The 57,671-nt window shown below is 70.4% G+C and carries 44 protein-coding genes (1 of these 44 running past the window's edge); 26 read left to right on the top strand and 18 right to left on the bottom strand.

Going from position 1 to position 57,671, the window contains the following annotated elements:
* The 3 genes from QIS96_RS09730 to QIS96_RS09720 all read right to left on the bottom strand — a co-directional run.
* On the bottom strand, nucleotides 1-73 hold the beginning of the coding sequence (locus QIS96_RS09730; RefSeq protein ID WP_282542055.1) for a WD40 repeat domain-containing protein. Its footprint begins 719 nt before the window's first position; only the first 73 of its 792 coding nucleotides appear in the window; its start codon is at nucleotides 71-73; the stop codon falls past the left edge of the window.
* On the bottom strand, nucleotides 48-1,877 hold the full coding sequence (locus QIS96_RS09725) for a WD40 repeat domain-containing protein (protein ID WP_282542054.1): 1,830 nt from the start codon (nucleotides 1,875-1,877) through the stop codon (nucleotides 48-50). The genes QIS96_RS09730 and QIS96_RS09725 overlap by 26 nt, the downstream gene beginning before the upstream one ends.
* A gap of 292 nt (nucleotides 1,878-2,169) precedes the next feature.
* The gene (locus QIS96_RS09720; RefSeq protein ID WP_282542053.1) at nucleotides 2,170-2,817 is read right to left on the bottom strand and encodes a hypothetical protein; all 648 of its coding nucleotides are present in this window, start codon (nucleotides 2,815-2,817) and stop codon (nucleotides 2,170-2,172) included.
* Nucleotides 2,818-3,617: 800 nt separating this feature from the next.
* Between QIS96_RS09720 and QIS96_RS09715 the strand changes: the two genes are divergently transcribed.
* Entirely contained in the window at nucleotides 3,618-3,968 is a 351-nt protein-coding gene (locus tag QIS96_RS09715) for a hypothetical protein (protein WP_282542052.1), read from the top strand.
* A complete protein-coding gene (locus tag QIS96_RS09710; protein WP_282542051.1) occupies nucleotides 3,965-6,817 on the top strand; it encodes a toll/interleukin-1 receptor domain-containing protein in 2,853 nt (950 codons plus the stop codon). The genes QIS96_RS09715 and QIS96_RS09710 overlap by 4 nt, the downstream gene beginning before the upstream one ends.
* A 752-nt stretch (nucleotides 6,818-7,569) precedes the next feature.
* On the opposite strand, the gene QIS96_RS09705 is transcribed toward QIS96_RS09710, so the two are convergent.
* Nucleotides 7,570-7,776, bottom strand: coding sequence for an EF-hand domain-containing protein (locus QIS96_RS09705; protein WP_282542184.1), 207 nt, complete (start codon nucleotides 7,774-7,776; stop codon nucleotides 7,570-7,572).
* Nucleotides 7,777-8,290: 514 nt separating this feature from the next.
* Here QIS96_RS09705 and QIS96_RS09700 point away from each other — a divergent pair.
* The 6 genes from QIS96_RS09700 (at nucleotide 8,291) to QIS96_RS09675 (ending at nucleotide 16,301) form a co-directional block, all read left to right on the top strand.
* Nucleotides 8,291-11,056, top strand: coding sequence for a sensor histidine kinase (locus QIS96_RS09700; RefSeq protein WP_282542050.1), 2,766 nt, complete (start codon nucleotides 8,291-8,293; stop codon nucleotides 11,054-11,056).
* Nucleotides 11,053-11,469, top strand: a complete 417-nt coding sequence (locus tag QIS96_RS09695; protein ID WP_282542049.1) for a roadblock/LC7 domain-containing protein — start codon at nucleotides 11,053-11,055, stop codon at nucleotides 11,467-11,469. The genes QIS96_RS09700 and QIS96_RS09695 overlap by 4 nt, the downstream gene beginning before the upstream one ends.
* Before the next feature lie 92 nt (nucleotides 11,470-11,561).
* A complete protein-coding gene (locus QIS96_RS09690; protein WP_282542048.1) occupies nucleotides 11,562-12,782 on the top strand; it encodes an ABC transporter substrate-binding protein in 1,221 nt (406 codons plus the stop codon).
* The gene (locus QIS96_RS09685; protein ID WP_282542047.1) at nucleotides 12,782-14,806 is read left to right on the top strand and encodes a branched-chain amino acid ABC transporter permease; all 2,025 of its coding nucleotides are present in this window, start codon (nucleotides 12,782-12,784) and stop codon (nucleotides 14,804-14,806) included. The genes QIS96_RS09690 and QIS96_RS09685 overlap by 1 nt, the downstream gene beginning before the upstream one ends.
* On the top strand, nucleotides 14,803-15,600 hold the full coding sequence (locus QIS96_RS09680; protein ID WP_282542046.1) for an ABC transporter ATP-binding protein: 798 nt from the start codon (nucleotides 14,803-14,805) through the stop codon (nucleotides 15,598-15,600). Before QIS96_RS09685 ends, QIS96_RS09680 begins: the two co-directional genes overlap by 4 nt.
* A complete protein-coding gene (locus QIS96_RS09675) occupies nucleotides 15,579-16,301 on the top strand; it encodes an ABC transporter ATP-binding protein (RefSeq protein ID WP_282542045.1) in 723 nt (240 codons plus the stop codon). The genes QIS96_RS09680 and QIS96_RS09675 overlap by 22 nt, the downstream gene beginning before the upstream one ends.
* 58 nt (nucleotides 16,302-16,359) lie before the next feature.
* Here QIS96_RS09675 and QIS96_RS09670 read toward each other — a convergent pair whose 3' ends face one another.
* From QIS96_RS09670 to QIS96_RS09655, 4 genes are all read right to left on the bottom strand, one after another.
* Complete coding sequence (locus tag QIS96_RS09670) at nucleotides 16,360-17,595, bottom strand: Rossmann-fold NAD(P)-binding domain-containing protein (RefSeq protein WP_282542044.1); 1,236 nt, start codon at nucleotides 17,593-17,595, stop codon at nucleotides 16,360-16,362.
* Nucleotides 17,596-17,885: 290 nt separating this feature from the next.
* The gene (locus QIS96_RS09665; protein ID WP_282542043.1) at nucleotides 17,886-18,641 is read right to left on the bottom strand and encodes an alpha/beta hydrolase family protein; all 756 of its coding nucleotides are present in this window, start codon (nucleotides 18,639-18,641) and stop codon (nucleotides 17,886-17,888) included.
* 296 nt (nucleotides 18,642-18,937) lie between these two features.
* Nucleotides 18,938-20,395 (bottom strand): amidase family protein, encoded by a 1,458-nt coding sequence (locus QIS96_RS09660; protein ID WP_282542042.1) that lies wholly within the window; start codon nucleotides 20,393-20,395, stop codon nucleotides 18,938-18,940.
* A 41-nt stretch (nucleotides 20,396-20,436) separates the two neighbouring features.
* Nucleotides 20,437-21,777, bottom strand: a complete 1,341-nt coding sequence (locus QIS96_RS09655; RefSeq protein ID WP_282542041.1) for an MFS transporter — start codon at nucleotides 21,775-21,777, stop codon at nucleotides 20,437-20,439.
* Between the two features lie 166 nt (nucleotides 21,778-21,943).
* Between QIS96_RS09655 and QIS96_RS09650 the strand changes: the two genes are divergently transcribed.
* From QIS96_RS09650 to QIS96_RS09625, 6 genes are all read left to right on the top strand, one after another.
* Complete coding sequence (locus QIS96_RS09650) at nucleotides 21,944-23,101, top strand: Lrp/AsnC family transcriptional regulator (protein WP_282542040.1); 1,158 nt, start codon at nucleotides 21,944-21,946, stop codon at nucleotides 23,099-23,101.
* Nucleotides 23,102-23,175: 74 nt separating this feature from the next.
* Complete coding sequence (locus QIS96_RS09645) at nucleotides 23,176-24,084, top strand: MurR/RpiR family transcriptional regulator (protein WP_282542039.1); 909 nt, start codon at nucleotides 23,176-23,178, stop codon at nucleotides 24,082-24,084.
* A gap of 169 nt (nucleotides 24,085-24,253) precedes the next feature.
* Complete coding sequence (locus QIS96_RS09640; protein WP_282542038.1) at nucleotides 24,254-25,744, top strand: APC family permease; 1,491 nt, start codon at nucleotides 24,254-24,256, stop codon at nucleotides 25,742-25,744.
* Nucleotides 25,745-25,809: 65 nt separating this feature from the next.
* The gene (locus QIS96_RS09635) at nucleotides 25,810-27,120 is read left to right on the top strand and encodes a type I glutamate--ammonia ligase (protein ID WP_282542037.1); all 1,311 of its coding nucleotides are present in this window, start codon (nucleotides 25,810-25,812) and stop codon (nucleotides 27,118-27,120) included.
* Complete coding sequence (locus tag QIS96_RS09630; protein WP_282542036.1) at nucleotides 27,110-28,267, top strand: amidohydrolase family protein; 1,158 nt, start codon at nucleotides 27,110-27,112, stop codon at nucleotides 28,265-28,267. The genes QIS96_RS09635 and QIS96_RS09630 overlap by 11 nt, the downstream gene beginning before the upstream one ends.
* Nucleotides 28,264-29,436: a M20 metallopeptidase family protein gene (locus tag QIS96_RS09625; RefSeq protein ID WP_282542035.1), complete on the top strand. Its 1,173-nt coding sequence runs from the start codon at nucleotides 28,264-28,266 to the stop codon at nucleotides 29,434-29,436. The genes QIS96_RS09630 and QIS96_RS09625 overlap by 4 nt, the downstream gene beginning before the upstream one ends.
* A gap of 90 nt (nucleotides 29,437-29,526) precedes the next feature.
* Here QIS96_RS09625 and QIS96_RS09620 read toward each other — a convergent pair whose 3' ends face one another.
* The 3 genes from QIS96_RS09620 to QIS96_RS09610 form a co-directional block, all read right to left on the bottom strand.
* The gene (locus QIS96_RS09620; protein ID WP_282542034.1) at nucleotides 29,527-29,763 is read right to left on the bottom strand and encodes a chaplin; all 237 of its coding nucleotides are present in this window, start codon (nucleotides 29,761-29,763) and stop codon (nucleotides 29,527-29,529) included.
* 121 nt (nucleotides 29,764-29,884) lie between these two features.
* On the bottom strand, nucleotides 29,885-30,943 hold the full coding sequence (locus QIS96_RS09615; RefSeq protein WP_282542033.1) for a serine hydrolase domain-containing protein: 1,059 nt from the start codon (nucleotides 30,941-30,943) through the stop codon (nucleotides 29,885-29,887).
* A 235-nt stretch (nucleotides 30,944-31,178) separates the two neighbouring features.
* On the bottom strand, nucleotides 31,179-31,811 hold the full coding sequence (locus tag QIS96_RS09610) for a TetR/AcrR family transcriptional regulator (protein ID WP_282542032.1): 633 nt from the start codon (nucleotides 31,809-31,811) through the stop codon (nucleotides 31,179-31,181).
* Nucleotides 31,812-31,954: 143 nt separating this feature from the next.
* On the opposite strand from QIS96_RS09610, the gene QIS96_RS09605 reads away from it, so the two are divergent.
* The 4 genes from QIS96_RS09605 to QIS96_RS09590 all read left to right on the top strand — a co-directional run bounded on the left by QIS96_RS09605 (nucleotide 31,955) and on the right by QIS96_RS09590 (nucleotide 37,995).
* Nucleotides 31,955-33,511, top strand: coding sequence for an acyl-CoA synthetase (locus tag QIS96_RS09605; protein WP_282542031.1), 1,557 nt, complete (start codon nucleotides 31,955-31,957; stop codon nucleotides 33,509-33,511).
* 38 nt (nucleotides 33,512-33,549) lie between these two features.
* On the top strand, nucleotides 33,550-34,725 hold the full coding sequence (locus QIS96_RS09600) for an acyl-CoA dehydrogenase family protein (RefSeq protein ID WP_282542030.1): 1,176 nt from the start codon (nucleotides 33,550-33,552) through the stop codon (nucleotides 34,723-34,725).
* Between the two features lie 45 nt (nucleotides 34,726-34,770).
* Nucleotides 34,771-36,123 carry an MFS transporter gene (locus QIS96_RS09595; RefSeq protein ID WP_282542029.1) on the top strand — a complete coding sequence of 451 codons (1,353 nt, stop codon included), beginning with the start codon at nucleotides 34,771-34,773 and terminating at the stop codon, nucleotides 36,121-36,123.
* Between the two features lie 294 nt (nucleotides 36,124-36,417).
* Nucleotides 36,418-37,995, top strand: coding sequence for a TolB-like translocation protein (locus tag QIS96_RS09590; protein WP_282542028.1), 1,578 nt, complete (start codon nucleotides 36,418-36,420; stop codon nucleotides 37,993-37,995).
* Between the two features lie 166 nt (nucleotides 37,996-38,161).
* Here QIS96_RS09590 and QIS96_RS09585 read toward each other — a convergent pair whose 3' ends face one another.
* On the bottom strand, nucleotides 38,162-39,511 hold the full coding sequence (locus QIS96_RS09585; protein ID WP_282542027.1) for an alkyl sulfatase dimerization domain-containing protein: 1,350 nt from the start codon (nucleotides 39,509-39,511) through the stop codon (nucleotides 38,162-38,164).
* Between the two features lie 85 nt (nucleotides 39,512-39,596).
* On the opposite strand from QIS96_RS09585, the gene QIS96_RS09580 reads away from it, so the two are divergent.
* The 7 genes from QIS96_RS09580 to QIS96_RS09550 all read left to right on the top strand — a co-directional run bounded on the left by QIS96_RS09580 (nucleotide 39,597) and on the right by QIS96_RS09550 (nucleotide 48,371).
* A complete protein-coding gene (locus QIS96_RS09580) occupies nucleotides 39,597-40,247 on the top strand; it encodes a TetR/AcrR family transcriptional regulator (RefSeq protein ID WP_282542026.1) in 651 nt (216 codons plus the stop codon).
* Between the two features lie 55 nt (nucleotides 40,248-40,302).
* A complete protein-coding gene (locus QIS96_RS09575) occupies nucleotides 40,303-40,689 on the top strand; it encodes a hypothetical protein (RefSeq protein ID WP_282542025.1) in 387 nt (128 codons plus the stop codon).
* Complete coding sequence (locus QIS96_RS09570) at nucleotides 40,682-41,950, top strand: alkyl sulfatase dimerization domain-containing protein (RefSeq protein ID WP_282542024.1); 1,269 nt, start codon at nucleotides 40,682-40,684, stop codon at nucleotides 41,948-41,950. The genes QIS96_RS09575 and QIS96_RS09570 overlap by 8 nt, the downstream gene beginning before the upstream one ends.
* 155 nt (nucleotides 41,951-42,105) lie before the next feature.
* The gene (locus QIS96_RS09565) at nucleotides 42,106-44,352 is read left to right on the top strand and encodes an MMPL family transporter (protein ID WP_282542023.1); all 2,247 of its coding nucleotides are present in this window, start codon (nucleotides 42,106-42,108) and stop codon (nucleotides 44,350-44,352) included.
* Entirely contained in the window at nucleotides 44,349-45,980 is a 1,632-nt protein-coding gene (locus QIS96_RS09560) for a streptophobe family protein (protein WP_282542022.1), read from the top strand. The genes QIS96_RS09565 and QIS96_RS09560 overlap by 4 nt, the downstream gene beginning before the upstream one ends.
* 91 nt (nucleotides 45,981-46,071) lie before the next feature.
* On the top strand, nucleotides 46,072-46,812 hold the full coding sequence (locus QIS96_RS09555) for a response regulator transcription factor (protein WP_282542021.1): 741 nt from the start codon (nucleotides 46,072-46,074) through the stop codon (nucleotides 46,810-46,812).
* A 65-nt stretch (nucleotides 46,813-46,877) separates the two neighbouring features.
* On the top strand, nucleotides 46,878-48,371 hold the full coding sequence (locus QIS96_RS09550; protein WP_282542020.1) for a sensor histidine kinase: 1,494 nt from the start codon (nucleotides 46,878-46,880) through the stop codon (nucleotides 48,369-48,371).
* A 203-nt stretch (nucleotides 48,372-48,574) separates the two neighbouring features.
* Here QIS96_RS09550 and QIS96_RS09545 read toward each other — a convergent pair whose 3' ends face one another.
* Together QIS96_RS09545 and QIS96_RS09540 are read right to left on the bottom strand one after the other, a co-directional pair.
* The gene (locus QIS96_RS09545) at nucleotides 48,575-49,735 is read right to left on the bottom strand and encodes an LCP family protein (RefSeq protein WP_282542019.1); all 1,161 of its coding nucleotides are present in this window, start codon (nucleotides 49,733-49,735) and stop codon (nucleotides 48,575-48,577) included.
* A gap of 235 nt (nucleotides 49,736-49,970) precedes the next feature.
* Nucleotides 49,971-50,225: a hypothetical protein gene (locus tag QIS96_RS09540; RefSeq protein ID WP_408907150.1), complete on the bottom strand. Its 255-nt coding sequence runs from the start codon at nucleotides 50,223-50,225 to the stop codon at nucleotides 49,971-49,973.
* A 789-nt stretch (nucleotides 50,226-51,014) separates the two neighbouring features.
* Here QIS96_RS09540 and QIS96_RS09535 point away from each other — a divergent pair.
* The gene (locus QIS96_RS09535; protein WP_282542018.1) at nucleotides 51,015-51,410 is read left to right on the top strand and encodes a hypothetical protein; all 396 of its coding nucleotides are present in this window, start codon (nucleotides 51,015-51,017) and stop codon (nucleotides 51,408-51,410) included.
* A 91-nt stretch (nucleotides 51,411-51,501) separates the two neighbouring features.
* Here QIS96_RS09535 and QIS96_RS09530 read toward each other — a convergent pair whose 3' ends face one another.
* The 4 genes from QIS96_RS09530 to QIS96_RS09515 form a co-directional block, all read right to left on the bottom strand.
* On the bottom strand, nucleotides 51,502-52,422 hold the full coding sequence (locus QIS96_RS09530) for an RNA polymerase sigma-70 factor (protein WP_282542017.1): 921 nt from the start codon (nucleotides 52,420-52,422) through the stop codon (nucleotides 51,502-51,504).
* Nucleotides 52,419-53,624 (bottom strand): NAD(P)/FAD-dependent oxidoreductase, encoded by a 1,206-nt coding sequence (locus QIS96_RS09525; RefSeq protein WP_282542016.1) that lies wholly within the window; start codon nucleotides 53,622-53,624, stop codon nucleotides 52,419-52,421. Before QIS96_RS09525 ends, QIS96_RS09530 begins: the two co-directional genes overlap by 4 nt.
* 125 nt (nucleotides 53,625-53,749) lie before the next feature.
* Nucleotides 53,750-54,718, bottom strand: coding sequence for an ATP-binding protein (locus tag QIS96_RS09520; protein ID WP_282542015.1), 969 nt, complete (start codon nucleotides 54,716-54,718; stop codon nucleotides 53,750-53,752).
* A gap of 316 nt (nucleotides 54,719-55,034) precedes the next feature.
* Nucleotides 55,035-57,419 (bottom strand): ATP-binding SpoIIE family protein phosphatase, encoded by a 2,385-nt coding sequence (locus tag QIS96_RS09515; protein WP_282542014.1) that lies wholly within the window; start codon nucleotides 57,417-57,419, stop codon nucleotides 55,035-55,037.
* Nucleotides 57,420-57,671 lie beyond the last annotated feature (252 nt).

The following is a 57,671-nucleotide window of genomic DNA, read 5'->3' as shown; positions in this document are numbered from 1 at the left end:
CGGCGAGCCTGCTCGCACCGGCCTTGCGGGCCTCCGCGAGCGTGAGGTCACGCGGGTTCGCCGGGTCGGTCATGTCCCAGGCTGTCAGGGGCATTCCCGAGAACAGCGTGCGTCCGTCCGTGCCTGAAGGCCGTGGCCTGGCCCCCGTGGTCGACCGTCTCCACCGTTGCCAGTCGACGCGGCGCTCCGGCGTCGCCGATCTGCCACACGGTGGTGGGTTCACCGCCCGCGGCCAGCAGGCGGCTGTCCGGATCGAAGGCCGGCGGATAGATGCCCTCGGTCGGCAGCGTCGTGGACGTGGAGGTCCGCTCGCTCCCCGACACGGCCCACAGCCGCAGGGTCGTGTCACTGGTGACGCCGAAGCCGTCGTCGACGCCCACCGAGGCCAGGGTCTGCCCGTCCGGGCTGAAGGAGAGACCGCCGACCGTCGTCGGGCGGTTGCTCAGCCGGGCGCCGGATCGGGGGCGTACGGGGTCGGACACATCCCAGAGGGCGACGGTGCCGTCGCTGTCCCCGGCCGCCAGGGTGCTCTCGTCGGGGGAGAAGGCTACGGACTGGAAACCGAAGCGGCTTTGCCCGGACAGCTTCGGTCTTGCGACCGGACGGGCGGGGTCTGCCACATCCCACAGCCGCACCTGGCTGTCGTCGCCGGCGACAGCGAGCAGGTGGCCGTTCGGGCTCAACCGCGCACGTTGTCGAGCTTCGGAGAGGTCGACCTGCGGTGCTGAGGCGACCGTGGTGACCAGGCGCGGACGAGCCGAGTTCGGCATGGTCCACAGCTGCAGGCGTCCCCGGTACTCGCCTTTCTTGCTTCTTTCCTCGGAGACCAGCAGATCGCCCTTCGGGCTCACTGCCACCGGATAGTCCGGCAGGCGATCGAGGGGCCTCGGTCGAGCGGGATCCGAGACGTCGAGGACTGCGCCGGCCTTCCCTGTCATGACGAACAGCCGCCCCCCGGAGGTAAGAGCGAGGACAAGAACCTCCTTGCGACCGGCCACCGCCGGCGTCGCCCCCAAGGTTCTGGGGGTGTTGCCGTCCGTCACGTCCAGCAGCCGTACTCTGCCTGTGGTCTCGCCGAGCGCAAGGAGTCGGCCGTCGGGACTGAACGCGACTGCGGTCACTGGGCGTTCGATGGACTTCGTGAAGAGTGGCTGTGTCCCGCGCGCGGGGGCGAGGAGCCGGATGCCGGTGCCGTCGGCCATTGCCAGCAGCCCTCGGCTGCTGTACGCGGCCGCGCGGACGGGACCGCGACCGCGGATCACCCGGGGAATGGCCTGGCTCTCGACAAGCGCGCCTACTGCCTCGGCAGTAGGCGCAAGCCGGTAGGCCTGAACCATCAACTGGCGTGCCAGGTCGGGTTGGCTGTCTCTGATCGACGCTGCCTCGGCCACTAGTTGACGGGACTGCGCGACCAGGGTCTGGGCGCGTGCGCTGTTGCGCTGGATGTACGCGGTGACGCCGCCGGCTATGGCGAGGAGCAGCAACACGGTGAGTAACGAGACTGTCGCCTGCACCAGACGGCGCGTCTGGCGGCGCAGCCGTACGTGGTCGCCGATCAACTCGTCCTTGGACTTGCCCGTCAAAGGCGCCACGAATTCCGCGACGCATTCGACCAGGCGCGGGTCAGCCGCACTGGCTTGCTCCGGACCGCGCAGCCAACGCAGGTCGACCCAGCGGGGTTCCGCGTCGAATGCCTGGTCCATCTCCTCCTGCGGCAGGGCGTCCGTCCGCGACCAGTCGAACGTCGCCCTGTCCGAGTCCCAGACCAGCGTGCCGTCGGTCCAGCCGATGAGCAGCGTCTCGGCCGACCGGTGGGCGAGCCACCAGCGGATCTCCCGCCGTACCCACGGGGATGCGGCGGCCGACGGGCTCGCCATCACCACCAGCCACCGGGAGTGGGACAGGCCCTTCCTCGATCTCCTGCCAGAGGTGGGGACTTGCCGCGAGATTGGTCTCGTCCCGGAACAGCTTGAGGCTCCTCGGTCGGTACCAGGGGCGATCGAAGCTCTGCAGCGCGTCCTGGAAGGCCTTCGCGACTTCTCTGTCCCAGACATGGCTGTACGAGATGAACGCGTCGTAGCCGCTTTCCTCGCCCTCGTGGTCGACGTCCCCACTGCGCTTGCTACTCACCGTCCCACCTCCCCGTCCCCGTCCCTGTCCCCGGGACAGTCACCGCGCAGCCGGACCGTTTCCGGCCGCAGGGGTCGGGCTCCCCTCGGGTCTGTCGTCGGAGGCCCGGGGGAGGGGAACATGTACCACGAGGGGCTCGGGTTCACGGACCCCGGCGAGGCGGGCGAATCCGATCGCGTAGTCGTGGATGGCGTGCTGCACCCGCTGGAGTTCGGCCCGGCAGGCGGCGTTGTCCGGCCAGTCGGATTCCGGGCTTTCGGGGTGTGCCCTTTCGAACTCCCGCAGCCGTGGGTGCCATTGGGACAGGAACGGCCTCAACTCCCGGTTCAGCATGGTGATCGCGAGGTATTCGACCGTCTGCTCGCCCGGGACCGGGGCGGAGGGGCGGGCGGCCTTCAGCGTCTCCCGCGCGGTGGAGAAAAGTCCGTAGATCGACGTGAGCGCCTCCCGGAGAACGCCCTCGTCGCTGGCGAGTGGCTGCGTCGAGACCCGGGTCACCGTCTCGACGAACATGCGCCAGGCGACCTGACGGGAGTCGTTGTTGACGGTGAATGTGAGCTCGCTCAACTGCGGGATCGTGACCTTCACTTCGGTGAGTTGAGCGAGCCGCCGGTACCACCGCACCGCGAGGACGGTCACGGCGCCCACGACACCGCCCGTGACTACGAACAGGGTGCGGCTGGTCACCTGCGTGAGACTGAAGACTCCCAGACCCGCGAGCGAGCCGACGGCCGTCGCCGCGACGAGCCGGGCGATCAGGCCGCCACTGATCCTCCAACGACGTTGCCCTCCAGCACTGCGACGGCCTAACTGTCCGCTCATCTGCCCGTTCGCCCCCGTTGTTCGCACGCGTGCCTAGTCCAGTTGAGAAGAAAGTAGCGCCACAGCAGGGAATGGAGTAGACGGCCCAGCCGCCCGAATGATCAACGACCTGCTGTACGGCCTGGCCAGTCAGCCCCTGTCCACCGGGGAGCCGGGCCGATTCCTGGAAGGTACGGACGTGGGGTGCCTTGCCGCCGAGGGGTACGCGGTGATGAGTTCGCGGGTGGCCGAATCTCATGGAAGTTTCCCCGTACTGCACATCCAACTGGGTAGAATCCCTCGTTGCTGTCCAGTCGATTGACCATTCGGACACAGGGGGGAACTTCATGCCTGCTAGCCCTTTCCAGGGGTTACGTAGGCAGCTTCCAGACCGCATATTCGGCCCACTCAAGTCTCGCACTGCGGTGCTGGCCTCAGCTCTCGTGATGCTATTCGCCGCCGGCTGTACCGACGGTTCGAGTGGGGCGCCCCGCTCTGCGCAAGCAACTCCATCACCCGTTTCGTTCCCGTCCAGTCCGCCTGATTCCGCGAAATGCCCAGGTGAGGTGCTCGATCATAGAGACATCAAGCATCCCAAGCTCGGAGCGGTCCGCGTATTTCTCGTCAGGCGGGACGACTCCCGCACTCCCGTCGGATGTATCGCGGCCGTCGCGGGAAGCGGTCAGGTGCTGGAATCCATCGGCGTGGACATCTACGAAAAAGAGTTGCGTTTCGCTGCCCCCGCGTCCGACGCCACCAAAAACACCTTCGTGATCTACAACCCGGGCCGCTACAACGGGGTGCTGGTTCTCGTGCCCGACGTGGGCGGGTTCGAGGACATCGGCTGGTCGAGTCCGGACAGCTTCTACAGCGGAGGGAAGCTTGCCTATTACGACGCTCGCCTTGTTGGCCCCGGAAAAGACGGGCGTTACGCGATAGTCAAGTCCGAAAATTCCTGCAACCCCAGCTGCGCCGAGGGTGCTATTAGAAGCGTCACCCTGCACTGGAACGGCCACGAATACCTGCCAGCCGCATGAAGCCGAAGTGGTTGTTTCTTCGGCTTCGGATTCCCGGCCCGGCGCTCAATTGGTTGCGGTCGCGCGTAGCCCGGTGCAGGCGGATAAGGACCGAACTCGGGTACGGCGCCTTCCTCTCTTATAGTGGGGATCGTGACCGGCAATGGCTGCCGCACCTGCAACGGGCCATCGAGAAGCAGTCCCGCCCCTGGTACAGGCCACCCCGCATCAGAGTTTTCCTCGACGACAGCGGAGTATCGATCGGTCCACGGCTCTGGGGAAAGATCGAGGCCGGCCTTGCCCGCTCTGAATGGCTCGTGGTCATGGCGTCGCCAGATTCGAAAGAATCGACATGGGTCGACCGGGAAATCGAGTGGTGGCTGAAACATAAGTCGGTCGACACCATCTTGCTTGTTGTGTCTGACGGACAGTTGGTGTGGGACGAACAGCGGGGTGACTGGAATGCGGAACTCTCGACAGCGCTCCCCGCCCGCTTGGCAGGTAAGTTCGAGCAGCAACCGGTCTGGAAAACCGTAGACCTGCACAGCCCCGACAACGGCACGGATCCGCTGCCGGATATCGACAGTGTCGCGCTCGGTATCGCGTCCGTCGTACGGGGCCTTCCCGAGGACGACCTCAAGTCGGAAGGCATGCGCGACACGAGGCGCAACCTGCGAACGGCCAGATTCGTCGCGGCCATATTGGGTCTGCTCCTCCTGATCACCAGCACGGTGTCAGTGATTGCGCTGGTCCAACGCGCCGAGGCCACCCGCCAGCGTGACCATGCCGTCGCGCAGCAATTGATCAGTCAGAGCTCCTTCCTTGCGACCCGTGACCCCTTCGCCGCTCGGTTGAAAGCGTTGGCGGCCTGGCGGATCGATCCAACTCCCGAATCGCGTCTCGCAGTTCTCAATGCTGCCGTCAACCCGCAGACCGGGTTGCTCGGGCATTCCTGGCCCGTCGGATCGGTGGCCTTCAGCCCGGACGGCAAGACGATCGCCTCCGGCAGCGGCGACGGCATCGTGCGCCTCTGGGACGCGGCCACTCAGCGGAAGATCGGGGACTCGTTCGTCGGACACAACAGGGGCGTCACGTCGGTGGTTTTCGCGTCGGACGGCAAGACCCTGGCCAGCTCGAGTTTCGACGGAACCGTCCGGATCTGGAACATCGCCGACCGCGATCAGATCGGTGACGCGTTCCGTCCCCGTTCCGGGATGGTCTATTCGGTTGCCTTCAGTCCTGATGGAAGGACTCTCGTCACCGGTGGCGAGAACGGTTCCGGGGCTGCCGTACGGATATACGACCTGGAGACACATCGCCAGATCGGCAAACTACTCGGAGGGCGAACCAACTCTGTCACCACAGTGGCCTTCAGCCCCGACGGCAAGTCCTTCGCCACCGGAAGCGATAACGGGCTGCAGCTCTGGGACGCCAACTCTCATGCGCCGCTCGGCAAAGCACTGGGACCAGCGAACATCAGCGTCTCATCGGTCTCTTTCAGTCGAGACGGCAAAACCATCGCCTCCGCCGGTTCCGACGGCAGCGTGCGGATCTGGACCACGTCCGTGGGAAGACTCGTCGGAAAGCCGTCTACTGTCGAGGCAGGGCGGGTCGATTCGGTGGAATTGAGCCCCGATGGTGCGATGTTCGCCGCCTCCTACGCGGATGGCAGCGTGCACCTCTGGGACGTCTCTCGGCGCGTCAGGGTGGGAGGGCCTTTCACCGGCCATACGAGTACGGTCAGCGCCGTGGACTTCAGCCCGGAGGGTTCCACTCTCGCAAGTGCGAGCGAAGACACCACAGTTCGGCTGTGGGATGTCCGCGCGCAACGGCAGATCGGACCGTCGATCAATACCGGGAGTGCCGATTCCATTGTGCTCAGTCCCGACGGCCGTACCTTGGCTGCGGCCGGCTCTGAAACCGGACTTCGATTCTGGGACATGGCTGAACGTCGCCCGGTCGGCGACCCCTTGGAGAAGGGTGAGCTGGGCCTGGGACCTGCGATCGCCTTCAGCCCCGACAGCACCATGCTGGCCATGGTCTCGGGCAGCACAAGGCCCCGGGTGAAACTCTGGGACGTCAGAACGCGCCGCCAGATCGGCAAGTCGATGCGAGGCCACAGCGGCGACATCCTCGACCTGGCCTTCAGTCCCAATGGCAAGACCCTCGTCAGTTCCGGCACGGACTCCCTGCATACATGGAATCCGGTGACCTCCCTGCGTACCTGGGATCCGGCGACACAGCGTCAGGTCGGCAGACCACTCAAGGACATGGGAGTGCCCGAGTTCAGCCTTGACGGCCGTCTGTTCGCCACTATGAGGGAGGGCAACACAGTGGTGTTCTGGGATGCCGCCACGCGGCGCCGAATCGGCGGGTCGCGCTCCGGCCACACCGCCGAAATCAGAAGTATCGCCTTCAGCCCGGACAGCTCCCTGTTGGCAACCGCAAGCCGCGACAACACCGTCCGGCTATGGAGCGTGGCCACGCGGAAGGAGAACGGCGAGCCGCTGACCGGCCATCGGAGCGGTGTGCTCTCGGTCGCGTTCAGTCGCGATGGGAAAACAATGGTCACCGGCAGTATGGATGGGACGGTCAGGCTCTGGGACGTCGCTTCCCGGCGACAGATCGGCGAGCCGCTCGAAGGGCACGGCGCTGCTGTCACCGGCGCGGTCTTCCGCCCTGACGGCAAGACGATTGCCAGCTGGAGCGAAGACAACACGGTACGGCTCTGGGATGTCGACGCGACGGTGGATCCGGTGCACTCGCTGTGCAAGTGGGCAAACGGAGCCTTCACCGCCGACCAGTGGCGCGCTCACGTCCCTGAGGGGCCCGCCTACCGGAGGCTGTGTCCGAAGGCCGAACCAGGATGACCGGATGGGCTGGGCGCTGTGGGTGTGTATGCGTGGGGGGCTACGGCTCGACCTGCTGTGACCCGAGCAACAGCACCCGGCTCAGCGGTGTGCCCGTGGCCTCGGCTCTGGCTGTGCGAGTACCTCGCTTAACCTGGGTCGCCCTAACGGAGTTTGGCGGACACCAACAGGGACAACGCCGACCGGCAGGTGCGGTTGAGCTTCCTCGGATAGGGCGTCGGATCGGTTCGGGCTGTGGGTGGCAAGTCAGGCCGTGCCCACTGACCTTGCCAGTGACTCTGGCTCGTGTTGTCGATTGCCTCCCCGCCGGCCTGTGCCGGGAGGCAACCGGATTGCGGGCCAAGTGCCGTTGCCGTCTGGGCGGTCCCGCACGACGGACACTATGTGCCATCTGCGACAGGAGCACGAGCTCGAATCCCGACGACAGCTGGACAGTCAGCTTCCACAACAGCTCTGCCACTGAGGAGTATTCCGTTCGGCCCGTTGCCTACTGTTCGCCGTGACGGCGCGGCGCGGTGATACCGACGGGACGGCCTGGGCCGGGCTGGTTTCCGCCGTGCCGCGAGGGCCCCTGGCAGGGTTGGGCCGCGTGCGAAGACTCACCGCCCCGCGGGGCCCGGCGGCGATCGTCCGGTGACGGGTCGGGTCCCGCTATCGGAGGTAACACCACCATGCCTGGGGCCCGTTGAGGCATACGCGCCTGTGCCCCCGGAACGGCGGGTTCGGGGGGGGCACAGGCGGTGGTGCGGTGGTCAGAGCCCCATGGAGGCCCGGAACTCCTCGAACGAGACCTTCCGGTCACCGTCGCTGTCGATGGTGTCGATGAGGTCTTGCGCGGCCTCGGCGGTGACACCCGGGTCGCCGAGCTCCGCGACGACCTGCCGGTACTCTTCGGCAGTCAACTGCCCGTCCCCGTCGACGTCGTACCGGTCGAAGACCTTCCGCGCCGCGGCTGTCATGTCGACCACTTGGTCCCCATTTCCTTGCTGTTTCAAGACCGCCCCACTCTAGGGCCTACGAGTACCCGGTCCCGCAGCGCCCACTGCTCCCGTCCGTACGGCGGTGGTGCCTCTGAACTCGTAGATGCAGGCGACCCGTTGGTCGCACCGATCTTCCCGCTCCGCTCCACTTCCTGGCCGACGCCACCTCGCACCGCCCCTGCCCCGGTGGCGATGCGGTTTCGGAAAGTGTTGATGCTGCTGGGCTCCCGTGTGCTCGAAACGGGGCCTCGCGCCGGGACGTTTGGTGATCATTGTCCAGCAAAATGTTGATCAATTACGATCACGATGTGATGCAGATCACGCCCCTGATCAGGCCTTTTCTTGTGCGGGGCGGTCCTCCCCTCCCGCGGGCGACCTAGCATCGACACGCGCTGCACGGGGGATACGGTCAACTCGCATACAACATAGGCGAGTTGGCTCTCTGCGCTGCCGCACCCTTGGAACTTCCAACTGCAGTTCAGGTGTCGCATTGATGTCATTACCCCTGCTCCGACCAAGCAAGGGGCTCGGCGGAGGTGCCCGTACCGCCAGGATCTCGCATCGTCTGATCCTGCTGGTGGCGGTGCCGCTCGCCGTAGCTGTCGCCTTCGCCGGACGGGCCCTGGCCCCGTCGACCGGACAGGCCGTCCAGGCCGTACGACTGGAGGCGGCGATCGAAGTAGCGCAAGCGGCCAGTGATCTGACGTACCGATTACAGCGCGAACGCGCGGAAGGTTCGATGCAGGTCACCTCTGCGCGGAGGTCCGGAGAGCGGTTCGGGAAGCTCGCCCGGGACACCGACGAGAGCGTCGCACGCTACCGGGAGAAGCGCGCGGGGCTCTCTTCCATGCCGTCCGCCACGAACGCGACACTGCAGAGGATCGACAAGTCTCTGGACAGGATCGCGTCGCTGCGCGCCCAAGTGCGCTCCGGTGTCGACTCCTTGTCCTCCGTGGCGTTCGGTTACCGCATCGCCATCGCCGACCTCGTTTCCTTCCGCGACAGCATCGCGCAGGCCGACGGGGTGAAGGCGGAGGTGGCCGACCACATCCGAGCCGCCGCCGCGCTGTCGGAGGCGGCCGAGCACGTCGCCCTGCAGGAGGTCGCCGTCGTACGGGCGCTCTCCGACGGCGGTTTCACGCCCGCCTCGCTCCAGACGTTCGAGGCGACCCGGCTCGGCTACACGGATGCATACGAGACCGTCACCGCGGTCGGGCCTGCGCAGTGGCGTACCTGGATGGAACGCACGCTGTCCGGGCCGAGAGCGACGGCGGCCGAGAAGCTCGCCGCCGAAGCGGCCCGCAGCGCCGCGGGGGAGCGGCTGGACATCAGCCGCACCGCCTGGACCGACGCCATGGCCGACCGGCAGGAGCTGTTGCGGTCGGTGGTGGGGCGGGCGGACGCCGACCTGCTCGACACCGTCACCGAGGAGCGCACCCGCCTCGTCTGGTGGGCGGTGTCCGAACTGGCCCTGGTCGTCCTCATGTTGGTGGCCGTCCTGCTCATCGCCGTACGACTCGGCCGCGACCTGATCCGCAGGCTCCGGGACCTGCGTGACGCCGCGCACGAAGTGGCGCACAAGCGCCTGCCCGACGAGGTGCGCAAGCTCGCCCAGCTCGGCTCCGCGGGCCGGGAGACGCCGGACGAGATCGCCCGGCGGGCGGGCACGCCCTTGGTGAACCTCGCCGACGACGAGATGGGCGAGGTGGGACAGGCGTTCAACTCCGTGCACTACGCGGCAGTCCGGCTCGCCGGCGAGCAGGCCCGGTCCCGCGACCGGTTCGCGGAGACCCTGGTGACCGTGGCCCGGCGCGGCGCACGCCTCAACTCGGCTCTGACCGCGCAGCTGAACAGGGTGCAGCGCGACGAGTTGGACCCCAAGCGGATGGAGGCCCTGTTCGCGCTCGACCACCTGGCCATCCGGATGGAGCACAACGCCAACAACCTTCTCGTGCTCGGCGGGGTCGGGGGCGGCAGAGTCCGTCCCGCCGATGCGCCCTGTGTCTCCGTGATCTACGCCGCGGCCCAGCAGATCGAGCATTACGACAGGGTGAGCCTCGGCCACGTCGAGCCCTCGATCACCATGGCCGCACGGGTCGTCGACGACATCGCGCACATGCTCGCCGAACTCCTCGACAACGCCACCCGGTTCTCGCCGCCCGACACCCAAGTCGGCGTGGCTGCCTGGAGCTTGTGGGACCGGGCCGTGATCCAGATAGTCGACGAGGGCATCGGAATGCCGGACGCGCGCCGCACGGCACTCAACGCCGAACTCGCCTCGCCGCAGACCGACATTGGCGCCGTACACACCATGGGCCTGCAGGTCGTGGGGCGTCTCGCGGCCCGGCACGGCATCGTGGTCGAACTGCGCGAGTCCTCCGGGCCCGGAACCATCGTCGAGGTGGTGCTCCCGAGGGAACTGCTCGCCGAACCCGGCATGGACACCCTGGTGCCTGTGCCGCCGCCGCACGCTGCCGTGGGCCCGGCACTCGCGCGGGACCACACCGGCCCGAACGAGAACCACACCGGCCCGAACGAGAACCACACCGGGCCGGACGAGGGTGAAGCGGGTCAGGAACCCGAGACCGCCCGCTCGCACGACGAGGAGAGCGGTGCCCCGGCAACCGCCGGAAGGCCGTTGCCCGCGCTCCCGGTGCGGCCGCAGGACAGCGGTGGCCGCCTGACCACGGCCCTCCGCCCCCGCCCTGCGGAGCACGCGGAGCACGCAGCGGGCACAGAGGACGCGACGTACGCCGAGAACGCAGCACCTGCGGATCGCGCGGAGCCCGCGCAACAGCGCGCAACGGCCCCGTCTCGCTCCGGTGTCCGTACGACCGGGCGGGCACCGGGCAGTGCCGTCCCCGTGGAGAGCAGGATCGCCGGGGTGAGCGCCTCCGGTCTGCCGATCCGCAAGCGGGCCGCGCCCGGCGGTCCGACGCAGCCCACACCCACGCGCCCGGCGGCGGGAGAGCACGACTCGGCGACACGTGCCCGCAAGGTGCCGCGCCGCCGGGACTCCCGGCAGGTCTCCGACGTCTTCTCGGCCTACGCCCAAGGCATCAGCCGCAGCACCCGTCGTAGTTCCCCCGGTTCCCCCGACCGCAGAGCCGACGCCGGGGGCACGACCGGCACGCAGACCACCGGTACGCAAAGCACTGGCACGCAGACGACCGCCACGCAAACCACCCGCACGCAGACGACCGGTACGCAGACCACCACCGGCTCGCCCGACGACAGCACACAACGGAGCACGCGATGACCCAACCCGAACCAGTCGGTTCCCTTGACTGGCTGCTCAGCGACTTCGCCCGCCGAGTCCCCGAAGTCACGCACGCTCTCGCGGTCTCCGTCGACGGGCTCGCCCTGGCCTTCACGGGCCTCGACCAGGACGACGCCGACCGTCTCGCCGCCATCTCCGCGGGACTGGTCAACCTGATGTCCGGCGCGGCGCAGTTGCTGCGGACCGACCCGGTGGAGCACAGCCTCACCGCGATGGACGGCGGCTACCTCTTCGCGATGGCGGTCTCGAGCGGCGCCTCCCTCGTCGTCGTCACCACCCGCGAGGCCGACATCGGCGAAGTCAGCTATTCCATGGCGGAGTTGATCGACCAGGTCGGTGGCGCCCTGTCCCCGCAGATCCGCGACGCAGGCAGTCCGGAGCACGCCCACTGACCCGCCGAAAACCCCGCCCGCCCACGCCCCCGCCCACGCCCCTGTCCACGACGCCCTCCATACCGCTCGTACCACCCCTTGGAGTCCCTGTCATGAACAACGTCCTCACAGCCCGTCGCTCCGACCGGCGCAGAAAGCGCGCGGGCGGTGCCGCACTGGTGGCCCTCGCGATGACCGCGGTCGCGGGCTGCAGCGGCAGCGCTGCCTCCGGAGGCGGCGACGACACCCTCAAGGTCGGTGTTCTTGTGCCGTTGTCGGGAACGTACGAGGCGATCGGCAAGGACATGCGCGACGGCTTCCAGCTCTACCTGGACACACACGGCAACAAGCTCGGCGGGCGCAAGGTGGAACTGACGCAGGCCGACGAGGGCGACGGGGCGCCGACCGCGGTGCCCGCCGCCACCAAGCTCATCAAGAAGGACGACGTCGACGTGATAGCCGGCGTCGGCGGCGGTGGCTCCTTCGCCGCCGTCCAGCCCCTCGTCACCAAGAACAAGGTGCCCCTGCTCGCCACCGGCGGCCGCCCCACCAAGACCGACGTGAAGTGGATCTGGAGCACGAGCTTCCTCTCCGAGGAGCCGGGTGAGGCCATCGCCCAGCACATCAAGGACGAGGTGGACGGCCTCGTCTACGCGATAGGCCCCGACTACCAGGGTGGTTACGACGAGATGCGCGGCTTCACCGAGGCCTTCGCCAAGGCCGACGGCAAGCTCGCCAACCCGGACGGCAAGACCAAGTGGACGCCGTTCCCCAAGACCACCAACTTCACCCCGTACTTCAACGACATCGCCAAGACCGACGCCAAGGCGGTCTACTGCTTCTACGCCGGCAAGGCCGCGATCGACTTCGTGAAGCAGTACAAGCAGTCCGACGTGGCCGACCTGCCGCTGTACTCGCCCGGCTTCCTCACCGAGGGCGGCACGCTGCCGGCCGAGGGCGAGGCGGCCAAGGACATCTACTCCGTGCTCAACTACGCGGCCGACCTCGACAACGAGGCCAACCGCCAGTTCGTCGCCGACTGGACCGCCAAGCACGACCTGCCGCCCACCACCTACGCGATGTCCGCGTACGACGCCGCCGCAGTGCTCGACAAGGCCGTCGGGGATCTTGCCGAGGACGGCAAGGAGATCACGTCCGAGAGCATCAACGAGGCCGTCGGCGACCTCGGGCGGATCGACAGCCCGCGCGGCTCCTGGGAGTTCAGCAAGACCACCCACTCGCCCGTGCAGAAGTGGTACCTGCGCCAAGTGAAGCGCGACGGCGAACAGTTGGCGAACGTCGTCGTCCAGGACCTGGCGACGCTCGGCAGCTGATGGGGGTCCTCGACGCTCAGCTCGTCCCCGCGGTCGACGGAGTCGCCTACGGTCTGCTGCTGTTCGTGGTGTCCGCCGGACTGAGCCTGGCGTTCGGCACCGCGGGCGTGCTGAACCTCGCGCACGGCACGCTGTACGCGATCGGCGCCGCCACGGGTGCCGAACTGAGCGACGGCACCTGGGGCGGTCTGTTGCTCGGCCTGCTCGCGGGAACGGCGGCGGCCGGGGGAGCGGGGGCGCTCCTCGCCGCCGCCGCCGAACCTCTCGCCCGGCGCGGCCATCTCGCCCAGGCGCTGCTGACCTTCGGGCTCGCCCTGATCGGCGGCAACCTGCTCACCGCGGTCTTCGGCTCCGACGAACTGCCGGTACGGGTACCGGGGGCCCTCGACACCTCCGTGTCCCTGCTCGGCCACAGGTACCCGGCGTACCGCCTGGTGTTCATCGTGATGGCCGTGCTGCTCGCCGCCTTCGGCACCTGGGTGCTCACCCGCACCCGCGCGGGCGCGGCGGTGCGCGCCGCCGCCGACGACCCGCAGATGCTCGCGGCGACCGGCATCAGCCCCCGCCTCGTGCACACCGGTGTGCTCATGGCGGCCGGCGCCCTCGCCGGTGCGGCCGGCGTGCTCGGGGCGCCGATCATCGGTCCGGGCCCCAGTACCGCGGAGACCGTGCTGATGCTCTCGCTGGTGGTCGTCGTCCTCGGTGGTCTTCGCTCGCTGTGGGGCACCCTTCTCGCGGCGATCGCGGTCGGTGAGGTGCAGACACTGGGCGTCTCGCTCGCCCCCGACCTGGCGCCCTACCTCCTCATGGCCGCGATGGCGGGTGCACTGATCCTGCGCCCGCAGCGCGCGACCGCGGCGCCGGAGCCGACGCACCCGGAACAGCCGCCCGCACGCCGGACACCCGCACTCCGGACACCCTCAGCGGCGACCAAGGCGAACAAGGGTGCCCAGGCGATCAAGGGCCGGTCCGCGGCAGCCCTGTCACGGATCGCCGCCCTGCCACGCATCCTGGACGGCACGCCCGCACCCGTGCGTCGGCTCACGCCCCTCGTGCTGCTGCTCGCCCTGCTCGCGGCCGCGCCCTGGATGGTGGACGCCTACACCCTCTCGTTGGCCGGCTACGCCCTCGCCCTCGGCCTGGTCGCCGTCAGCTCCACCGTCCTGACGGGCTACGCGGGCCTCCCGGTGCTCGGCCAGACGGCGCCCTTCGCGGTCGGCGCGTACGTCACCGCGATCGCCGCCGACGAGGGCTTCGCGACCGTGGGACCCGTACAACTCGCCCTGGCCGGCGCCGCCGCGGCGCTGTTCGCGCTGCTCACGGGACCCGCGGTGATCCGGGCCAGGGGCGTCACCGTCCTGATGATCACCCTCGCGATCGGCGAGCTGACGCGCACCGCCGTCGCTCAGATGACGTCCGTCACCGGCGGCACCGACGGCTTCTTCGGCTTCCCCGCGACCCGCCCGCTGTGGGGCGCCGAGCCCCTGGGCGACGAAGTCGGCACGTACCAGTACGTCCTCACCGCAGCCGCAGCCGTCCTCGTCACCACGGTGCTCGTACTCCGAAGCCGGGCAGGGCAGTTGCTCACCGGCGCCCGCAGCGCCGAGGCGCGCATGCGCGCGAGCGGCCACCCGGTCTCCCGCTATCTGCTGCTCGCCTACATCGGCGGCGGCGCCCTCGCCGGGGTCGGCGGTTCCCTGCTCGTGGTCGCGCAGAGTTACGTGTCGCCCGCGGACGTCGGCTTCGAGATCGCCGCCCTGGCGATGCTCGCCGCCGTGATCGGCGGCACCACCTCCGTCGCGGGCACCCTGCTCGGCGTCGCGCTGATCGTCGGCACTCGCGACTGGCTGTCCGGCGCCTGGCCCGGACACGGTCCGCTGCTCCTCGGCGCGCTCTTCGTCGTGTCGGTGTACGTGCTGCCGCGCGGCCTTGCCGGCATCCGGATGCCGATGCCGGGTGTGACCGCTCGGAGCGTCCCGCCTCCGCCCCCGGCCTCGGCCCCGTCCCGGGAGACCGTGTCATGACCGACCGCGACCCCTTGCCGCCGGTTCTCGTCCTGGACGGGCTGACCCGGAGGTACGGCAGCGTGACGGCACTGGACGGTGTCGGCCTGCGGCTGCCGGCCGGGGCCCGGCACGCCGTCATCGGACCCAACGGCGCGGGCAAGACCACCCTGCTCCACCTGATCGCGGGCACGGAACGCCCCGACCGCGGCACGATCGTGCTCGGCGGGCGCGACCTCACCCGTACCGCGCCTGCCCGCCGGGCGCGGCACGGCATTGCGCGCAGTTTCCAACAGCCCACCGTCATCGGAGAGTTGACGGTGCTCGACAACTTGGTCCTGGCCGCCTGGCGCCACCACCCGCGGCGCGAGCGTGTCCCGGCGGCGCGCGAGCAGCTCGCGGCCGTGGGTCTGGGCGACATGGCGCACCGCCTGGCCTCCGAGCTTTCACACGGCCGGCGCGGACTGCTCGATCTCGCGGCGGCCCTGGTCTGCCGCCCCCGCCTGCTGCTCCTCGACGAGCCGGCTGCCGGACTCACCGACCGTGACATCGGGCGGCTGCTCGACGTACTCGGGCAACTCCCCGGGGATGTCGCCATGCTCCTCGTCGAACACCACACCGGGGTGGTCACGCACCTGGCCGACACCGTCACGGTGCTGAAGGACGGAAAGGCCCTGCTCACGGCCCCGACCAACGTGGCCCTCAACCACCCCGACGTGCGCGAGGCCTACCTGGGAGAAGGAACCGGCCACCCGGGACGGGAAGTCGATCACCGGGGAGAGGGGAGCGGACCGTGCTCCACATCAGCGGGCTGACCGCGGGTTACCACGGCGGCACCGTGCTGCACGGCGTCGACGTCGAGGTGCCGCCCGGAACCGTGCACGCCGTCGTCGGGCACAACGGCGCGGGCAAGAGCACGCTCGTCCACACCGTCGCAGGGCTGCTGCGCCCCACGTCGGGGACGGTCCGCCTGGACGCGGTCGACCTGACGGGCCGGCGGGCACACCAAGTGGCAAGGGCGGGCGTCGGGTTGGTCCCGCAGGGCCGCCGGGTCTTCGCCGGGCTGACCGTCGCCGAGCACCTGCGTCTTGCCCACCGGCCGCGCGCGCAGGCAGGACGCCGGGGCACTGCCTGGACGCCGGAGCGCGTCCTCGGTCTGCTGCCCCGCCTCGCCGAGCGCCGGACCAACCGGGGCGCGCAACTCTCCGGCGGCGAGCAGCAGATGCTGGCCCTGGCCAGGGCGCTGCTCGGCAGCCCGCGCGTCCTGCTGCTCGACGAGCCGACGGAGGGCCTCGCGCCAGTGATCGTCGAGCAGATCCAGGGGTTGATCCGTACGCTCGCCGACGAGGGAGTCGCCTCGCTGCTGATGTCGCCGAGCGCGGCACTCGCCCGCGCCTGCGCGGACACGGTCACGGTCCTCACCTCGGGTGCGGTCGCCGCCCGGTTCGACGGCGACGAGGTCCGCGCCGACCCGGCCGCCCTCGACCGGACTCTCGCCCTGACGCCCACGGAGTGACCGGGCCGCGCCACCGGCTGAGGCGAGCCCGGCACCCGGTGGCGCGCCCTCGGCGGTCTTACTCGGGGCTGTCCTTCTGGAGTGCGTGGCCGCCGAAGCCGCTGCTGCGCTCCGGGCCGCCGATCTGCGCCTTCCACCAGGCGTCGAAGTCCGAGGTGCGCATGGTCTCCCAGTCCGGGGTGTCGACGACCTGGGCCTGTCCGAACGTGCGGCCCAGCTCGACCATCGAGGCGCCGAGCGCGGTCCGACCGGTGTCGTACGCCGCGGCGGCCGTCGCCCAGTCGTCGTGTGCCCGCCAGGCCTGCTCCAGGATCAGGGCATCCTGCAGTGCCTTGACCGCCCCGCCGCCGGTGTGCGGCCGGGCGACGGTGGCGGCGTCCCCGGCGAGGGCGAGCCGGCCGCGGGCGTAGTGCGGCACCTCGAGGTCGTAGATGGGCTGGATGAAGGACTCCTCGCGCGGGGTGCGCAGCACGCACTCGGCCCAGTAGGGCGGGAAGTGCTTGTGCACCAAATCCCGTGCGAACGCGTCGAGTTCGGCGCTGAGCTTGCCCGGCGGCAGCGAGGTCGGGGTCTGCAGATCCAGGGGGAGCGCCAGGTGCTCGGGCGGTGTGGTGTAAAGCACCCAGTTGACCCGCATGCCGCCCGCGCCGTCCGGTATTCGGTAGATCACGCAGTGACCGCCGGGGAAGACCACGGTACGCAGATCCGTCCAGACGAGGTCCGGGGAGCCGCACTCGGGCGCACCCCGCGAGGCGCCGCGCCAGCCGAGGTATCCCGCGTACGTGGGTCGGAGGCCGGGGAACAGGGTGTCCCTGACGACGGAGCGGTAACCGTCGGCGCCGATGACGACGTCGAAGCGCTCCCGCCCGCCGGCGGTGAAGTCGAGCGTCACACCCTCGGCGTCCTCCTCCACGGCCGCGATGCTCACGCCGGAGCGGTACTCGACCTCGGCGGGCACTCGCCGGCGCAGCTCACTCCACAGGGAACCCCAGGAGTACGCGCGGAACGGGGTGTCCTGCACTCCGACGGCCCGGCCGAGTTCCGACTCGCCGTCACGTCTCGTCCAGATGCGCTGGTCGACCGGGCTCCACGGCATGTCGGCGTCCGCATACCCGGCGGCTTCCAACTCGGCGTAACGGTCCTGGTGCAGGGTCACGCCCACCCCTCGTTCCTGGAGCCGGTCGGCGGCCCGCTCCAGGATGGTGACCTTCTCCGCGCCGCCCCGTAACGCTGCCAGGGCCGTCGCGCAGCCCGCGATGCTGCCACCGACGACCGCGATGTTGCCGCCAAACATCCAGTGCTCTCCCTCGGGTACCTCTCCGGCACTCCCTGCCGGCGGTCCCGGCTGATCACGGGCGCCCCGGGGTGCCCGTCCATCCCATCATGATCAGGCAACGCCGAGAGGGGAAAGGCGAGGGTTCGGGGTGCGGTTCCGCCAGGAACGCGGACGGTTATGACGAAGAGTCAATTTGCCTTGGGTGTCCGGCGGTTGGGCATATTCGACGATGTCGGCACCGGATTCACCTGCCGGCGCGCAGGAGGAAGCAGCGGCACGGAGAAGTTCACGGCACGCGGAGCCGTTGCTCAGGGCCGTGCCTCGTCCAGGTACTGGTCGGCCCAGGCGCTGATGATGTGCGCGGCCCGCTGTGCCTGCCCGCGCGCGGTCAGCAGGTGGTCCGCTCCTTCGAGCGAGATGAAGCTGCGCGGGTGGCGGGCCTCTTGGAAGATTTCCGCGGCGTTGTCGATGCCGACGGTGGAGTCGGTGGGGGAGTGTGCGACGAGGAGCGGAAGGTTCAGCTCGCCGATCCGGTCGCGCAGGTGTGCCTTGCGGACGTCCTCGACGAAGGCGCGCTTGAGGACGAGGGTGCGCCCGCCGACGAACCACCCGTGCGAGCCGTCGCTGAGCACGCGGTCCAGGACCGAGTCGTACTGCCGCTCGACGTGGCTGGGGTCGACGGGCGCGGCGATCGTGGCCAGCGCGCGCAGGCCCGGTATCTCAGGGGCGGAGGCGAGTGCGGCGGCGCCTCCCCAGGAGTGTCCTACCAGCAGGTCGACGGGTGTCCCGCGCTCGGCCATGAAAGCCGCGGCGCGGACTGTGTCCTGCACCTTGACGGTGAAGGATCCGTCTCCCCAGTCGCCGTCGGAGTCGCCGATGCCGAGGTTGTCGAAGCGCAGCATGCCGATGCCCTCGCGGGCCAGCTGCTTGCAGACGCGTGCGGCGGCCGGCGAGTCCTTGCCGAGGGTGAAGCCGTGCGCGAAGAGCCCCCAACCGCGGACCTCGCCCTCCGGCAGGTCGATCACGCCGGCCAGTTCGGGGCCGACGACGCTCGGGAATCTCACTGTTTCTTTCATTTGTGGTGCTCACCTAGGCAGGAACTGATCAAGAGGAAAGGGCGTACGGGCGACACCGGTCGGCGCCGCCCGCGAGCCGACGAGCAGCATGCCACGTGCTCATGACCATTCTCGACAGACGAGACGCCATCCGCTCGGAGGGCGACCCGGCAGCCCCCGCCGCACAGCGGCTGTTCGCGGATCCGCTCCGCGCGTTCTCGTGCCCGTGGCGCCGGAGGGGGAGGTGGCGGCGTGACTACGGTCCGTTGTTCGTCGCGTACCCGACACCGGAGGGGCGAGGCGCCTCACATCGGCTCGCGCTGCCCGCCGATCGTGCCCACGACGGGAGCCACGCGCGATCCGGTGGCCGCCTGCTGCACTGCGCCGGCGAACCGCAGCACGTCCGCGTCGGCGCCGGGGCGGCCCACCACCTGTACACCCACGGGAAGTCCGTCGTCGGTGAACCCGAACGGAACGGAGGCGGCCGGGAGTCCGGTGACGGTGACACGGGAGCAGGCCCGCATCCAGTCCAGGTAGTGCCGGGTGGGGACGCCGTCCACCTCGGGCGGGTGGTTGAGGGTGACGTCGAAGGGCGCCACTTGGCTCACCGGACAGAGCAGGAACTCGTGGGTTGCCAGGAAGGCGCGGGCCCGTTCGGTGACGGCGTCGCGCTGCTTCTCGGCCCTGCCCAGATCCTCGCCCGTGACCTGGCGCCCCTGGTCGACGTTCCAGACGATGTTCGGCCGCAGCAACTCCCGTTGCTGGTCCACGAGTTCACCGAAGCAGAGCACCTGGTACCAGGCGCGCCAGGTGAGGAAGGCGTCGTCGGCGCCCTCCCAGCCGGGACCGCCCTCGTGGACGTCGCACCCCAGGGCGGCGAGTACCTGCGGCACCAGGGCCAGCACGCGGCTCACCGCAGGATCGACCGGCAGTCCGCCCAGGTCCGCGTCGAAGGCCACGCGACGGCCCGCGGCGTCGAAGGAGCTGCCGAGATCGAAGCTCTCCGGGTACGGCGCGGCGAGCGGAGCGCGTGGATCGGGGGCGCTGAGCACCGCCAGCTGCAGCGCCACGTCCTCGACGCAGCGCCCCAGAGCGCCGTTCGTGGCATACGGGAAGTAGGGCGCCGCCGAGGGCCAGTCCGGTACGCGGCCGACGGACGGCCGCAGACCGACGACGTTGCAGAACGAGGCGGGATTGCGCAGCGAACCGCCCATGTCGGAGCCGTCGGCGATCGGCAGCATGCCGGTCGCGAGCGCGGCGGCCGCACCGCCGCTGCTGCCGCCCGCGCTGCGTGTGAGGTCGTACGGATTGCGGGTGGCGCCGAACACATCGTTGACCGTGTGCGAACCCGCCCCGAACTCAGGTGTGTTGGTCTTGCCGATCAGGATGGCGCCCGCCTCGCGGTAGCGCTCGGCGAGCAGCGCGTCCCGGTCCGGTACATGGCCGGCGTAGGCGCGGGAGCCGTAGGTGGTGCGCAGTCCGGCCGTTTCGACCAGGTCCTTGTGGGCGACCGGGAGGCCGTGCAGCGGACCGAGCGGGCGACCGGTCCTCGCGAAAGTGTCGTCCGCCCGACCGGCTGCCTGGAGGGCCCGCTCGGGGCAGTGCGTGACGATCGCGTTGACCTGCGGATCGACCTCCTCGATACGGCGCTGGAACGCGTCGACGACCTCCCGGCTTGAGATCTCCCCGGCGAGCAGACGGGCCCGCAGTTCGACGGCGGTCAGGCTCCACAAGTGCGTTGCGGTGGTGGGGGAAGAGGTCACGAGGGCTCCTTGGGGGAGGTGAGTGCCGGCTGTCCTGCTGCTCATGACAGCGTGCGTCCCCGTGTCTCGGGAAGGAGGCGCAGACAGACCACGGACACGGCGGAGAGCGCGACCAGGTAGCCGGTGAAGACGGCGTGCAGCCCCATCCCGCTCAGCCACGTGTTCAGGTACGGGGCGCTGCCTCCGAAGAGGGCGACCGCCACGGAGTAGGGGACGCCGACGCCGGTGGCGCGGATCTCTGTCGGGAACAGTTCGGCGAAGAACACGCCGATGATGGAACTGGAGAAGGCCATCACCATGAGGGCGATGCTCATGGCGACGAAGAGCTGCCAGAAGGCGCCGCGCACCATCCAGTCCAGGGGGAAGGGCAGGACCACGTAGCCGACGGCGCAGACGTAGTAGACGGGCTTGCGTCCGAAGCGGTCGGAGAGGTGGCCGGCCACCGGCAGCGTGACGAGGAAGACGCACTGCGCGAGCAGCCCCGCCACCAGCGCCGAGGTGGCACTCATGCCCTTCGCGGACACGGCGTACGACGGGGCGAAGACCACCCACGTGTAGAAGCCGACGGTGCCGCCCATGGTGAGCCCCATGCTCAGGAGGGCCGGGCGGCGATGCCGCCACAGCAGGGCGAACGAGGCGCGGCTCGGGCCGTCCGAGGCCTTGGGGTAGGGCTTCGTGGTGCCGAACGCCGTGCTCTCGGCCAGGTTGCGCCGCAGGTAGATCGAGTACAGGGCGAAGAGCGCGCCGAGCGCGAACGGGATCCGCCAGCCCCAGGTGTGCAGTTGGTCGTCGGTGAGCACCGCGCTGAGGAGCGCGCCGAGGCCGGTCGCGGCCATCGTGCCGAGGGTGACGCTGATGTAGGACGTCGAGGACCACAGGCCGCGACGGCCGGGCGGGGCTATCTCGGCGACGTAGGTGTACGAGGCGCCGACCTCGCCGCCGTGCGCGATGCCCTGGGCCGTGCGGGCCACCAGCAGGAGCACGGACGCCAGGACGCCGATGGTGCCGTAGTCGGGGGTGACGGCGATCAGGAGTCCGCCGGCGGCGGCCAGGGTGATCGACACGGTGAGACTGACCTTGCGGCCGCGCCGGTCGGCGAGGCGGCCGAAAAGGACGCTGCCCAGCGGGCGCATGAGGAAGCCGACGGCGAAGACGGCGAGCGTGGACAGGAGTGCCGACACGGGGTTCGCGGTGTGGAAGAAGCGGGCCGCGAAGAACGGGGCGAAGACCGCGTAGACGTTCCAGTCGAACCATTCGATCGCCCCGCCGATGTTGGCGGCGATGAGGCTGCGCCGGAACGAGGAGGGCTCGTCCCGAGGCGGAGCGGCGGGGGAGGGGGCGTCGGAGGAGTGCTGGGCGGTGAAGGGTCTGGAGGAGGTCATGAGTGCCTGCCAGAGGGAGAGGGCTGGGCAAATTGATGGTGCAGGCTGGCACGATCTGCAGACAACAGACAACGGTTTTGCTTTGATTGAAAGAATCAGCCATATGAGGGGGTGTCAGGTGACGGAGTTCCGCTCAGGTCGGGCAAGCGGGAGCGGGCGCGGACCCGTGCCGGGCGGCGGGCGGGCGCCGAGTGCGCGAGGCGGCGCTTGCCCGCAGGCCAGGCCGGTCGGGCCCGCGCCCGGGGCCCTGCTCGATCCGCTCGACCTCCGCATCGTCGCCGCCCTCCAGATCGACGGCCGCGCCTCGTGGGGGCGCATCGCCCGCGCCCTCGGCGAGAGCGAACGCACGGTGGCGCGGCGGGCCTCCCGGCTGCTCCAGGAGGGGTGGGTGGCCGTCGTCGGCATCGTGCACAAACAGCTCGTCGGGTGGGGCGAGCCGTACCTGCTGCGGATCGGCTGCGAACCACGGCGGCTGCGTGCGGTGGCGCGGAGCCTGGCGGCCATGCCCGAGATCCGCTGGGTGTCGGTGGTGACGGGGTCGACGGACTGCTTCGTGGAGATGGACGTCGGGCGGGAGCGACTGCTGCCCATGGTCCTCGACGAGGTCGCGGCGCTCCCGGGCGTCACCTCGCTGCGCACGCACGCGGTCCTGCGGTACTTCAAGTCCTCGCACGAGTGGCGCCTCGACGTCCTGACGGCGGAGGAGACGGCGGCCCTTGCACGCACCGACCTCGATCCGGTCGCCAGTCTCGCGGCACGCCCGGCGGAACCCACGGCGGAGGAGAACGCGGTCCTGGAACTGCTCTCCCTGGACGGCCGGGCGACGACGGACCAGATCGCGGCGGCGGCGGGGATCTCACCGTCCACGGCCTGGCGCCGGATCGAGGCGCTGCGCGCCCGCGGGATGGTCTTCATCCGTGCCGACGCCGAGGCGTCCCTGCTCGGCATGCCCGTCGAGGCGCAACTGTGGCTGCGGGTGGCGCCGGGGCGCACCACCGAGGTGGGCACCCGGCTCGCGCGCTGCCCGCAGGTGCACTACCTGGTGGCCACCACGGGGGACTGTCAGCTCGTCGCCGATATCGCCCTGGCCGACCGTGCCGCCCTCTACACGTTCCTGGACGAGGTGACCGGCGCCGAGGAGGGCATCGACCAGGTCGACGTGACCCTGACCGCGCAGACGCCCAAGCGCGGTTTCGTGCGGCGCGAGGACGGGCGGCTCACCCCCGTCGGCTCGCCGGTCGTCGGCGCCGGCGCGACGGCCCGGGGCGCCCGGCGGGAACGGAAGAACCCCGGCGCCGACCATGTCGCGGACGGCGCGAGATGACACGATCCGAGGCGCGGTCCGGCCACCCCCGGCGACGCGCGGCAGCACCCGAAGCGAGCGGAGAGAAGGAACGGATGCACTCCCCCCAGGACCACGGCGACACCTCGCGCGCGGCCACGCAGACGGTGGCCGACCGGGTGCGCCGCGCGCAGGACTCCTTCTCCGCCGGTGAACGGAAGATCGCGAAGGCGCTGCTCGGCCACTATCCCGCCGCGGGCCTCGAGTCGACCTCGGCGCTCGCCGCGCGGGCCGGCGCGAGCGCTCCCACCGTGGTGCGCTTCGTGGCCCGCCTCGGGTTCGCCGGCTACCGGGACTTCCAGGCGGCGCTGCGCGACGAGGTGCAGGCGCGGCGGGCCTCGCCGTTGACGATCCCGGCGGTGATCACCGACGCCTCGGACACGTCGGAACTGATGGAGGTGGCGGCCGATGTGGGGTGCGCCGCCCTGAAGCAGACCTTCGCCGCGCTGTCGGCGGAGGACTTCGAGCGGGCCGTGGAGCTGCTGTGCGACCCGTCGAGGCGGGTCGTGGGCTTCGGCGGGCGCTTCACCTCGACGCTGGCGGAGTACCTGGACCTGCATCTGCGGCTGATGCGCCCGGACACGCTGCTGCATGTGCGGGGGGCGGGGCGCGACGAGGGCCTCGTGGCCGACCTGGGGCCACGGGACGTGTGCGTGGTCTTCGATCTGAGGCGGTATCAGCGCGGCACCGTCGAGCTGGCTCGCTTCGCTCACGGGCGGGGCGCGACGATCGTGCTGGTCACCGACCCGTGGCTGTCGCCGGTCGCGCGGTTCGCGGACGTCGTGCTGCCCGCGCGCGTGGAGGCGCCCAGCCCGTTCGACAGTCTGGTGGCGCCCCTCGCGCTGGTGGAGGCGCTGGTGGCCGCCGTTCAGGCGCGCCTCGGGACGGCCGCGGCCCGGCGGATGCGCGCGGTCGACGACGCGCTCGGGTCCCTGGAGGCCGGGCCGGGGACGGACTTGGCCTGAGGCGACGCAGCGGTTCTCGGGACAGGCGAGCCGGGTTGCCGAGCCGGGCGAGAACCGAAGAGTGAAAGAACCGTTTCACTTGTGGGCGACTATTGACGCCCTACCTGGAATGGCTATTTCATATCAGGGTCCGGGCCGCACGCAGCGGCCCCGCCCGCAGGGAGCCTTCGTGCCCGACGAACACCGGCCCCGACGCAAGCTCCGACTGTGGGAGGCCTGGGCGCTCTCCGTCGGCATGATGGGCCCGACCCTCGCCATGGGACTCAACGGCGCCGGGGTCGCCGACGCCGTCGGCACCGCCGTCCCCCTTGTCTTCCTCCTCGGCCTCCTCGGCGTCGCCCTCGTCGGCTACGGGTTCTGGCGCCTGACGCGGCACATCAGCCACGCCGGCTCCGTCTACGCCCTGGCCGGCAGCACCATCGGCCCGCGCGCCGGCTTCTTCGGCGGATTCGCCCTGCTCGGCACGTACATCGCCTTCCTCACCTGCACCCTGGCCGCCACCGGCGTCTTCGTGAACGCCTTCCTGGCCGCGCTCGGGATCCACGACAGCGGCCCCTGGATCGTGATCTCACTGATCGCCGCCCTCGGCGTGACGGTGCTCAACTCGCGCGACACCCGCATCACCGCCCGCGCGCTTCTCCTGATCGAGGGCATCGGCATCCTGGCCATGCTGGTGCTGAGCGCCGTCGTCGTCATCCGCGTCGGCACCGGCAGCGCGCCCCACGGCCAGCGCTTCGACCTGACCCCCTTCACCACGGGAGGCCACAGCGCGAGCGCCATCGTCAGCGCCACCGTGTTCGCGTTCCTCTCCTGGGCGGGGTTCGAGGCCTGCACCTCGCTGGGCGAAGAGACCGACGAACCCAAGCGCAACATCCCCCGAGCCCTGGTCGGCAGCATCGTGCTCACCGGCATCCTCTACGTGGGCGTGATGTTCGCCCAGACCATCGGCTTCGGCACCGACCACCGCGGCATCGCCGCCTTCGCCTCCGCCGAGTCGTCGCTGTCCACCCTCGCCGGGCAGTACATCGGCACCTGGTTCGCCCTCGTCATCGCCTTCACCGCGGCGGCCGCCGCCTTCGCCGGGGCCCTCTCCTCCTCAGCGGCCGCCTCCCGCCTGTGCTTCGCCCTGGCCCGCGACGGCTTCGGCCCGCGCCGACTGGCCCGCACCCACCCACGCACCCACGCCCCCGTCCCCGCGCTGCGCACCACCGGCGTCATCGGCGTCCTGCTGTGTGCCACGGTCTGGGCCGCCGGCACCGGCGCCTTCGACGCCTACTACTGGTTCGCCACCATCGGGGTGCTCTGCCTCCTCGTCGCCTACGCGGTCGCCGGCGCCGGAGTCATCGCCTTCACCCTCTCCGGCCGGGGCCGCATACCCCGCTGGGAAGTGGCCGTCCCCGTCGCCGCCATCGCCTACCTCGTCTTCGTCTACGTCGAGCAGTCCACCGGTCAGGAAGCGCCGTACAGCTACTTCCCGTGGATCGCGGGCGCCTGGTGCCTGGCCGGGGCCGCGATCGTGGTCCTTGCTCCCGAGCGGGCCCAGCGCATCGGGGACAGCCTGCGCGCCGAACAGACCGACGACGCCGGACCGGTACCGGCCGACCAGGCCCACGACCCGCTGCCGCCCCACCCCGCACAACCCAGCGGCCGCCCCTCATGACCGCGCCGCCCGTACCGCCCGCGCGCTCGACTTCCCGTACCACAGCACCCGTTCAGGAGCCGTCGATGTCCGATGCCGCCACCGTCTTCGTCGCGACCTGCGACCTGTCAGGGCAGGTCAGAGGCCGCGCCGTACCCCACACCGACGAAGAGGACGTTCTGCGGACCGGCACCGGATGGGTCCCCGCCAATCTCGGCATCACGTCCTTCGGGCCCATCGCGCCCGGCACCGCGTTCGGCTCCACCGGCGACCTGCGCCTGCTGCCCGACGAGGCCACCCGGACCGACATCCCCGCCGACCCCGACGCGGGCAAGCCCGGCCTGCGCCTCTACCTCGCCGACCAGACCCGGCTCGACGGCGAGCCCTGGGCGTGCTGCCCCCGCACCTTCCTGCGCACCGCCCTCGACGAACTGCGCGAGACCACGGGCCTGAGCGTCACCGCGTCCTTCGAGCATGAATTCACCCTCGAAGGCCTCCCCGCGACCCGCCCCTTCTCCCTCCAACGCCTGCGCGCCGCCGAGCCGTTCGGCTCCGACCTCCTCGCCCTCCTCGACGCGGCCGGGCTGCGGCCCGAGAACTGGCTGCCCGAGTACGGAGACGACCAGTTCGAGATCACCCTGCGCCCGGCGGACGCCCTCACCGCCGCCGACCGCGCCGTGCTGCTGCGGGAACTCGTCCGCGACCTCGCCGGCCGGCGAGGCCTGCGGGCCGGCTTCGCCCCGCTGCCCGACCCCGCCGGCTCCGGCAACGGCGTCCACATCCACCTCAGCCTCCAGGACGCCGACGGCCGCCCCGTCCTCCACGACCCCGCACGGCCCGGCAGCCTGTCCGCACCCGGTGCCCGCTTCGCCGCCGGCATCCTGCGCCACGCCCGAGCACTCACCGCATGGACCGCGCCCAGCCCCACCTCGTACCTGCGACTGACCCCCCACCGCTGGAGCGTGGGCGGCGTCTTCCTCGCCGAACGCAACCGCGAGGCACTGCTGCGGATCTGCCCCACCTCCCGGCTCGGCGGCGGCGAGCAAGGCCGCCAGTTCAACCTGGAGTACCGGGCGGCGGACGCCACCGCCAACCCCTGGCTCGCGCTCGGCGTGCTCGTCCGCGCCGGCCTGGCGGGGCTCAGCGGCAGCGCGGCCGACTACCCGCAGCCGGTGGTGTGGCCCGAGAACGCCGACGAGAGTGAACTCGCCGACGTGCCCGCCCTGCCGGGCACCCTGCCCGAGGCCCTCCAGGCCCTGGAAGCCGACAAGGTCGCGTGCTCCTGGTTCGACCCCGACCTGCTCACCACCCACCTCGCCGTCCGCCACCACGAACTCGACCGCCTGGACGGCCTCGACGACGCCGCCCGCGCCCGGGAGACCGCACGTGTCCACTGAAGCCCACCCCACCCTCGAAGCCGCCCTGCGCACCACGCCCCTCGTCGACCACCACGTCCACGGCGCGCTGCGCGACGACACCGACCGCGCCGGATTCGAGCTGATGCTCACCGAGTCCGACTGGCCCGCACCACCCGGCACCACCCACCTCGACTCCCAGCTCGGCTTCGCCGTACGCCGCTGGTGCGCACCCCTCCTGGGCCTCGAACCGCACGCCTCCGCCGAGTCCTACCTCGCCGCCCGCGGCGCCCTCGGCCCCGCCGAGGTCACGCGCCGCCTCCTCACCGCCACCGGAATCGGCGACTACCTCGTCGAGACCGGACACAAGGGCGAGGCGATCCTCGGCGTGGACGAGATGGCCAGGGCCTCGGGACAGGCAGCCCACGAGGTCGTACGGCTCGAATCCGTCCTGGAGGACGTCGCCCGCAGCGGAGTCACCGCCACGGAACTTCCCGAACGGTTCCGGGCTTTGCTCGCCGAACGGACCGCCGGCGCGGTCGGCGTGAAGAGCATCATCGCCTACCGCCACGGCTTCGACTTCGACCCGGACCGCCCCACCGACGACGAGACCATGCGCGCCGCCGGAACCTGGCTGCGCGAAGCCCAAGACACCGGCAGCTACCGCGTGTCCGACCCCGTGCTGCTGCGCTTCGCCCTCTGGACCGGCGTCGACCGCGGCCTGCCGATCCAGCTGCACGCCGGCTACGGCGACGCCGACGTGGAACTGCACCGCTGCGACCCGCTGCTGCTCACGCGCTTCATCAAGAACGTCCAGCCGTACGGCGTCGACCTGCTGCTCCTGCACTGCTACCCGTACCAGCGGGGGGCCGGCTACCTCGCGCAGATCTTCCCGCACGTGTACTTCGACGTCGGCCTCGGCGTCAACTACACGGGCGCCCGCTCCGACGCCCTCATCGCCGAATCGCTCGAACTCGCCCCCTTCTCCAAGGTCCTCTACTCGTCCGACGCCTGGGGCCCGCCCGAACTGCACTACCTGGGCGCCCTGTTGTGGCGTCGGGGAATGCGCCGCGCACTGGGACGGTGGGTCGACGACGGGGACTGGCACCCCGACGAGGCCGCCCGCGTCGTCCGCCTGACCGGCCGGGACAACGCCCGGCGCGTCTACGGACTGACGGAGACGCGATGACCGTCGACGCCACAGTGCGCGCCTGCCTCACGGAGGAACTGCGAAGGCGCCTGCCCGACGCGCTCGCCCTGCGCCACCGCCTCCACGCCGAGCCGCGCCTGTCCGGCGACGAGGGCCAGACCCGTGACACGGTCATCGAGGCCCTGCCAGACCGCTGCGCCGTGACCAAGACCGCCGACACGGGAGCGGTCGTCCGCATCGGCGGCCCGGGGCCCGCCGTCGCCGTACGCGGAGAGATGGACGCCCTGGCCGTGACCGAGCGGACCGGCGCGCCCTGGGCCTCCCGGCGCGACGGCGTCATGCACGCCTGCGGACACGACGTGCATGTGGCGGCGGCGACGGCACTCGCCCTCGCGGTGGACCAAGTCGACGACGCCGTACCGCTGTTGATGGTCCTTCAGCCACGCGAGGAGGCCTATCCGTCCGGCGCGCTGGACATCGTCGAGGACGGTGTCCTCCGGCGCGAAGAGTGCCGTGCGGTCATCGGCGCCCACGTCCAGCCGCTCCTCGCACCGGGCACCGTCGCCTGCACGCCCGGCGCGGTCAACGCCTCCTCCGACGAGTTCACGCTGACCGTGCACGGGCAAGGGGGCCACGCGGCCTACCCGCACCTCACGCACGACCCCGTCGCCGCGCTCGCCCACATCGTCGTCGCCCTGCAGACCTTGGTCAGCCGGCGCACCGACCCCATGTCACCGCTCGTCCTCAGCGTCACCCGGCTCGACGCAGGCAGCGCGGCCAACGTCGTACCGGACACGGCGAGCGCCCGCGGCACTCTACGTGCCATGAATACGGACCAACGGGCCGCCGTACAACGGGAGATGAGGGAAACGGCCCAGCTCGTCGCCCGCACCCAGGGCTGCCGGGCCGAGGTCTCCTTCGTGCACGGCGAGCCCGTACTGGTCAACGACCCGGCACTCACCGCGGCGACGACACCGCTGCTCGGTGAGCTGGGCCTGCGACCGGCACCCGAACTGAGATCGGCCGGCTCCGACGACTTCTCCTACTACTCCGCGCACTTCCCCTCGCTGATGCTGTTCGTCGGCACCGGGGGCGGCGAGGAGGGCCTGCACTCGGCCGCGTTCCTGCCCGACGACACCGCCGTGGACGAGGTCGCGCACGCCCTGCTCGCCGGGTACCTCGCGGCGGCCGAGGCGTTCGTGGAGTGACGGACGGATTTCTGCGGCCCCGTCGGCACAGGCACGCGGAAGGGTCTGGGAGCTCGGAGCTCCCAGACCCTTCGAAGTGGTGTGTGGGGGCTACAGCCCGCCGCCGAGCAGCGCGTCGGTGGGCAGTCCGCCCTTGGTGAGCGCGTCGGTCGGGAGCCCGCTCATGGTCATGCCCTCCGTGGTCAGTCCGCCACTGACCGGGCCGGTCGGCAGCTCGCCGTTCGTGATCGGCCCGGTGGGGGCACTGTCGGCACTCGCCGTGCCGGCGGCGCCGACGATGGCGGCGGCTGCTACTACGGCAGTGGTGAGGGTGGTGCGGATGCGCACGGAACTTCTCCTTGATCGGTGATCTGTCAAAGGAGGGAACGACTCCGTGATCGAGGGGAAACGGTTTGGTCGTTCGGGGACCTCGGCCTTGCTGGGAACCGACGAGTGCCCCTTCTCGAATTCAGCCCTGGAGGTAGGTGCCGATCTTGAGAAATGCCTGGATGAGGGGCGGGTAGGGGGCCGCTGGGGAGACGACCTGAGAGGCGTAGTGGACGATGACCAGGTCGAGTGCGGGGCAGACGAAGAGGCGCTGGCCGTGAATGCCGCTTGCCATGAAGGAGCCGTAGGGGTCGTTCGGGATCCACCACAGATCGTGGTACGAGAGGGTGGCGGGCGCGTCGGAAGGTGCTGCCGGGAAGCGGACACGGCGCCCGACACCGTCCGGTACGCCGGAGACGATCGTGGAGGCGACCGCCTCGGGGACGATCTGACGGTCACCCAGCGCGCCGCCTAGCCGGATCATCTCGCCGAACCTGGCCAGATCCCGGGCGGTGGCGCTGAAACCGCCGCTGGCGGCTTCGACGCCTTCCGCGTCGAGAACGTAGTAGGCGTCCTCCTCCGCACCGATCCGGGACCAGATCATTTCGGACAGCAGTGCCGACGTGGTGGTTCCGGCGACGCGCCTCAGGACTTCGGCGAGTGCTTCGACGTTGCCGTTCTCGTAGCGGAACTCGACTCCCGGCTCACCGGTCGCGTGTGCGGTGGCGAGGTGTTCGCGGATGGTTGCGGGGCCGGTGTAGCCGTACGGGCGCAACTGGGGTGCGAGGACGGCGAAGTAACGCTGAGCCTCCAGGGCCTTGTCGTACGGGCGGCCCGCATAACTCATGCGGGTGCCCATGTGGAGCAGGTGGTCGACCTGCGCTTCGCCGAAGGCCGTGCCGGCGAGCTCGGGGACGTACTTCACGACCTGGGCGTCCCGGTCGAGCTGCCCTTCATGCGCCAGGACCGAGGCGACGAGGCCCAGATAGGACTTCGCGGCCGAGGCGTTGAAGTGCAGGCCATGGGGCTCGTATCCGTGCAGATACTGCTCGTGGACGAGCGTCCCGCGGTGCACTACGAGCAGGGCGTCGGTCTCGGCTGCGGTGAGCAGCTCCGAGAGCGTGAGCGACTGCCCGTGCGGCCCGTCGAAGGCGAGACCGTCGAGGGGGCTCGCGCCGGGTGACCTGACCGGCAAGGGCAAGGGTGAGGCTATGCCGGGGCCCCGCCAGACACGGCGACTCGGAAGCAGTTCCCGCCCCGACGTCGTGTGCCGCCGGGCCCAGGCCGGATCGGTGTACCCCCGCGCCCAGATGAGGTCGGTCAGAGGAGCCATGCCGGTCATGTATCCGCTCCGCTCGTGATTGCGTCCAGCATTGAGTTCGTTACCGTACACAGTGTCTGATAACTCGGCTAGAGCCGGAGGCGCACACGCCTGCTCACGGGGTGAGGTCCAGAGCTCCGGGGGCGTCGGACGGGGTCAGCCCGGTGGCCCAGACGCGGCCGTAGACGGACAGGTCGCGCAGGTGGGCGGTGATCTCGGCGGCGCTGTACCCGGTGTCGTTCTCGACCCACCAGGCGAGCAGGCCGATGAGCTCGCCGGTCCACGCGCGGGCGACGACGTCGAGCGGGACCCTCGGCTCGACCCCGAGCTCTTCGGTGCGCGCGCGGAACGTGGACTCCGCGTGCGCGCAGATGAGCTCGGTGAACTCGCGCAGGGCCCGCCCGTCCCCCTCGCCCCGCAGGACGACCTGGTAGACGGGTTTCTCCTGCTCGGCATGTTCGAAGATGTACTTCACCGGCAGCCCGGTGAATCCCTCGGTGCGCGCCTGCTGGAGCGCAGGCAGAAGGCGTTCGCGGTCCTCTGCGAGGTCCTGGACGATGCCGACCAGCAGGTCTTCCTTGTCGCGGTAGTGCGCGTAGAAGGTGGCACGGCCGACGTCGGCGCGTTCGGCGATCTCCTCGACGGTGATCGCCTGGAACCCTCTGTCCAGGACCAGTTCGACCAGGGCCTGGCGCAGCGCGGCCCGCGTCCTGCGGACGCGTCGGTCTCCTGCGGGCTTCGTGTCCACTTCGCTCCTTCTTCTCCGGGCCGTCCGGACCCTTTCGGCTCGGCCTGCTCTCCGGACCGTTGACCAGACCCTAACGCCGCCCTTACGTTACCGAACATAAAGATTGTTACTGAACACAGTGTCCGACAACTTTGGGAGACGCGATGAATCTCGGGCGGTACGTGCGCCGGACAGCCGGCCACCACCCCGATGCCGAAGCCGTGGTCTGCGGCCCCGTCCGGCTGACCTACGCCGAGCTCGACGACCGGAGCGACCGTCTCGCCGCCGCGCTGCGCCGCCTGGGCCTGGACCGGGGCGACCGCGTGGCCACCCTCGCCGCCAACCGGGCCGAACTGGTCGTCACCGAAGTCGCCCTCTACAAGGCGGGGTTGACACGCGCACCGATCAACGCACGGCTCGGCACCGGCGAAGTCAACCAACTGCTCAAGGAGTCGGACGCCCGGGTCCTGCTCACCGACGCCGCCCACCTGGAAGCCACCCGCGCCGCGACCCCCGGTACCGGAGTGAAGTCGGTCCTCGGCTACGACGGGCCGAGCGATCTCGGCCCCGGCTACGCGGACACGCTCGCGGCCACCGCACCCGAACCCGTGGAAGTGGAGTGCTCCGAGACCGATATCGCGGTCCTGCACTTCACGTCCGGCTCCACCGGCAAGCTCAAGGCCGCCGTCCAGACGTACGGCAACCGGCTGGCCCTGCTGCGCAAGTCGGTGATGAGCCCTGCCACCCGGATCGGCCCCGGCGACCGGCAGATCCTCGCGGGGCCTGTCACACACGCCTCGGGCATGCCGCTCCTCGGCATCTTCTTCGCGGGCGGCTGCGCGGTCGTACTGCCGCGCTGGGACGCTGAGGAGTTCCTCGCGACCGTCCAACGCGAGCGCGCCACACACGCGTTCGTCGTGCCCACGATGGTCAACACGGTCCTCGCGCTGCCGACAGCACGGGACCATGACGTCTCCAGTCTGCGTCAGCTCATCTACGGCGCTGCTCCGATGTCGCCGGCTCGGATCCGGGCGGCATGGGAGCTGTTCGGACCCGTGCTCTCCCAGGGCTTCGGCTGCGGCGAGACCACCTCGGGGGTGCTCTTCCTCTCGACCGAGGACCACCGGCGCGCGATCGAGGACGGAGACGAAGAGCTGCTGCTGTCCTGCGGCCGGCCCCTCGCCGAGGCGGAGGTGCGGATCGTCGACGACAGCGGCACGCCCGTCGCCGACGGCGAGGTCGGCGAGATCGCCGTACGCGGCCCCGACGTCGTCCCCGGCTACTACAACGCACCGGCCCTCACAGCCGAGTCCTTCCGCGACGGCTGGTTCCACACCGGAGACCTCGCTCGCCGCCGCTCCGACGGATACGTCTTCATCGTCGACCGCAAGAAGGACATGATCATCTCCGGCGGGTTCAACATCTATGCCGTCGAGGTCGAGTCCGTCCTGCACCAGCACCCCGACGTGTACGAGGCCGCCGTCGTCGGCGTCCCCGACGAACAGTGGGGCGAGGCCGTCAAGGCGGTCGTCGTGCCACGCGCGGGCGCCGTGCTCGACGAGGCCGAGGTCGTCGACTTCTGCGCCGAGCGCCTCGCCCGGATGAAGAAGCCGCGCTCCGTCGAGATCGTCGACGCCCTGCCCCACAACCCCAACGGCAAGATCGACCGCCGCACGATCCGCGAGCGGTACTGGGCGGGCGCCGAGCGCCGCGTCCACTGAACCCCTCCAACCCGCCCTGCTCCGAAGAGGAACACCCCATGCCCTACACCCTCGAACCCTCCTATGACGACAACCCCCGCCTCCAGGAACTCGTCGGCCGACTGCGCACGTATCTGACCGACGAGCTCATCCCGTACGAGCGCGAGCACGGCATCACCCCGGAGAGCCCGCTGGACCGCCCCACCCTTGAGCACGTCTGGAAGCGAAGCGCGGAACTCGGCTTCTACGGCATCAGCCTGCCTCCCGAACTCGGCGGCCAGGGGCTGAACTTCACCGAGCTGTGCGTGCTGAAGGAGGAACTCACGGCCTCGGGGGCAGCCCTGTCCCACTCGGTGTTGGGTGACTTGGGAGGGCCGCTGCGCGTCGGCGCGATCGTCAAGTACGCGACCCAGGAGCAGCTGGACCGGTATCTGCTGCCCGTCGTACGCGGCGAGCGCGCGTGCTGTTTCTCGATCACCGAGCAGGACGCGGGCTCCGACGTACGCCGGATGACCACCACCGCGACGCCGACCCCGGACGGCGCCGCGTATGTCCTCGACGGGCACAAGGTGTTCTCGTCCGCCGCGCCCTTCGCCGACTTCGCGATCGTCGTCGCGCGGATGGCCGGAACCGAGGAGGCCTACAGCGCGTTCCTCGTCGACCTCGACACCCCCGGCTGCCGTGTCCTCGACGGTGAAGTCCCCATGTCCGGGCAGCAGATGGAGGGCGACCTCGTCTTCGAGGACTGCCGCGTCCCGGCCGCCAACCTGCTCGGCGAGATCGGGCAGGGCCTGCGCATCGGCATCGGCCGCATCACCCTCAACCGGCTGCTGCACTGCCCGTCCCTGATCGGCGCCGCCCGCCGCGCCTGGGACCTGTCCGTCGCGTACGCCAAGCAACGCGAGGCCTTCGGGCAGCCGCTGCTCGCGCTGCAGGCGATCCAGCACAAGCTCGCCGACATGGCCACCGAACTGTACGCGGCGCGCTCGATGGTGCTGGCCACGGCGGCGCGTGCCGACCGGGGCGAGAACATCTCCGTCGAGGCCAACATGTGCAAGCTGTTCACCTCCGAGGCCTGCTTCCGCGTCGCCGACCAGGCCGTCCAGATCCACGGCAAGGCGGGGCTCACGCGCGGGCACGAGGTCGAGCAGATCTTCCGCAGCCTGCGGATGTTCCGGATCGTCACCGGCACCACCGAGATCCACAAGAACGCCATCGTCAAGGCACTCGTCTGAGCCAGCCCCCCGTACGGAGTCAGGCCCTACCCGCAGGAGTCACCCATGGCTTCACAGCCTTCCGCGCCGCCCTCCGATCTGCTCGGCGAAGAGGCAGCCGCCCCTCCGCCGTACAACCGGGCTCGGGCCTGGCTCATCACCGCCATGATCGTCACGTTCATGGTCGTCAACTTCGCCGACAAGGCTGTCCTCGGCCTCGCCGCCGTCCCGATCATGGATGAGCTGGAGATCAGTCACGGCACCTACGGACTCATCTCCAGCTCCTTCTTCCTGCTGTTCAGCCTCGCCGGCCTCGTCGTCGGCTTCGTCTCCTCCCGCGTCACCAGCCGCACTCTGCTCTTCGTCATGACGCTGACGTGGGCCGTCGCCCAGCTGCCCGTACTCGTCGTGGCGGCCGTCCCCACGCTGATCGCGGGACGCGTCCTCCTCGGCGCGGCCGAAGGCCCGGCCGCCTCCATGTCCATGCACGCCCTCTACAAGTGGTTCCCTCCGCACCGGCGCGGGCTCCCCTCCGCCCTGCAGATCAGCGGTGCCGCGCTTGGAACCCTGGTCTCCGCGCCCGTGCTCACCTGGCTCATCACAGAGCACGGCTGGCGCTCCGCCTACGTCGCGCTCGCCGCCGTCAGCGCGACCTGGGCGCTCGTCTGGTGGTACGTCGGACACGACGGCCCCTTCGACGACGCGCCCGCGGGACGCACGAGGAAGCGGGGAGAGCACAATCCGCCGGCGGCAGGCACCCCACGCCTGCCGTACCGGAAGCTGCTGCTGACCGGCACGGTCCTGGGCAGCATCTCCAGTGCCTTCGGCGCCTCCTGGGCGCTGTCACTCAGCCATGCCTGGCTGCCCTCCTACCTCCGGACCGAGCTCGGCATGGCCCCGGGGGCCGCCGCGAGCACCATCAGCGCCATCGCCGGCTTCAGCCTTGTCCTGCTGCTCACGGTGTCCCCGTTCATGGACGTGCTCAAGAGCCGGGGTGTCAGCAGCCGTTGGTCCAGCGGCGCCACGCAGGGGATCGCGGTCTGCGTGGCGGGCAGCGCGATGGCCGTGTTCCCGTTCACCGACGGGACCGTTCCCCAACTCCTGCTGCTCGGGCTTGCCTTCGGTACCGGAGCGGTCGCCGTGCCCCTCCACTACATGACCGCAGCCGAGGTCGTACCGACCGTGCAGCGCGGTGCGGTCTTCGGCATCGTCGCCGCCACCGGTACCCTCCCCGGCCTGGTCACTCCCGCCCTCACGGGCTATCTCATCGACGCGGCGGACACGACGGCCTCCGGCTACACGGCCGCCTTCCTCATCAGTGCCCTCGTCATGATCCTCACGGGCCTGCTCGCCGTCGCTCTCATCCGGCCGGAGCGGGACGCCGAGCGCCTCGAAGTCAGTGTCCTGCACGGGAGTTGACCAGCCGGTAAGAGGCGCGACGCCCTTCGTATCGGCCTCCCGCGAATTCTCTGGGACTTCTCTGTGCGTCAGCGGGCGCAAAGGGTGTGTGCCGGATGGAATCGAGCCTCGTGCGGCCAGGGCCTCAGGGAACGGTCAGGTCTTCTCAGGGAACGGCCGGCCGCGGCTGTCAGGATCCGACGCACACCGAAAGGGGCGGCGGGGGCGGCACCCATCCGCCCCAACCCACCTGTACTTGAGCTGAGTTGAGGACTGACCCGCTTCCCCTCACCGTCATCGGAACGAAGGAGACGCATGCTCACGACGATGTTCCGCCTCGCGGCAGCGCCGACAGCCCTCGCCCTGTCGGCCGTCCTGGTACCCGCCGCCACAGCCGGGGCCGACGAGGCCCCCTCGGACTCCCTGCGGACCGTGCCGGTGCCCGACTCCGTCCGCGGGCCGAAGTTCCCCTCCTTCACGCCCGACGGCGAGCGGCTGGTCTTCACCGGCACCCCGGAGGGCAGCACGCGGAGCGAGATCATGACGATCCGCGAGGACGGCACCGGGCTCACGTGTCTGACCTGCGGCCTGGACACCGGTGACAGCAAGGACCTCTCCCAGCCCCTGGTCTTCCCGGACGGCCGCCGCATGCTGGTCAACAGCGGCATCCCCGGAGAGGGCACCCTCGTACTCGAATGCGAGGACAAGATCAGCAAGTGCCGGGACCCCAGGGCGGTGCCGCTGAACTTCCCCGAACCGGGCGAGGGCAACGTCCTCCAGAAGGGCCGGGAGGTACGCATCGCTCCCGACGGCAAGCACATCGCCTTCACCCAGATCCGCACCACCCCCACCGGAGAGCCGGGCTACCTGGCCGACGTCGGCACGCTCCGCCGGACCGAGAGCGGCTACGAGGTCGACGACGCCCGAGTCGTCTCCGCGAAGGGCGAGGCCAAGTCGTTCACCCACGACGGGCAGGGCCTGGTGGTGAGCGAGTACGTCGACACCCCGGAAGCGGCCAACCCCGACGACTTCCTGTTCGACCTGGAGACCGGTCGCAAGACCCGGCTCACGTACGCAAACGACTACGACGAGGACTTCCAGTTCTCGCCCGACGGCGAGCGTTATGTGGTGGGCAGCGGCCGCGACTCGGACATCTTCGCGACCCTGTCGCAGGTCACCCGGCCGAACTTCATCGGCCCCGGACTCCAGCCGGTCTTCTTCACTCTGTTCAACCAGCGCCGTGAGCGCCCGGACCTGCTGGAACCGTGGCTGGTCCGCTCCGCAAGCGAGGAGAAGGGCGAGCTTGGCGAGCCCCTGGCACCCGGCGCGACCGACAGCGGCTGGGACAGCCGGATGAAGAACCACTGGTCGCCCGACAGCACCAAGGTCGCCTTCTGGCAGCAGAACATGGAGGACGCCACGGAGTCGCGCATGGTCGTCGCCGACGTCAGCGACCGGCCGAGCGATCCGCTCCCGGCGCGGGCCACCCCTGCTCCGGACTGGGCGGATCCGCTGAAGGACTACGTTCCGGAGACCTTCCGCCCCGCCGAGTCCCGCCCCGGACAGGCGAGCGGATCCGTCATCGTCGAGGAACACCCGCACCCGGACAACCCTGAACTGACGGTCCTGAAGGTCACGTACGACCACTTCTCCGACGACGGGAAGTCCGTCATCGACGGCACCGAAAAGGCCGTCTACACCGCAGGCGGCGTCGTCGGAACCGCGCACTACACCGCCGATCTGACCATGAGCGGCGCGCACGAGGGCACACTCACCGCCGACCTCTACGCCGATCCCGGTGCCGGCGACGGCCATGAGCCCGAGCCCGGTCAGACCAAGCTTGAGGGAACCGCGGTCTCGGAGGTCGACGGGCATCGCCTTCAGCTCCCCTGACCTCTGACTTCCAGGAGCAGCCGCCTTCTTGAGCGGTAAGGGAACAAGGGGACAAGGGGACAAGAGGGCAAGGGGAATGGCTCCAGCGGACCACTGGTCCGCTGGAGCCATTCCCCTTTGCGCCGCGCGGCTCAGCAGTCCGCTGCCACGGCCACGGCGCCCACGCTCAACGGCCCGACTTCGTGCGCTCCGCAGCCACGCGCCGGTGTGGTTCGGAGAACGCGAGCTTCCCCATCAGTGACGGCTCGGCCTCCCGGCGCCGTCCGAACACCTCCACGTAAGACGTCTGCGCCGCCTCCGACTGCGGCTCGGCCAGGTACGCCCACTCCGCCAGGTGGCACGCCAGTTGCAGGTCGGAATCGGCGAGCTCACGGGCGCGGTTCGCCAACGCCGTGACTCCGCCTGCCAGTTGGCAGATCTCGCGTGCCTGCGCGGCCACCGGTGCGGGCAGCAGATGCGCGGCGTGGCCGTCCCACCAGCCGCCGTACCGCCGGATCACGTTGCGGCAGATGAACTCCGGCCGGTCGTACCCGGGTTGCAGGCGCGGGTGGGCGGTCAGGTGCTCGGGGACGGCGAGGGACTGCACGATCTCGTCCGGTCGCAGGCCCGCGTTGAGCCCGTCGAGCGCGTGGCGCACGATGTGCCGGAGGCAGGCCGCCATGGTCAGCAGTTCGTCGCGGATCGCGTCGGAGCCCCGTACGCAGTCGCCGTGGCCGGTGATCACACAGTCCGCGTCGAGGGCGGCCATCTCCTCGGCCGCGTCCGCCCACTCCTCCGCGTACCGCTGGACCTTCCGGGGGTTCCCGGCGTTGGGCAGATAGCCGACGACCAGGTCCCCTGCCGCGATCACCCGGCGCTGCGGCGCCCACACCCAAGCGGCGTCGTCCGTCTCACCCTTGGCGTGCCGGACGACGAACCGCTCGCCTCCGATGCGGAGTTCGAGGCTGTCGCGGAACGTGATGTCGGGTACGACGAAGTCCTCCGGCGCGCTCGGCCAGCTGCGGCCGTTGGCGCCGGGCCGCTGCCCGTTGATCGCGGCGTTCAGGCCGGCCGTCTTCGCGTAGCGGGCGTAGTGGCCGAGCAGGTTCTCGTGGGCGACGACGCGGGGGCGCTCCCCTGCCTCCAGGAACGCCCAGAGGCCGAAGGCGTGGTCGACGTGGCCGTGTGTGAACACCACGGTGTGCAGCGGGCGTTGGCTGATGTGGCGGACGGCTTGCAGGAGTGCGGGGCCGTCGCCCGCGCAGCCCGCGTCGACGAGCAGCAGGCCCTCGTCCGTCTCGAACAGGGCGACGTTCGCCATGCCGGGCTGGATCAGGAAGGTGCGGGGCGCGACCTCGACGACCTGGGGTGGGTGCGGCGCGGCGACTTCGCGCGCCGCGATGTGCTGGAACTGCGCGTTGCCGATGTTGCCGAAGTTCTGCCGCATCAACGCGTGGGCGCCTGGGCCCAGTTGCCGGTCCGCCGGGGTTGATCGGTCTTCCGTACGGACGGACGCCGCGCTGGATGAATCGGACACGGGAGTCTCCTCACTGCGATGCTCCACTAGGCGTTGACGTTGATTAAACCACGCGGTTTAATCGGCGCACACAGAGAGGGAATCCGTGGAGAAACCAACCGTCGAAACATCGACCCGATTGCAGATCCTGCTCGCCGCGGAGCGCTTGTTCGCCACACAAGGAATCGACGCGACCTCCTTGCGGCAGGTCAGCTCAGAGGCGCATCAGCGCAATACGGCCGCGGCTAAATACCACTTCCAGAACAAAGAGGCTCTGATCAGAGCCATCTTCGAGCACCGCCTCGACGTCATCGACGCCCGGCGCGGCGCGATGCTGAAATCGGCCGAGGCCGGAGAACGCCTCGGTGATCCGAGGGAATTGGTGGACATCCTGGTCCGCCCTCTTGCTGAGCAGGCGACCAGTGCGGGCAGCTACTACGTCCGCTTCCTGCACCGCGTCTTCGAGTACGTCGGGCGCGATGTCACCGGCCTCCCGGAACTGGGCGGGCTCGAAGCGGCAGTGGCCGTCGGACGCCTGGTCACCGACCGGCTCCCCGGTCTGGCTCAGCCAGTTCTGCGCCCCCGCATCAAGTGGGCAGGCCAACTGGTCATCTCCGCTCTGGCCGACCTGGAGGCATCACAAGAGGCCGCCACGACCCCGGAGTTGGACCCCGAGTCGTACGTGATGGGGCTGATCGACGCGGTCACCGGACTGCTCACAGCCGAGACCACCGCCCGGCCGGACGGTGAACCGTGACGCCCGGCCCGCCGGTGAACCGTGACGGCCGGGCGTCACAGGAGAGGACTTCCGGATGACGCCGCGCCCCGAGCCGAGCACGGCCGGCCTGCGCCTCGCTTATGCCGCCGCCGGACTGCTCATCGGCGGGGCGTGGCTGTACGGCAGGGACATGCCGCTGTGGGAGCACGCACTGCGCCTGTGCGTGATCGTCGTGGTCGTACCGCCCGTCCTGCACCTCATACGCAGTCGTCTCCGCCGGTACTCGGCCGACCGGCACCTGCCGTTGCGGCGGCTGGTCGTCGCCAAGGTCCTGCTCGTCGCGGCCGCGGTGGCGGTGGAGCTGGTGCTCGACCCGCTGACCGCATGGGCCTCGTTCGTCACCGCGGCGGCTCTCGCGGCCGTGGTCGCCGTCGGAGGACCGACCTGGCACCAAAAACAGAGGAGCCCGTCACATGGATGAGAACCCCGCAAGTCAGTGGATGTCAGCGGCCCAACAGGCCCCGCAGGACGCCAAGTTCTTCTGGACGGGCGGACCGGTCGAGGTCGCGGCGAACACCTGGTTCGCCTCGCTGGGCTCCGGCGTCACGGCATTCGACACCCGTGACGGCCTCGTGCTCGTCGACACGGGCACCCGGCTGTTCGCCGGCGAGTTGGCCGACCGCATCCGGACCCGCACCGATCTGCCGGTGCACACCGCGATCTACACGCACGGCCACATCGACCACGCCTTCGGCCTCGAACCGTTCCTCGCCGAGGGCCAGGGCGCGCCGCAGGTCGTCGCGCAGGAACGCATGGCCGAGAGGTTCGCGCGGTACGAGCGCAGCCCGCGGCACAACGCGACGGTCAACAGCCGCCAGTTCGGCGGCCGGGAGGACGACCCCACCTTCCAGGGCGAGGAACTCCGGTTCGGCTTCCCCGCGTACGGGCCGACGCGCTACTACCAGCGTTCCCTCGAACTCGACGTCGGCGGAACGACCTTCGAACTGCATGCCTGCCGAGGCGAGACCGACGACCACACGTGGGTCTACTGCCCTGAGCGTCGTGTGCTCTGCACGGGCGACCTGATCATCTGGGGCGTCCCCAACGCCGGCAACCCGCAGAAGGCGCAACGCTATCCGTGGGACTGGGCCAAGGGGTTGCGCGCCATGGCCGATACCGGTGCGGCCTCGTTGTGCCCGGGGCACGGCGGACCTGTCGTGGACGACCCCAAGCTGGTCCGACGCATCCTGCAGGACACCGCCGCCTTTCTGGAGGAGGTCGTGGACCGGACCCTGGCCGTGCTCGAAGACGGTTCGCCCCCGCACGTCGACGTCGTACGCCGTGTGAAACTGCCGCAGTCCGAAGCGCCTTGGCTTCAACCCGTGTACGACGAGGCCGAGTTCATCGTGCGCAATGTCATCCGCTACTACGGCGGGTGGTGGAGCGGCCGGCCGAGTGAACTCAAGCCGGCCCCGCGCGCGGAAGTCGCGGCCGAGCTGGCCGCCCTGAGCGGGGGCCCCGGCGCGCTCCTCGCGCGTGCTGTCGAACTCGCCCCCGACAACATGCCCTTGGCCTGCCACCTCGCGGACTACGCCCTGGAAGCGGCCCCCGACGACCCCGCCATCGCCGGGGGAGTGGCCGCCCTCTACACCGACCGCGGTGCCCGGGAATCCAGCCTGATGGCGACGAACCTCTACAGGTCCGCAGCCGCAGGCGCGCTGTCCCGACTTCCTTCCGCATAAGCTTCCCGACTCCAGGCCTCCGGTCAGGGAATACGGGTGGGACGGCGCGGAAACCCCCTCTCAGGAAACTCCCAGGAAGATCTCCGGAAGCGGTCAAAAAGAGATGCAACTCTTGCCCCCGTTCTGTTGATCGGCAACATGACCGGGGGCCGCTCGTGGCTGCTTTCCTCTATAAGACTGGCAAATTCTCCTACCGATGGAGGTGGTGGATCACCGTCCTCTGGGCGGGACTACTCGTCGTGGCCGGGGTTCTCGCCTCCCGCGCCGACGCCGCACCGCCCAACGACTTCTCCATGCCGGGCACGGAGGCCCAGCAGGCCTACGACCTCCTGGAGGAGCGTTTCCCCGAGATAAAGGCCGACGGCGCCACGGCGCGGATCGTCTTCAAGGCCGACGACGGCAAGGTGACCGCCCCTGACCAGAAGCAGGCCGTCGAGGACGCCGTACGGGCACTCGGCGAGGCACCTCAGGTCGAGCGCGTCACCGACCCCTTCACAACCGGTTCCGTCAGCAAGGACGGCACCACCGCCTACACGCAGGTGTCGTACGGCGTGACCGTCAACGAGCTCGCCGACACCTCGCGCGAGGCGTTGGCGGACACCGTGGAGGAGGCCCGTACCTCCGGCCTCACCGTCGAGGCCGGAGGCAACGCGGTCTCCGAGACGGCCACGGGCAGCCACTCCACGGAGGCCGTCGGACTCGCGGTCGCCGCCGTGGTGCTCGTCATCACCTTCGGCGCGCTGATCTCGGCGGGACTGCCGCTGCTCACCGCGCTGCTCGGCGTCGGCGTGGCCACCTGCGTGATCAAGGTCCTCTCGGCGCCCCTCGACCTGGGCGGGACCACGTCCGTCCTGGCCACCATGCTGGGCCTGGCCGTCGGCATCGACTACGCGCTGTTCGTCGTCTCCCGCTACCGCGACGAGCTGGCCCGCGGACGGAGCCGGGAGGACGCCGCCGCGCACGCGGTGGGCACGGCAGGGTCCGCGGTCGTCTTCGCCGGACTGACCGTCGTGATCGCCCTCGCGGCACTGCCCGTCGTCGGCATCCCGGTCCTTTCCCAGATGGGGCTCGCCGCAGCCGGAACCGTCGCACTCGCTGTACTGATCGCCGTCACGCTGATCCCCGCCCTGCTCGGCATCGCCGGGAAGCGCGTCAAGCCCGCCCGCCCCCGCCGTAAGCGCCGCAAGGACGACGAGCCGGCCGAGGTCCTGCCGCGCCCCGGCCTGGCCGCGCGCTGGGTCCGGTTCATCACCCGGCGGCCCCTCGCGGTCCTGCTGGCCGGCGCCACCGCCCTGATCGCCGTCGCGGTGCCGGCCGCCTCGCTCGAACTCGGCCTGCCCGGCGACGAGTCCAAGCCGACCTCCACGACCCAGCGCCGCGCCTACGACCTGCTCGCCGACGGCTTCGGCCCCGGCTTCAACGGCCCCCTCACCGCGGTCGTACGAGCCGACGACGGCGGCAACGCCCGAGCAGCCGCCCAGGACGCCGCCACCCGGATCAAGGACACGGCCGGGGTGGCGACGGTGACACCGCCGCGTTTCAACGACGCCGAGGACACCGCCGTCCTCACCGTCGTCCCCACCACGGCACCCGGAAGCGAGGAGACCACCGAACTCGTCCACACACTCCGCGCACCCGAGACCGAGGGCGACGACGCCGACGTGCTGATCGCGGGCACGACCGCGATGAACATCGACGTCTCCCAGAAGCTCGCCGAGGCACTGCTGCCCTACATCGCACTCGTCGTGGGCCTCGCGTTCCTGCTCCTGATCGCCGTGTTCCGCTCGATCCTCGTACCGCTCAAGGCCGCGCTCGGCTTCCTGCTCTCCATCGCCGCCGGGCTCGGCGCGGTCGTCGCGGTCTTCCAATGGGGCTGGCTGGGCGCGCTGTTCGGGGTCTCCGTGCCCGGACCGGTGATGTCCATCATGCCGATCTTCATGGTCGGCGTCGTCTTCGGCCTGGCCATGGACTACGAGGTCTTCCTGGTGACCCGCATGCGCGAGGCCTACGTCGCCGACCGGCAGCCCGTACGAGCCGTGGTGAGCGGCTTCGAGCACAGCGCGCGGGTCGTGACGGCCGCCGCGGTGATCATGATCTCGGTGTTCGCCGGGTTCATGGGGTCGAGCGAACAGATGGTGAAGACCATCGGCTTCGGCCTGGCGATCGCCGTCCTCTTCGACGCCTTCGTCGTCCGCATGACCCTCGTCCCCGCGGTGCTCGCCCTGCTCGGCCATCGCGCCTGGCGGCTGCCGCGGTGGCTCGACCGCTGGGTGCCGCACGTCGACGTGGAGGGCGAGAGCCTCCAGGAGCACGAGCCGGCCCCGACCGACCCCACGCCCGTCGGCCCGGCGCCGTCGGACACCACCGCCGTCCCCGCCGAGCCGTACGAGGTGCGCCGATGAGTCGTACGACCACGACGCACCCGGCGGCCACCCCGAGCGCGCCTGCCTCCAACTCCCCTACGGGCGAGCGGAGTTCGGGGGGCACGGGTGCGGCGCTCAAGCCCAGCAGGGGCGCCGCGCGCCACGCGGTCGAAGGCGGGCTTGCCGTCCTCGCCGCCGTCACGGCCATGGCAGCCGCGGGGTACCTGGCGCTGCGGGCTCTCGGCGCCGACGGCAGCGCGCCGCTGACCCAGCTCGTCCCGGCCGTCACCAGCCTCGCTTTCGGCGGGCAGATCGACCTGACCGCCGCCCTCACGCCGAAGGCCGGTGCCGGCGGCGGCATGCTCGACATGCTCGGCGGTGGCGGTGGGATCGGCGTCGGGATCGCCGGTCAGGTGTGGGCCATGCCGCTGATGCTCACCTTCTTGGGGGCGGCCGTCCTCGGCTGGTGCTTCTTCCGGCCGCTGCGCCGCCGCGCGCGGCCTGCCCCCGCGCTGCTGATCGCCCGCACCGGCGGGGCACTCGGTGTGACCGCGGTGCTCGTGCCCGTACTGGCGTCCCTGGCCCGCGGCTCGCTCGCTCTTCCCGAGAGCGTGTCGGAGAAGCTCGGCCAGGCAGGCGGCTCGGGCGGTTCCGGCGGCTCCGGCGGAGGGCTCGGCAAGCTGATGAGCGGCGGGATGTCCTCCCTCGACTTCACCACCGACATCGCGCTGACCGGGTTCCTCGCGGTGCTCGAAGTGACGCTCGTCATCGGCCTCGGCTGCCTGGCCGCCCGCCGTACCTCCCTGCCGGGACCCGTGGCCCTCAGCCGGGCGCGCCTCAAGTGGAACCCGGTCACCTCGACCCTGACCGGGATCTTCACCACCCTGTGCACCGTTGCCCTGTTCCTCGCGCTCCTCGCCGGAGCGGCCGCGGCGACCGGGCGCGACCAGGCCGCGAAGGCGGCCGGGGCGCTGCTCCTGGCCGCCCCGAACCTGCTCTCCGCCATCCTGACCTCCGGCCTCGGCGCCTCCTGGCAGGCCGGCATGGAGCGCCGGCAGCCCGAGGGCGGCGGAATGATGGGCGGCCTCGGCGGTCTCGGCGGCATCGGCGGAGGCGCCGGCGGTGCGGGCGGCGCCGGTGGCCTCGGCGGAGCGACCGGCTCCGGCTCCGGCTCCGGCTCCGGCTCCGAAGGAGCGGCCGAGCAGATCGACTTGAGCAGCAAGGCCGTGGCGGGTCTTCCCCTGTGGCTGATCGGCCTGACGCTGCTGGTGTGTCTGCTCGTGTACGCGGGCTACCGCACCGCCGCACGCACCCCGCTCCGAACGGCTCGCGAAGAGGCCAACGCGTTGTTGGACCGCCACGTGGAGATCGCGCTGCGCGCCGGTGTGGCCGTGGGCCTCTGTGTCCTGGTCCTCGGCCTGGTCTCGCAGGTCTCGGTGGGGATCGGCTTCTCCCTCATGGGCAACGAGATGGGCGGGATGGACGCCGGGCTCGACGGCTCCGTACGACTCCCGGCGCTCACCGGCTTCGTCCTGGCCTGCCTGGCCTGCTACGCGGGCAGTCGGCTCCGCACGGTACGGGCCGGGGGGCGGCGGCTCCGGCCGCGGCCGCGGGGCACACAGGTTCGTGAGGTTTCCTCGGAACCGAGCTCCCGTCGTCGGTGCTGACACGAGGACACGGCACGGGCCCGGGGGCCGGGCCGGCCGGCCCGGCCCCCGGACACGGAACCCACATCCAGCGAATCGGAACGAACAAGCCATGACACCAGCCCGCGCAGCACGCCGCGGTACTTCAGCCAAGGGCCACCTGCTCGTCGTCGACGACGAGCCGACCGTGCGCGAACTCCTCCCGGCCGCCCTGCGCTACGCCGGGTTCGACGTCGACGTCGCCGCCGACGGGGAAGAAGCCCTGCAGGCGGCGGCCCGCCGCCCTCCGGACCTGGTGCTCCTCGACGTGATGCTCCCGGGCATCGACGGGTTCGAGGTGATCCGACGGCTGCGCGCCCTTCCCAGGAAGGCCGGCCAAGGCTTTGACGGTGGCGTCCCCGTCCTGTTCGTCACCGCCCGGGAGGACCGCCAGGACCGGATCGCCGGCCTCACCCTGGGCGGCGACGACTACATCACCAAGCCCTTCGACCTCGAGGAGCTGATCGCCCGCATCCACGCGGTGCTGCGCCGCACCAAGGGCGAGCCGTCCGACACCCTGACCGTCGGCGACCTCGAACTGGACCCCGAGGGACACCTGGTGACCCGGGCCGGGCAGCCGGTGCGGCTGTCTCCCACCGAGTTCCGCCTGCTCCACTTCCTGATGGCCAACGCCGGGCTGACCATGTCCAAGCCCCAGATCCTGGAGAACGTCTGGCGCTACGACTTCGACGGCGACCCGAGCATCGTCGACACGTACATCAGCTACCTGCGCCGCAAGGTGGACCGGGCGGGGCCCAAACTCCTCCACACGGTGCACGGCATCGGATACGTCCTGCGCGGGCCCAGGGCATGAAGGCGCCGGAACCGCTCCAGAACCGGCGCCGCCCGGCGGGACATGCTCGGCGTGCCCTCACGCGCATGTCCCTTCGCACCCGCTTGCTGTGCTTGGCGATCGCCTTGGTGGCCACCGGCCTTCTCGCAGCGGGCGCCGTCGTCAACACCGCTCTCCACGGCTACCTGGAGAGCCGGGTCGACGCGCGCCTGCAGACCACTGCGCAGATCGCCGCCCGCGTCACACCGCCGCCGGGTATGGAGTCCCCGCAGAACGTGCGCGTCCTGAGCTCCTTCGAGGACACCACGGTGTCGTACGTGGACGACGCGGGCGTTCCCCGCAACACCTTCGACTCCACCACGGCCGCTCCCGGAGGCGGGCCACGGCTGCCGGAACTCGACCGGAACGCCGTACTCGACCGTGCGGGACAGCCCTTCACCGTCCCGGCGCGCGACGGCGACCACAGCTGGAGGGTCGTCGCACTGACCAGGCCCGACCAATCGCTCGAACCGGCGGACCGACCGGCCGGCAACGGCAGCGTCATCGTCGCGACCTCCCTTGACGAGGTGGACCGCACCGTCCACAAGACCCGGACCGTCTCCCTGACCGCCGGCGGGACACTGCTCGCCGTACTGGCCCTGGTCGGCTGGTTCGCCGTACGTTCCGGGCTGCGGCCGTTGACCCGTATCGAGGAGACCGCGGAGGCCATCACCTCGGGCGACTTCTCGCACCGCATCCCGGAGACGGCCGGTGCGCAGACGGAGGTGGGACGGCTGACCACCTGCCTGAACCGGATGCTCGACCAGATCGACACCGCGTTCCGCGCCCGAGCGGAGGCGGAGTCGCGGATGCGGCGCTTCTTCGCGGACGCGAGCCACGAACTGCGCACGCCGCTCGTCGGCATCAAGGGGTACACCGACCTGTACCGCATGGGGGCCTCACAGACCCGGGAAGAGACGGACCACATCATGACGCGGATCGCCGAGGAGTCCGAGCGCCTCACCCGCCTCGTGGGGGACATGCTCCTGCTGGCCCGCCTGGATGAAGCAGCACAGGACACCGCCGTGGGAACCGGCCCGGCGCCCGCCTTCCGCCTTGAGCGCGCCCCGATGGACCTGCGCACGCTGGCCGCCGACGCGTTGCACGACGTTCGGGCCCTGGACCCCGCCCGCCCGGTCACGCTCACCGGTCCGGGCGGCGGCAGGCCCGCCACAGCCCCGACGCCGGCGGACGAGGAACGTCTGCGGCAGGTCGTCACCAACTTGGTCGGCAACGCCGTCGCCCACTCACCCGGCGGTACGCCGATCCGGATCGGCGTGGGCGTCAAGGACAGGCTCGCGGTACTGGAGGTGGCCGACCGGGGGCCGGGCCTCTCGCCGGAGGAACGGCAGCGGGTCTTCGAGCGGTTCTACCGCGCCGACGCGTCCCGCAGCCGCGCCACGGGTGCCGGTGCGGGCCTCGGCCTGTCGATCGTGCACTCCCTCGTCACGGCCCACGGCGGCGACATCGAACTCGACACCGCCCCGGGCGAGGGCTGCACATTCCGAGTACGGCTCGCGCTCCTTGAACCGATGGACTGAGCGGGCCGCAAGCCCCAACTCCCGTCGGTCCAGGCGCAGTCGCCCTGACTGCGTCGGCTCAAGGAGAGGCTTACTGGAAACAACAAGCACGACGCCCCCACGATCGGGGGCACCCGTGGTCCCGCCCACGCCGCCCCCGACACGAGCGGCCCGTACGGGAGTTCCCGCACGGGCCGCTTCTGGATCGCCTGTAGCCGGACAGGTCAGCTGTCGCTGGTGACCGTGACCGTCCGGTCCGCCTTGAGTTGCTCGACGAGCTGCTCGACCTTGGCCTTGTCCCAGGCGAGGTTGCCGCCGACGCTGCCGGATATCGGCATGTTCATCGACTTGCCCTCGCCGCTGTTGACGTCCTTCATGGCGAGGAACATCACGGCGAGCTCGTACGGGTTCATGTCCTTGTCGACGATCATCGTGTCCAGGCCCGCGCTCATCACGGGGTACAGCTTGAGCGGGTTGAGCAGCGTGCCGGGGGAGGCCGCCTGGTTCGCGAGCGTCGCGAGGAACTTCTGCTGGTTCTTGGTGCGGTCCAGGTCGCTGCCGGTGAAGGCGTGCCGGGTGCGGACGTAGGCGAGCGCCTGGGCGCCGTCGAGGGTCTGCGTGCCCGCCTGGAAATCGGCGCCGGACCACTTGTCCGTGAAGCCCTTGTCGATGTTCATCTCGACGCCGCCCATGGCGTCGACGATGTTCGCGAAGCCGGTGAAGCCGATCTCGGCGTAGTGGTCGATGTGCAGGCCGGTGTTGTACTCGACGGTGCGGACGAGGAGTTGGGGGCCGTCGTACGCGTAGGCGGCGTTGAGCTTGTTCGGGCCCATGGCCGGCTGCATCTTGCCGGACTCGGAACCGCGGAACTCCGGGATCGTCACGTTCGAGTCGCGCGGCAGGGAGATCAGCGTCGGGCCGTTGGAGCCGACGTGCAGGATCATCATCGAGTCGGTGCGCTTGCCGGATCCTTCGCTGCCACCGGTGTGGAGGTCCTCGCGCTGCTGCGCGGACATCCCCTCGCGACTGTCGGAGCCGACGATCAGGTAGTTGGTGCCCTCGCCCGCTTCGGGGCGGTCGACGACCTTGGCGAGGTCAACTTCCTTACGGAGCTTGGAATCGGCCCAGAAGTACGTCCCGCCGGCGACGAGGAGCAGCACCACGAGGAGGCTCACCAGTACCCGTCTGATCCTGCCGCGCCGACGCGGACGACGCTCGGCGTCGTACGGATAGTCGTCGTACGGGTCGCTGTCGCGGTACTGGGGCGGCGGTGCCTGCCGACGCTGCGGCGGCACTCGCGTGGATCCCGGACGGGGTGCGGCATTTACACGCTCGTACGGGTCCTGGTGATAGTCGACGTTCATGTCGTCGCGCCTCTGATACATGCCGCGTAGTGTGCATTCGCTGATGCCGCAGAATGCAAATCGGGGAGGCCGGCCTGAGGTTCAGTGATTCACCTGACGACACAACCGAACCAACACTCGCAAACGGACTTGAAAATCCGGACAACTGTTTCTGTGTGAACCTCACGTTCTCGATGTGCCCATCCGGTGAATGGCTGTGGCCGCACTCCGGGGCGGCCCGGCGGTCGAGTCGCCCCGGAGTGCAACGGCGGACGCGTCAGAGGCGGCGCAGCCAGGCCGCGGCGCCGTGCCCCACCGCGAGGTAGACCAGGGCGGGCAGGCCGTAGTTGAAGAAGACACGCAGCCCTTCCGTCTCCATCACGAAGATGTCCTGCGACCAGCCCGCGAGCCAGTCGGCGAGGCCGCGCACGAAGTCGACGAAGGCGTTCGCCTGGTTCGCGTCGAGCAGGTACAGCAGGATCCAGAGCCCCAGAAAGGCCGCGGCGATGTCCGCGAGGCTGTGAACGATCAACGCTGCCCGATCCGCCCCGAATCCCTGCCGCCTTGGTGCGGGGCGGTTCTGGGGAGGGTACGGCCCATTCGGTGGGCTCTGGTACGGAGCGCCAGGGTGCGAACTGCTCGGCGGTGGCACCGTGTTGGGGTGCGGGGCGTGCGGTCCGTCCATGTACAGAGGTGCCGTATCGCCACCGTCCGATATAGGTGAAGTGCCGCTATGAGGGGTATAGCCGCCTGCGGAGTTGGGGCCGTTTTGTGCCCGGCGGTCATCGAAGTAATTCACGGGCGGCGCTTTGCCTCAAGCATGTCGACGAAACCTGCTTCACGTTTGTTTCACGACTGTGCCGCCCCTTGGCCACTTTCCTCGACAATTGCTCCACGTAAAGGATGTGGTGCCGGAGGCCCAAGGCACCGGGCGGGTGCATTCGCCCCGGCTCTGCCGGCAAGGCGGGCGCCCGTTCCTGCCGGCAGCCACGCGGGTGTAACGCTTTGCTGGGGATTGTCGCTGAGAGAAATGCGGCTTGATCTTCAAGCGGCCGCGCGTGGCACAACCGGGGTCTTCTCCTGTGGGGGGTGGTGGCCCCGGTTGTGCACCTTTCGCAAACACAGGGCGCATCACGCGCGCCCTTCTTGTCCGAGCTCCGCGACTGCCGTCGGCGCGTGTAACACGCGAGCCGCGCCGCGGCGCAGAGGAAGTGCGGGGTGACGCCCGTATCGAGCCACGGACGGCACCTCCCGTTAAGGAGGCGCCGTCCGCGCTCCGCATCTGTATCCGAGGCGTGCCTGCGCCGGATTGGTAACCCCCATGAGCCACACCGACCCCATGTCCCGACAGCCGTACAACGACCCCGCCCCGTACGGTCACGCTCCAGCTCCCGCGCCGGGCCACGAGCCGTACCCCGCACGCCGCGGTCCCGGTGACGGTTCGGGGCAGCGCCGGACCGCCCTCGTGATCCAGGCGATCGGCGATGTCGCGGCCGGCTTCCTGGGTCTGTGGATCGTGCTGTACCTGCTCGACGCCAACCGCGCGAACCCGTTCGTCGGATTCGTGCAGGGCGCGGCGGAGTTCTTCGGCTGGTGGGCGGAGGACATCTTCACCATGGAGGTCGAGGGGCTGCGTATTCTCCTCAACTTCGGCCTGCCGGCGCTGATTTACCTGGCCCTCGGGCACGGCATAGCCACCTGGCTCCGCCGCCTCTGACCGAGGGGCCCGAAGCGTCGAGGACGCCGCACCGGAACTGCACCCGGCCGCGAGGGCTCGCCCGCCCGGCCGCACCATGCGGCGACGGCGCTCACCGCGTTCCGAGGTCGTGAGCGGTGCCGTCGGCGACGGCCTGGAGTTTGTCGGGGTTGGCCACGTTGTGGATGGCGGTGATACGGCCGTCGGCGTCGAAGTCGAAGGTGACGGTGGCGATCACGCGCTCCGGACCGCTGAACAGGATGCCCGACTCACCGTTGATCTCGACGAGTTCGGCGTCCATGTCGGAGGGCTCGACGCCCTGGTAGGTGACGGTGCCGATGGCCGCGAACCAGCCGGCCACCGTGGCCGCGCCCACGACCGGGCGCAGGGCCTGGCGGACTTTGCCGCCGCCGTCGGTCCACAGGGTGACGTCCGGGGAGAGCAGTTCCATCAGGGCGTTGACGTCCCCGCCGGTGGAGGCGGCGAAGAACCGCTCGGTGGCCTCGCGCTGCTGCGACCGGTCGGCGGCGAAGCGCGGCCGCCGGGCCCGTACGTGCTCGCGGGCCCGGTGCGCGGCCTGCCGCACTGCGGCCTCGGAACGCTCCACCGCCTCGGCGATCTCGGCATGGCTGAAGCCGAAGACCTCCTTCAGCACGAACACCGCACGCTCCAGCGGGCTGAGCGTCTCAAGGACCACCAGCATCGCCATCGACACCGACTCGGCGTCCGAGACGAGTTCGGAGGCGTCCCCTCCGGTGAGGACGGGTTCGGGCAGCCACGGCCCTGCGTAGGTCTCCCGCTTGTGCCGGGCGGAGCGCAGCCGTTCAAGGGCCAGGTTCGAGACGATGCGCGTCAGATACGCCTTGGGGTCGGCCACCTGTGAGCGGTCCGCGGCGGACCACTTGAGCCAGGCGTCCTGGACGGCGTCCTCCGCGTCGGCCGCGCTGCCGAGCAGCCGGTAGGCCACGGAGAACAGCAACCTGCGGTGCTCGACGAACACCTCCTGCCCGAACTGCGCTTCCCCGCCGGTCACTTGGCACCCCCGGCCCGGGTGGAGCGGCCCCCACGCGGCCAGAACGCGCCCGATGCGGGCATCTTCTTCATACGGCCGTACGTCGGCCAGGGAGAGGCGGTCACCGTCTCCTTGTACCGGACGGCCGTACGGCCCGTCAGGCAGAAGCGACGCGGACTGTCGTCGGGCCGGGTGAACTGCACCACGGCATCACCGCGTCCCAGGCTCACCGGCGTGTGGTAGTAGCCGAACCGGAACGGCTTGGGCGGCTTGCCCCTGAGCATCCGGTCGATCGACAGCGCCGCGTGCACCCCGGTCGGCATGCCGCTCTGGCAGGTGCCGTGCAGGACGCCGTAGCTCTGGCGGATCGCGGCCGCGTCGCCGACCGCGTACACCTCGGGGTGGGACACCGACCGCAGCGCGGCGTCGGTGACGATGCGGCCGCGCTCGTCGACCGCCAGCCCGGCGGCGGCTGCCAGCGGCGAGGTCCGCGTGCCGCTCGTCCACAGGACCGCGTCGGCGGCGATGCTCTCCCCGCCCTCCAGCTCGACCGCGTCGGGCAGCACCTTCACCACCTCGACTCCGGCACGCACCCGCACGCCCAACCGGTGCAGCGCGGCGCGCAGATACGCCTTGGCCTTGGGGTTCATGGCCGCACCGGGCTCTTGCCTGCCGAGGAGCACGACGTTCAGCCGCGGGCGCCGCTCGGCGATCTCAGCGGCCGACTCGATCCCGGTCAGCCCGCTGCCCGCGACCACCACGGTGCCGCTGCCGAGCCGCGCGAGCCGGCCGGCCAGACACTCGGCGTCCTGGGCGCTGTTGAGGGTGTACGCGCAGTCCTCGACCCCCGGCACCGCCGACGTGTCGGCCACACTGCCCAGCCCGTACACCAGCGTGTCGTAGGGCAGCACCCGGTCGTCGTCGATCCGGACGGCCTTCGCGTCGGCGTCCACGGCCGTCACCCAGCCGCGTACGAACTGCGTGCCCGTGCCCTCCAGGAGTTCCGGGACGCTCAGCTCGGCGAGCCGCTGCCCGGTCGCCGTCATGTGCAGCCGCATCCGCTCGGTGAACCGCTCCTGCGCGTTCACCAAGGTCACCTGCATGTCTTTGCGCTCCTTCACCCGGGCCGCGAGCTGGATGGCCGTGGCCATGCCCGCGTATCCCGCACCCAGGATCACCACGCGATGCGCGGTCGCCGTACCGGTCTCCTGTCGTGCGCTCATCGTCCCGTCCTCCTCGGCTCGCTTGCTGACGCCCACCAGATGGGAGCAGGCGGCACGGACGTGACATGGGTCGAATGTGATGCGCGCCACAAGCTCTGCGCGCGGGCGCCAGGTGGCTCGGGAAACTACGGCGGGCCGGGGAGGCGCACCGTGACGACGAGGCCGCCAGTGGGGCGGGCGGTGACGTCGAGAGTCCCGTCGTGTGCTCGGACGATGCTGTGCACGATGGCCAGCCCGAGCCCGACGCCTGCATGGTCGTCGGTGCGTACGCGTGCTGTTCCGCGCTGGAAGGGTTCCGTGAGGGTCGGCACCAGGTGCGGTGGGAGCGGAATGCCGGTGTTCTCGACGCGCAGCACGCTCGTGCCGTGCACTGTTTCGGTGTGGACCGTCACGGTGCCGCCGGTGGGGAGGTTGGTGCGCAGGGCGCGTTCTCGCAGCCGGCCTCGGTTGAGTGCGCGCCCGGTCATGATCTCGCCATCGCTGGTGGTGGCGATGTTCACGATCCCCAGATCGATCCCGAGGAAGCCGTTCGGGGTGGTGTTCTGCTCGGCTTCGGGGATCTCGCAGGTGGCGTTCAGGAACCACATGCCGTCCCGGTACAGCAGGTCGGACTCGCCCTTGCGGTACAGGGCGAGACGGGCCAGGTGTTCGGGTGCGGCGGTGAACGCCACGCTCTTCACTCGCCCGTGAAGGGTCCAGATGGAGACGGTCCGCTGCGGGATCTGCCAGGGCAGCATCCGGTCGTCGTAAGGCTGCGCGCCCTGCGGGCGGAACGCGATCGGTTTCCCGGTGGCCCGCCGGTAGCGCTTGGACCACGGCTTGCCCAGGTTCCCGGCCTTCAGATTCGCCTTCAGCGTGGTGTAGGCGTCGCAGGTCTTCTTTATGACGTGCTGGGCGGCCTGCGCGCCCAGCCCCCACCGCTGCTTGATCTCCGCGTAGGTGTGCTCACGCAGCGCGAAGTTGCGCTTCACGTCCTTGGTGAACGCAATCTCGGATGCCCAGGTGGCGGCCTCGTTGCAGGCATGCAGCGTCGCCTCAAGTACCGCCGCCTGTAAGGGCGTTGGCAGAAGCTTGACCTGCACCACCAATTTCACCGGGCTAGGCTAACGCCCCGTATCAGCCCATGTCGTGGAAAGGGGAAGGAAACCCAGATATGGACGGGGAACGCAGCGTCGTCTCCACCCTGCACGCGAGAGCACTCCCCCCTGGCTCCGCCGGACAGCCCTACCGGCGCTCCGCCCCGAACCCCGGGATGCTGCGACGCTCCGCGTCGCCGCCACACGATGCGATTCCTCCCAGGCGTAAACACCCGGGGTTCCTCGCAAGAGATTCACTGAAGACGAAGGGCTGTTGCCGGGGCGTATGCGGTTTCCGATACGACCGCGATACCCGGACGGGACTGCGAGCCGCTCACCCCGTCGACAGGGACTGCTCGGCCCAGATCGTCTTGCCGGTACGGGTGTAGCGCGTGCCCCATCGCTGGGTGAGTTGAGCCACGAGGAGCAGGCCCCGGCCGCCTTCGTCGAAGACGCGGGCGCGGCGCAGACGGGGGCTGGTGCTGCTGCCGTCGGAGACCTCGCAGATGAGGCAGCGATCGTGGATCAGCCGTAGCCGGATCGGGGAACCCCCGTACCGGATGGCGTTGGTGACCAGTTCGCTCACCACGAGTTCCGTGACGAAGGCTTCCTCCTCCAGGCCCCAGGCGGCGAGGCTGTCGCACGCCCGCTTGCGCGCTTCGGCGACGACGGCGGTGTCGTTGGGCAGCTCCCAGGAGACGACGTGGTCCCGGTCGAGGATCCGGGTGCGGGCGATGAGCAGGGCGACGTCGTCGGCGCGCGGTTCGGGGCACAGGGCGAGGACCGCGTCGGCCAGCGCTTCGAGCGAGGCCACCGGCTGGGTGAGCGCGCGGCGCAGGTCGGAGAGCGCTTCGTCGATGTCGTCGGCGCGGCTGTCGAGGAGGCCGTCGGTGAAGAGGGCGAGCAAGCTCCCCTCGGGCACGGTGAGTTCGGCGGTCTCGAAGGGCAGGCTGCCCAGGCCGAGCGGTGGTCCTGCGGGCAGGTCGACGACGCTGCCGGTGCCGTCCGGGTGCACGAGGACCGGGGCCGGGTGGCCGGCCCGAGCCATCGAGCAGGTGCCGGACACCGGGTCGTAGACGGCGTACAGGCACGTCGCGCCGATCTCGCCCGGGATCCCGGCCGTGGTGGGTGCGCGCTGCTCGCTCTCGGAGACCGTGTCGTCGGCGTGGGAGAGCATGTCGTCGAGGTGGGTGAGGAGTTCGTCGGGAGGCAGGTCGATGTCGGCGAGTGTGCGCACCGCCGTACGGAGCCGGCCCATGGTCGCCGAGGCGGTGATGCCGTGGCCGACGACGTCACCGACGACGAGGCCGACCCGCGCTCCGGGGAGCGGGATCACGTCGAACCAGTCCCCGCCCGCCTCCGTGCCGGCGCCCGCCGGCAGGTAGCGGACGGCGGTCTCCACGGCCGGATGCAGGGTCGGCCCCCGCGGTAGCAGGCTGTGCTGCAGTGCCAGCGAGATGCCGCGCTCGCGGGTGAACCTGCGGGCGTTGTCCAGGCAGATCGCGGCCCGTGCGATCAGGTCCTCGGTGACGGCCAGATCGTCGGGACCGAAGGGGTCGCGGGACGCGTCGCACCTGATGAACAGGACCGTGCCGAGGGTCGTGCCCCTGGCCCGGATCGGTACGGCGATCAGTGAGTGCACGCCGATGGCCTCGGCGAGTGCTGCGTGGGCGGGCTCATCGGCGAACCAGCGGGCGACCTCGGGGGCGTTGACGTCGTACACCACGGCTCGGCCGTCGGCCAGGCACCGCGCCACCGGCGACGACGCGGGGTGTCGATGCGTCTCTCCGGGCCGCGGCAGATTCTCGGGCAGCGGGAACCCCGACCGTTGCGCGGCCCGCCGCAGTGTGACGGGCCCCGGCAGCACCGCCGAGGGCAACTCGCCCTGGAACACGGGATCGAGGAGATCGACATTGACGAGGTCCGCGAAGCGGGGTACCGCGACCTCGGTGAGTTCCTGGGCGGTTCCCACGATGTCGAGGCTGCCGCCGATTCTGGTCCTGGCCTCGCTCACGAGAGCCAGTCGCTCCCGCGAGCTGTACTGCTGGGAGGTGTCGGACGCCGCGAAGGCCACGGCATGTACGTGCCCGGCCGCGTCCTTGAGCGGAAAGATGTCGACCGCCCAGGCGTGCGCCTTGGCCTCACCCGGGAGCTTGACGAACGGCTCCGTGAATTCCGCCTGCCCGCTCTCGGCCACCCGGACGGTACGCCGGTCCATCTCCCCGAACACGGGGTGGCCGTGGAGGAACTCGGCCTGGAGCAGGCCGCGGACCTCGGCCTCCGACTTTCCGGTCACCTGGTGCATCGATTCGTTCTCGCGCAGCCATCGTCCGCTGCGGTCGGCGATCGCGAGGGCAAGAGGCTGCTGTTCGAAGATCCAGCGGGTGAGTGAGCCGTCCTCGGACGGTCCCGTGCCCGTACCGGCGACGATCGTCAGCAGGAAGCCGGCCTCCTGCTCGGCGTCAAGGAGGGGACACAGGCGCAGCTGCGCGTCCACGGGACGACCGTCCCGGTGCCGCAGCGTCCCGTCGGCCGCGACCAGATCCGCCACCGGCCTGCCGAGGACCTCGCCGGGGGCGTACCCGAGCAGAGCCTGCGCGGCGCCGCTCCAGTACGTGACGCGGCCGTCCCGGTCCGTCACGGCGACGGCGGCCGTGTCGAAGGGCGCATGGGGCAGCGGGGGTGTGAGTCGGCCTTCGTGCTGACGCCGTTCGTACATGGTGTGTTCCTGGCCCTCCTGCCGCAGAAGCAGGCACCATCCACGATTGTCCTGGGCTCAGCGGATGGCAAGGTGAGGGCGGAGCGGGGGGGGGGTCTGGATCCGCAGGCGGCCTCGGCCTTCTTGCGATGGTCCACCGCAGAGCGCGTGACCGGTGCGGCCGCGGGAGCTCAGCCGCTGTGCGCCGCCTGCGCAGCACCGTGGACCGCGGCCGGGACGGCATCGGCGTTCGCACCGGCGGCTGCACTGGCG

It is taken from the genome of Streptomyces cavernicola, from assembly GCF_029968035.1.
Lineage (GTDB): Bacteria > Actinomycetota > Actinomycetes > Streptomycetales > Streptomycetaceae > Streptomyces > Streptomyces cavernicola.
This window is presented reverse-complemented; position numbering and strand designations above follow the sequence as displayed.

Coding starts and splice junctions, on each gene's coding strand:
- QIS96_RS09725 (WP_282542054.1), bottom strand. CDS start 1,877: ATGGCGAGCCCGTCGGCCGCCGCATCCCCGTGGGTACGGCGGGAGATC.
- QIS96_RS09710 (WP_282542051.1), top strand. CDS start 3,965: ATGAAGCCGAAGTGGTTGTTTCTTCGGCTTCGGATTCCCGGCCCGGCG.
- QIS96_RS09705 (WP_282542184.1), bottom strand. CDS start 7,776: ATGACAGCCGCGGCGCGGAAGGTCTTCGACCGGTACGACGTCGACGGG.
- QIS96_RS09700 (WP_282542050.1), top strand. CDS start 8,291: ATGTCATTACCCCTGCTCCGACCAAGCAAGGGGCTCGGCGGAGGTGCC.
- QIS96_RS09695 (WP_282542049.1), top strand. CDS start 11,053: ATGACCCAACCCGAACCAGTCGGTTCCCTTGACTGGCTGCTCAGCGAC.
- QIS96_RS09690 (WP_282542048.1), top strand. CDS start 11,562: ATGAACAACGTCCTCACAGCCCGTCGCTCCGACCGGCGCAGAAAGCGC.
- QIS96_RS09685 (WP_282542047.1), top strand. CDS start 12,782: ATGGGGGTCCTCGACGCTCAGCTCGTCCCCGCGGTCGACGGAGTCGCC.
- QIS96_RS09680 (WP_282542046.1), top strand. CDS start 14,803: ATGACCGACCGCGACCCCTTGCCGCCGGTTCTCGTCCTGGACGGGCTG.
- QIS96_RS09670 (WP_282542044.1), bottom strand. CDS start 17,595: ATGTTTGGCGGCAACATCGCGGTCGTCGGTGGCAGCATCGCGGGCTGC.
- QIS96_RS09655 (WP_282542041.1), bottom strand. CDS start 21,777: ATGACCTCCTCCAGACCCTTCACCGCCCAGCACTCCTCCGACGCCCCC.
- QIS96_RS09645 (WP_282542039.1), top strand. CDS start 23,176: ATGCACTCCCCCCAGGACCACGGCGACACCTCGCGCGCGGCCACGCAG.
- QIS96_RS09635 (WP_282542037.1), top strand. CDS start 25,810: ATGTCCGATGCCGCCACCGTCTTCGTCGCGACCTGCGACCTGTCAGGG.
- QIS96_RS09625 (WP_282542035.1), top strand. CDS start 28,264: ATGACCGTCGACGCCACAGTGCGCGCCTGCCTCACGGAGGAACTGCGA.
- QIS96_RS09605 (WP_282542031.1), top strand. CDS start 31,955: ATGAATCTCGGGCGGTACGTGCGCCGGACAGCCGGCCACCACCCCGAT.
- QIS96_RS09600 (WP_282542030.1), top strand. CDS start 33,550: ATGCCCTACACCCTCGAACCCTCCTATGACGACAACCCCCGCCTCCAG.
- QIS96_RS09595 (WP_282542029.1), top strand. CDS start 34,771: ATGGCTTCACAGCCTTCCGCGCCGCCCTCCGATCTGCTCGGCGAAGAG.
- QIS96_RS09590 (WP_282542028.1), top strand. CDS start 36,418: ATGCTCACGACGATGTTCCGCCTCGCGGCAGCGCCGACAGCCCTCGCC.
- QIS96_RS09575 (WP_282542025.1), top strand. CDS start 40,303: ATGACGCCGCGCCCCGAGCCGAGCACGGCCGGCCTGCGCCTCGCTTAT.
- QIS96_RS09570 (WP_282542024.1), top strand. CDS start 40,682: ATGGATGAGAACCCCGCAAGTCAGTGGATGTCAGCGGCCCAACAGGCC.
- QIS96_RS09560 (WP_282542022.1), top strand. CDS start 44,349: ATGAGTCGTACGACCACGACGCACCCGGCGGCCACCCCGAGCGCGCCT.
- QIS96_RS09555 (WP_282542021.1), top strand. CDS start 46,072: ATGACACCAGCCCGCGCAGCACGCCGCGGTACTTCAGCCAAGGGCCAC.
- QIS96_RS09550 (WP_282542020.1), top strand. CDS start 46,878: ATGTCCCTTCGCACCCGCTTGCTGTGCTTGGCGATCGCCTTGGTGGCC.
- QIS96_RS09545 (WP_282542019.1), bottom strand. CDS start 49,735: ATGTATCAGAGGCGCGACGACATGAACGTCGACTATCACCAGGACCCG.
- QIS96_RS09535 (WP_282542018.1), top strand. CDS start 51,015: ATGAGCCACACCGACCCCATGTCCCGACAGCCGTACAACGACCCCGCC.
- QIS96_RS09525 (WP_282542016.1), bottom strand. CDS start 53,624: ATGAGCGCACGACAGGAGACCGGTACGGCGACCGCGCATCGCGTGGTG.
- QIS96_RS09515 (WP_282542014.1), bottom strand. CDS start 57,419: ATGTACGAACGGCGTCAGCACGAAGGCCGACTCACACCCCCGCTGCCC.